This is a genomic window from Streptomyces sp. S.PNR 29, assembly GCF_030386795.1.
Classification (GTDB): Bacteria; Actinomycetota; Actinomycetes; order Streptomycetales; family Streptomycetaceae; genus Streptomyces.
In genome coordinates, this window is sequence record NZ_JANUQM010000012.1 from 225,559 (window position 1) to 283,229 (window position 57,671).

Sequence of the window (57,671 nt, forward strand, 5' to 3'; positions counted from 1 at the left end):
CAGCGCCGTGTGGGCGCCGGGCACACTCACCACGGCCGCGCCCGACACCAAGGGCAAGTGGGCCATGGCCCCGCTCCCCCAGTGGTCGCAGAACGAGAACCGCACCGGAAGCTGGGGCGGCTCCTCCACCGCCGTCACCACCGACTCCACGCACAAGGCCGCCGCCGCGAAGTTCGCCGCCTGGCTGAACACCGACCGTGACGCCCTGAACGCGCTGGCCAAGGAGAGCGGCATCTACCCGGCCTCCAGCTCCGCCCAGCTCAGCGGCGCCTTCACCACCCCGCCGGACTACTTCTCGAACCAGGCCGACTTCTATACCGTGGCCGCCGACATCGCGAAGACCACCGCGCCGTCCGCCTGGGGCCCGAACGTGAACGTGGCCTACACGTCCTTCAAGGACGCGTTCGGCGCCGCCGCCAAGAACAAGTCGGACTTCGCCGCCGCCCTGAACACCATGCAGGACGACACGGTCGCCGACCTGAAGAAGCAGGGCTTCGAGGTCGCTCAGTGACCAGCACCACGGCACGCCGGAGGTCGTACGGGGTCAAGGGGGCCCCGTATGCCCACCCGTCTCCCACCACCACCCTCGAACGAGCGCGAAGCGCGCCCTACCTTTTCCTCCTCCCCGCGACGATCCTGTTCCTCCTGTTCTTCGCGCTGCCCATCGGCTATGCGATCTGGCTCAGCTTCCACAAGGTGAAGGTCTCCGGGCTCGGCCTGGGCGCCGGCGCCCGCAAGGAGGTCTGGGCCGGCCTGGAGAACTACACCGACGCCCTCGGCGACAGCGAGCTGGTGCACGGGGCACTGCGCGTCCTCGGCTACGGCTGCATCGTCGTACCGGTGATGCTGGGCCTCGCCCTGCTGTTCGCGCTGATGCTCGACTCCGAGAAGGTACGGCTCGCCCCCTTCACGCGGCTCGCGATCTTCCTGCCGTACGCCATCCCCGGCGTGGTGGCGGCGCTGCTGTGGGGCTTCCTGTACCTGCCGGACGTCAGCCCCTTCTACTTCGTGCTCGACAGGCTGGGCCTGCCGCAGCCGGACCTGCTGGACGGCGGTCCGCTGTACCTCGCCCTGTCGAACATCGCGATCTGGGGCGGCACCGGCTTCAACATGATCGTCATCTACACCTCGCTGCAGGCCATCCCGGCGGAGTTGTACGAAGCGGCGAAGCTGGACGGCTGCTCGCCGCTGCAGATCGCGCTGAAGATCAAGATTCCGATGGTGGCGCCCTCGCTGGTGCTGACCTTCTTCTTCTCGATCATCGCGACGCTCCAGGTGTTCAACGAGCCGACCACCCTCAAGCCGCTCACCAACTCCGTGTCCACGACCTGGAGTCCGCTGATGAAGGTGTACCGGGACGCGTTCGGCGAGGGCGACATCTACAGCGCCGCGGCCCAGGCCGTCATCATCGCCTTCGCCACGCTGGTGCTGTCCTTCGGCTTCCTGCGGGCCGCGAACCGTCGTCAGAAGCAGGAGGCAGCACGATGAGTTCTCTTGCCATCACCAAGGCCGAACCGGCGGCGGGCACGACCCCCGGCACCGCGCGGAGCCGTCCTCCGCTACGGCGGCGGATCGCCCTGGTTCCGACGGCCACGCTGCTGCTCGGGGCGATCTACTGCCTGCTGCCGGTGGCGTGGGTGGTGATCGCGGCCACCAAGTCCGGCCACGAGCTGTTCTCCACCTTCACGTTCCTGCCGGGCACGGGCTTCGCGGACAACGTCGGCGAACTGAGCGCCTACCGCGACGGCGTGTACTGGGACTGGATGGGCAACTCCGCCCTCTACGCGGGTCTCGGCGCACTGCTGTCGACATGCGTGTCGGCATTCACCGGTTACGCGCTCGCGACCTACCGTTTCCGGGGCCGCGAGGCCATCTTCAACGTGTTGCTGGCGGGTGTGCTGATGCCGCCGGTGATCCTCGCCATCCCGCAGTACCTGCTGCTGGCGAAGGCGGACCTCACGGACTCGTACCTCTCCGTGCTGCTCCCGCAGATCCTCTTCCCGTACGGCGTGTACCTCTCGCGTATCTACGCGGCCGCGGCCGTCCCCGCCGAGGTCGTCGAGGCAGGCCGTATGGACGGGGCGAGCGAGTGGCGGATCTTCACGCGGATCGCGCTGCCGATGATGATCCCCGGCATGGTGACGGTGTTCCTGTTCCAGTTCGTGGCGATCTGGAACAACTTCCTGCTGCCGTACATCATGCTCAGCGACGACGAGAAGTTCCCGATCACGCTGGGTCTGTACACGCTCCTCGAACAGGGCGCCAACACGCCCGCGCTGTACACGCTGGTGATCACCGGTGCGTTCCTCGCGGTGATCCCGTTGGTCGCGCTCTTCCTGGTCATCCAGCGGTTCTGGAGCCTCGATCTGCTGTCCGGGGCCGTAAAGTCATGACCATGAGCAATACGGGCGGCCGGCGCAAACCGCCGACGATCCACGATGTGGCGCGCGAGGCCGGGGTCTCACGGGGCACCGTGTCACGGGTGCTCAACGGCGGTCACTACGTCAGCCCGGCCGCTCAGGAGGCGGTCAACGCGGCGATCCGCAAGACGGGGTACGTCGTGAACCGGCACGCCCGTTCGCTGATCACCGGGCGTTCGGACTCGGTCGGCTTCCTGCTGACCGAGCCGCAGGAGCGCTTCTTCGAGGATCCCAACTTCAACGTCCTGCTGCGCGGCTGCACGCACGCGCTGGCCGCGCACGACATCCCACTGCTGCTGATGCTGGCGGGCACCGAGGACGAACGGCGGCGCATAACGCGGTACATCACCGCCGGTCACGTCGACGGGGTGCTGCTGGTCTCCAGCCACTTCGGTGATCCGGTCGCCGAGGAACTGGGCGCTGCCGGGGTGCCGCTGGTGGCGTGCGGCAAGCCGATCGGGCTGGGCTCGAAGGTGAGTTACGTGGCCGCCGACGACCGGGACGGAGCCCGCGACATGGTGCGCCACCTGTTGTCCCTCGGGCGCCGGCGGGTGGGCGTGGTCACGGGCCCCCTGGACACGCCGGGTGGGGTCGAGCGGCTCGCCGGTTACCAGGAGGTGCTCGCCGAGGCGGGCATCGAGAGCGACGAGCGGCTCATCGTCGAGGGCGACTACAGCCGGGCCAGCGGTGAGGCGGGCGCCGAGCGGCTGCTGGCCCAGGCGCCGGACGTGGACGCCGTGTTCGTCGCGTCGGACCTGATGGCGCAGGGCGTGCTCGCGGCACTGCAGCGGGCGGGGCGGCGGGTGCCGGAGGACGTCGCGGTCGGCGGCTTCGACGACTCTCCCGCCGCCCTCGCCGCCAGCCCCGAGCTGACCACCATCCGGCAGCCCTGGGACCGGATCAGCGCCGAGATGGTCCGGGTGCTGCTCGCCCAGATCGGTGGCGAGGATCCGGCGGCGGTGATCCTGCCGACGGAGCTGGTGAAGCGGGAGTCCACTTAGGCGGGGCGGTCGTCCTGGGCCGGGAACGCACTTTCTTGCACATGCACAAGTTGCGACCTAAAAGAACAGCCGTTTCGGTGTTACCGTGCAGGTATGGCAGCGGAAACGGCCAGTGCACGGCTTGAGGAACAGTGGCGCGACATCCTGTCGGTGCATGCGCGCACGATGTGCGAGATCGACCGCGCGCTGCACCCGCACGGCCTGGGCGCCAGTGACTTCGAGGTGCTCGACATCCTCGCGTCCGAGGCGCCCGACGAAGGCGCTCAGTGCCGGGTGCAGAACCTGGCCGGGCGGGTCCATCTCAGCCAGAGCGCGCTGTCCCGGCTCATCGCCCGGCTGGAGAAGGACGGCCTGGTGGAGCGCTCCATCTGCGTGGAGGACCGGCGCGGTGTCTGGGTCGCCCTGACCCGCAAGGGCCGCGATCTGCACGCCGAGGCGCTGCCGCTGCAGCGGGCGGCGTTGGACCGCATGCTGGGTGGCCGGGGCCCGGTGTCCTAGAGCCGTCGCTGGACGAGCCACGCGGCCGGCGTCCACCCTTCGGTGGAGCCGTTGTCGTCCCTGCCGGCGGTCGACGACATCAGCGCATTTCCGGTTCGAGCATGGACCGGCCCCGGTAGAGAGCGAAGATCCCGACGGCGACGACACCGATGACAGCCGCGCAGAGGGCGAAGATGTGCTGCCAGGACATGTGCGTCATCAGCACTCCCGCGAGGGCTGCCCCGACTGCGCGCCCGCTGCGTGTCACCATCCGGTACGCGGCGGTCGTACGCCCCAACAGGTGCCCCGACGTGACCAGTTGGCGTGCCGTCATCGATACGGTGTTCCACAGCAGTCCGGCGCCACCGCCCAGCACGAGACAGACGATGACGGCCCACCAGTTCGATGTCAGGGCGGGAGTCACGAACCAGAGCACCCAGCCGGCCAGGCTCATCGACAGGACCGTGCGCAGGGGGAACGTCTTGGTGGCGTGCCGCACCGCCCGGGTACTGATGACCGCCCCCGCCGCGCTGGCGAGCAGGAGGACCGAGTAAGTGAAGCTCGACGCGTCGAGCCCGTCGCCGGCCAGCGCGAAGGCCGTGAAGGACGTCTCCCAGACATACCAGATCGCGGAGACCGTGAAGCTCAAGGCGGCCAGTGTCAGGAGCGTCCGGCGCCGGTAGATGTGACGGAACCCCTCCAATCCCACCGACACCATGGTCCGCACCCTCATGGGGTCGTCGAGCAGAGCGGGTGTCTTCGGCAGGCCCAGCGTCACGACCATGGTGACCGCCGCGAATGCGGCGAGTGCGGTCGTGGCCACTGGCTCGTTCAGGGTCAGGAGCCAGCCGCCGAGCAAGGGGCCGACAAACCCGCCGTACAGCAGAGACACCTTGGCGATCTCCGTATTGGCGGAGACGAATCGGTCCGGATCGAGGACCAATTGCGGAACGAGGGATTGTCGCGCGATGTCCGCGGCAACGCCGCAGCTACCCAGGCCGAACGCCACGGCGGGGATCATCGCCGGCATGGGGTTGTCGAACAGATACAGGGCGGCGAGCAGAACAGCGAGCCCCGTTCGTACGAACGCCACGATTCTCATGAGCTGCGTTCGCGACATGTGGTCCGCGAGATATCCGATCGGCAAGGAGGCGAGCGCCCAGGGAGCCGTCACCGCGACGAAGACCACCGCCACACCGGCGTTTCCCGTCGACTGCTGTGCAAGAACCGGCAGGACCAGGGTGAACGCACCGTCTTCAAGGCTCGACGCCGCGGTGGCTCTGCGCAGCACCTTCAACGGCCACAGTGCCTCTTCCTCGGCTCTGCGAGCGTTCCTGGCGGAGAGACGCATCGCTGTCCCTCCCTACGACCGAGCGATATGCGGACGGTTCTGTGACGAACGCGGCGAGTGAGTGCCGGCAGGCGTCATAGACCCCACCCGCGAGGCATTCGCTCAGGCACAGCCATGTCTCGCCAGCCCGTCTTGGTTGCCAGTTGAGCGGTGACGCACCACAAGATCCCAGCGGAGTGTCGAAGAAGTCAACAGGGGGATCGAATCGATTCGAAAGCACCAGGTCGGCTTGGGCAGCATGCCAACGCCCCAGTCAGCGGCAGGCAGTTGGGCACACGATCCTCTTGTTGCGATGCGAGCGGATGCCAGATTCTGCGGGCTGCGTTGAAGCGCTTCGATATCTCGAACGCATGCGACGTGTCGGATGCCTGAGATGTGTTGCGCGGGAGGTTCTCAGTCGGGTTCGCTCGCCCGCGCTGGAGCGGCTGGGCCGTGCAGAAAACGCAAGCGGCGCGTCAATGAGGGTTCGAACACGGGGCATGATCAGCCCCGGTAAGCCCCTCTGACGCGCCGCGACGGGTATGGGCTCAGCCCTACGGGCGTGCCAGCAGCGTGCGCACCCCTTCCGAAGTGAGGGTCAGTCGGTGCTCGGAGCTGCCGTCTATGGTGAGCGACAGATCGTCGGCGGGCCACTGCGCGGCGAGGGCACCCAGCGGCACGAGGCGGTAGCGGGAGACGAACGGCAGCAGGTCGGCCATCTCCCCCTCCGAGGTGAACACGGGCACCACCTGTGTGCCGCCCGGCTGCTCCAGGACGGGCAGCGCCACGGCGCTGGGGTTGGTGGCATCCTCGTCGCTGGCGTCGTCGGGCACGGGAACGAGCACGTCGCTGCTCGCGAGCGCGTCCAGCGCCGCCCTGTCCTCCGTGTTGTCGATGAGGGCGTCCAGGGCCCGCTGGGCGGGCGTGGCGGTGTTGTCGTTCGCGGGTGTCTCCATGGCAGATCCCCTGGTAGCGGCGGTCGTGCGGCCCACCCGGGACATGATCGGTACCGGGCGCGTCCAGCCTCGCGTACCCGATCGCGCCCGGGGCAATCATCTGAGACGCCTGCGGTTCAGGGGATCAGTGGGATGGGGTCCGTACAGCAGGCCGAGACGATCGCGGCCGACCCGCCGCAGCAGGGGCCGGGCCATGCCGGGACAGATCATGTGCCCTCGGCAAGGAGCTCGGCGACCGTGATCACGCGGATCAGCGGCCGGTACAGGTCGAGCAGGTGCAGCGCCTCGGCGTGGGAGTCGTCGTCGGCGCCCGCGCAGGCGTCGGCGGCGACCAGCACCTCCACTCCGGCGTCGGCGGCGGCGAGAGCCGTGGACAGCACACAGCAGTCGGTGCTGACGCCGGCCAGGGCCAGGCGGCCGTCCGGGCCGACACGGGCGGCGAGTTCCGGGGTCCACTTGCCGAAGGTGGGGGCGTCCAGCACCTCCCGGGCCCCGGCGGCGAACTCGTCGGTGAGTCGCCAGAGCGGGGCGTGCGCCGGTTGCCGGGCGAAGGGCCACCGGTCGTAGTAGGCGCGCCAGGCGCCGGCGGGGCGGCCGGCCGGCACGAAGCGGGTGAAGGTCACGCGGTCGCCGAAGGCGGGCAGCAGGCGCCGTACGCCGGCCGCGGCCTCCGCGAAGCGCGGGGCCGCCCACGGGCTGCCGGGATCCGCGAAGACGCGCTGCATGTCGATGACGGCGAGCTGTCCTCGGGTCATACGGCCGGCACCTCCCCGTCCGCCCGGCTCGGCGCCCGCCCCTCCTGGCGGCGTACCCGCACGCGGCCCAGCACGAGGGTGCCGAGGAAGCCGAGGGCGAGGGCGGCCAGGACGCCGAGGTTGGCGTACGCCCAGGAGCCGGACCTGCCGCCGAGGCCGAGCGGGCCGAGGAGATAGCCCTGCCACGTCAGCCAGGTCGCGGACGCGTTGGTCACCAGGCCCCAGCCGAGCGCGGTGGCGGCGAGGGTGAGCAGCAGCGGGGTGAGCGGTACGTCGCCGTAGCGGCCGGTCGGACGGTAGAGATCGGCCTCGTCGTAGGCGCGGCGGCGCAGGAGCAGGTCGGCGAGCATGGTGCCGCACCAGGCGGCGATGGGGACGCCCAGCGTGGTCAGGAAGCCCATGAAGGGGCCGAGGAAGTCGTCGGCGAGGAAGACGATGTAGACCGAGCCCGCGATCATCAGGACGCCGTCGACGAGCGCGGCCAGATAGCGGGGCACGCGCAGGCCCGCCGACAGCAGGGCCAGGCCGGACGAGTAGATGTCGAGGACCGCGCCACCGACCAGGCCCAGCACGGCGACCACGGCGAACGGGACGAGGAACCAGGTGGGCAGGAGCGTCGTGAGTGCGCCGATCGGGTCGGCGGCGATGGCCGCGCTCAGTCCGCTGGAGGAGCCGGCCAGCAGCAGCCCGAAGACCAGCAGGAGCAGCGGTGCCAGCGACGCGCCGAAAGCGGTCCAGCCGACGACGCCCCGGCTCGACGCGGTGCGCGGCAGGTAGCGGGAGTAGTCGGCGGCGGCGTTGACCCAGCCCAGGCCGAAGCCGGTCATCATGAACACCAGCGCGCCCACGAAATCCTGCCCGGAGCCTGCCGGGACGGCGCTGACACTGCTCCAGTGGACGTGGTCGGCGACGAGGCCGACGTAGACGAGCGTGAGCACGCCCGTGACCACGGTGATCACCGTTTGCAGGCGCATGATCAGGTCGAAGCCCATCACACCGACCACGACGGTCAGCGCGCCGACCAGGACGAGGGCGACCACCTTGGTCTCGGTGCCGCCGCCCCAGCCGAGCCGTCCGAAGACGGTCGCCGTGGCCAGGGTGGCGAGCGCGCACAGCACGGTCTCCCACCCGACGGTGAGCATCCACGAGATCACCGAGGGCAGGCGGTTGCCGCGCACCCCGTACGCGGCGCGGCTGAGCACCATCGTCGGCGCGGAGCCGCGCTTGCCGGCGACCGCGACGAAGCCGCACAGCAGGAACGAGAAGACGACGCCGATCACTCCGGCGGCCAGCGCCTGCCAGAAGGAGATCCCGAAGCCGAGCGCGAAGGAGCCGTAGCTGAGACCCAGAATGGAGACATTGGCCCCGAACCAGGGCCAGAACAGCGTCCGTGGAGTGCCCTTGCGCTCGGCGTCGCCGATGACGTCGAGGCCGTGCGTCTCCACCTGAAGCCGGGCCGCTGATCCGCTGTCGGGGGAAACCGGGGAGTCTGCCATCGCCGCCCTACCTGTCCGGAGGTGATCAAGGAGGCTAGGCGGGCCCCGTTCGAGGGTCAAGGGTGCCCGGGCGGCTGCCTCGACCGAATCCGGTCGGTCGGCCGACATGTGAGTACCGCGGTGGTGACGGTTACCCGGAACGCGCCAGCGGGACGTCGAGTCACGGACTGGAGAATTGCTCATGAGCCACACCACGAGCGCCCGTGAGGTGGTGGACGCCCTCAAGGACGTCGACTTCCCCGCGAGCAAGGACGACCTGATCCAGGCGGCGCGCAAGGCCGGTGCCTCCCAGGAGGCGGTGGCGGCGCTGCGCGGCATTCCGCCCGAGAGTTACGCCAACCGCGATGAGGTGGCCCGGTCGGTGCGCGTGGACCCCGATTCCGACCTGGGGACGTCTCCCGCACAGCGCGCCCAGCAGGCCCGCGCGGGCGGCAAGCCGGGCCAGTCGCAGCACCTGCGTGACGTGCCCAAGCCGCCGGTCGAGGAGGAACTGGACCGCTGACGGCGAGCGGACGCACGAGAGTACGACGAGAGGAGCACCTCATGGTGCGCAAGAAGACGGAGGGTGACGAGGTTCAGCGCCGCGCGGCGGCCCGTGCGGCCCACGAGGCCGGTGAGGCGCCCAGCGCCCGGGGTGTGACGACCGGAGCGTCGAAGCAGCCCACGCATCTGGCCGGGCACAGCGGCCGGACGCACGAGGAGCGGGTCGGCACCACGCACCGCGGCAAGCAGGAGTGGCGCGCGGGCGACCTGGCCGAGCGGGAGGTGAAGGACCCGACGGGCCAGGGCCCGGAGCTGTCGTGCGCCGGCCGCGGGCGTCCCGGCTACTCCGAGCAGCACGAGCAGGTCTTCCAGTCGCTGACCGCGGCTCAGGAACGCCACGGCGGGGAGGCCGTCCACCTGGACGAGATCGCCCGCACGTCGGGTCTGCCCCCGGAGGAGACGCGGACCCTGCTGCACGATCTGACGCAGGTGCACCGCCTGGTCACGGAGGTCGCCGGGGCCGACCGGCCCGATCTCGGGCCGCGCTACGAGGTGCAGCCGCGGTTGTGAGCCACGGCGGATGACGGGCAGCCGGACGAGGCTGCCGGTGCGGCGCCCGCGTGCGGGCGCCGCACCGCGTGTCGAGGGGGCATTGCGCCGAGGGGCGGCAACAGCCCGCCCACGTCCCGGGTGAGGAACCGGTACAGGTCCTCCAGGTCCCGCACTCACACCGCGGCGTGCAGGTTGGCCGCGCCGGTGGTGGCGAACGCCCCGTGCACGGCCGGGTGGGAGGCTGGCGCCCGCCCCACGGCGTCGAGCCGGCCGGGCGCGACGCGCGTCATGACGTTGGCGTCGATGAACAGCCCGAGCCGCTTGGTGCCGACCACGACGTGGGTGAGCAGCCCTCCCGTTCGGGCGAGCCGGGCGATACGGCGCCGGACGGTGGACTCGGGATGTCCGGTGCGCGCGGCCACGGTCGCCTCCACCTGAGCTTGTCGTGGCGCGTGATCGCGTCGCACAACAGGTACCCGCGATGAAGCCCGCCGGCTGCCCGGCGTCCGCGGGAACGAGCCGCAGGGCGCCATCTTTCCCGGCATCTTGACGACAGTTTTGTTACCGGTAACATCACTGCCGTCCCGATGTACGCACCCCTTGTCCGCCGCCCGCTGCCGCGTGGGCCGTCACCCGGAGTCCACGTGACCGACCAACCGATCGCGCAGCGCGTCGCGGGTACCCAGGCGGCGTCGCCTGCTCCGGTCTTCAGCCCGGCCGCCGTGGTGGCCTCCTGCGCGGGCTTCGTGCTCATCGGCGCGCTCCAGGCCCTGTACGGCCCCGCGATCCCGGCCCTGCGCGAGGAGTTCGGCCTCAGCCCCTCCGCCGCCGGGCTGGCGCTGAGCGCCCACTTCGTCGGCGGGGTGGCCGGGGTGCTGCTCTTCGACCGGCTGTTCGGCCGGATCGGCAACCGGCGGATCCTGGGCGCCTCGTACCTGCTGATGGCGGTCGGCGCGGCGGGCTTCGCGCTGGCACCGGGCTGGCCCGCCGCGCTGGCCATGGCGCTGCTGGCCGGGCTCGGCTTCGGCGGTATCGACTACGGCCTCAACCAGTTGTTCGCGGTCGGCTTCGGCCACCGCTCGACCGCGATGCTGAACATCCTCAACGCCCACTTCGGCGTCGGCGCGATCCTCGGCCCGGCCGTCGTCGGAGCGGTCGGCGCCGAGCACTACCCCGCGGTCTTCCTGGTGTTCGCCGTCGCCAACCTGCCGTTGCTGCTGTGTCTGCGGGGCGTACGGGACCGGGCGCCGCAGCCGGCCGGGACCGTGGCCGAGGCGCCGGTCCGCAGCAGAGCTCTGGGGTCGGTGCTCGCCGTCTTCGTCGCGCTCTACGTCCTGCACGTGGGCATCGAGGCCGGTGTCGGCGGCTGGGAGCCCACGCACCTGGAGACGGTCGGCTACGGCGCGGGACTCGCCGCCACCGCCACGTCCGTGTACTGGCTGATGATGACCGTCGGCCGCTTCCTGGTGGCCCCGATCGCCCTGCGCTTCTCGGCCCAGGCCATCATCACGGTGTCCTGCGCGGGTATGACGGCCTGCCTGCTGCTGGCCTCCGTACCCGCCCTCGCGCCCTACGCGTACGCCGGTGTCGGCCTGTTCATCGCGCCGATCTTCCCCACCGGGCTGCCCTGGCTGCACCGGGCGGCCCCGCACGCCCGGAGGGCCGGCGCCCTCGTGATCGCGGCCTCCATGGTCGGCGGGGTCGCGGCGGGACCGGCGCTGGGCAAGGCCATCGAGTGGTCCGGTGTCCGGGCCGTGCCCCTGCTGCTGTGCGGCGTCTCGGCGCTGTGCCTGACCGCCACGCTCTGGCTGATCCGCAGCACCCGTTCCCACTGACCCCGTAGCCCTGGAAGGAAAGCTCCCGCATGCCCGCTCTGACGACGACGTCCGACGGATTCCTGCTGCACGGCGAGCCGCTGAGGATCATCTCCGGCGCCATGCACTACTTCCGTGTCCATCCCGGCCAGTGGGCCGACCGGCTGCGCAAGGCCCGCCTGATGGGGCTGAACGCGGTGGAGACGTACCTGCCGTGGAACCTCCATCAGCCGGACCCCGGCGGGCCACTCGTCCTGGACGGCTTTCTCGACCTGCCCCGCTACCTGCGGCTGGCCCAGGAGGAAGGCCTGCACGTCCTGCTGCGTCCGGGCCCGTTCATCTGCGCCGAGTGGGACGGGGGCGGGTTGCCCGGCTGGCTCACCGCGGACCCGGACATCCGGCTGCGGACCAGCGACCCCCGCTTCACCGCGGCCGTCGACCGCTACCTCGACCTGCTGCTGCCCCCGCTCCTGCCGTACATGGCGACCACGGGCGGACCGGTCATCGCCGTGCAGGTGGAGAACGAGTACGGGCCTACGGCGACGACAGCGCGTACCTGAAGCACCTGGCCGAGGCGTTTCGTACGCGCGGCGTCGAGGAGTTGCTGTTCACCTGCGACCAGGCGAACCCGGAGCACCTGGCGGCCGGGAGCCTGCCGGGTGTCCTCGCCACCAGCACCTTCGGCAGCCGGGTCGAGCAGTCCCTCGAACGGCTCCGCGCGCACCAGACGGAAGGTCCGCTGATGTGCGCCGAGTTCTGGATCGGCTGGTTCGACCACTGGGGCGGGCCGCACCACGTGCGGGACGCCGCCGACGCCGCCGCCGACCTCGACCGGCTGCTGTCCGCCGGCGCGTCCGTCAACATCTACATGTTCCACGGCGGCACCAACTTCGGCTTCACCAACGGCGCCAACCACAAGCACGCCTACGAGCCGACCGTCACGTCCTACGACTACGACGCCGCGCTCACCGAGTGCGGCGACCCCGGCCCGAAGTACCACGCCTTCCGCGAGGTCATCGCCCGCCACGCCCCGGTCCCCGACGAGCCCGCCCCGGCACCGGGCGCCAAACTGCTGCCCACCACGGTCGAGTTGAACCGCCGGGCACCGCTGCTGCCGCACGTCGGTGCGCTCGCCGAGCCGGTGCGCTCCGACGACCCGGTGACCATGGACGACCTCGGGCTGCGCACCGGCTACGCGCTCTACCGCACCACCGTGCCCGCCTCCGGGGACGGCCTGCTGTCCTTCCCGGGCGGTGTCGGCGACCGCGCCCAGGTCTTCCTCGACGGCGCCTCCGTCGGTGTGCTGGAACGCGAACGCCACGACGAGACCCTGCCCGTGCGCGTCCCCCGCCCCGGCGCCACACTGGACGTGCTCGTCGAGAACATGGGCGGGGTCAACTACGGTCCCCGCATCGGCGCGCCCAAGGGCCTGCTCGGTCCCGTCTCCTTCGACGGCACGGTCCTGCAGGGCTGGGACTGCCACCCGCTGCCCCTGGACGACCTGGACGCGGTGCCGTTCGCCCCGGCCGAAACGGCCACGGCCGCCGTACCGGCCTTCCACCTCGGCACCTTCGAAGTGGACACGCCCGCCGACACGTTCCTGTCCCTGCCCGGCTGGACGAAGGGCCAGGCGTGGGTCAACGGCTTCCACCTCGGCCGCTACTGGAACCGCGGCCCGCAGCGCACCCTGTACGTCCCCGCCCCGGTGCTGCGCCCGGGCGTCAACGAGCTGGTCCTGCTGGAGCTGCACGCCACGACCCTCGCCTGCGCCCAGCTCACCGACACGCCCGACCTCGGCCCGGAGAACACCTGGTGACCCCGTACCGTCTGCGCCTTCCCGCGCCCTCCGCTCCCCCGCTGACCGGCCACCTCCCCTTCGCCGACGCGCCGGGCGTGCCCGACCCGATCGAGGTCACCAGCCGCTGGCTCACGCGCGGCGGCCGCCCCTGGTTCCCGGTCTCCGGCGAGTTCCACTACTCCCGTTACCCCGCCCGGGAGTGGGAGGAGGAGCTGCTGAAGATGAAGGCGGGCGGGGTGACGGTCGTCGCCTCCTACATCATCTGGATCCACCACGAGGAGATCGAGGGCCGCGTCCGCTTCGACGGCGACCGCGACCTGCGTCGCTTCGCGCACCTGTGCTCCCGGCACGGCCTGGACTTCGTCCCCCGCATCGGCCCGTGGTCCCACGCCGAGGTACGCAACGGAGGTCTGCCCGACTGGCTGCTGGCCCGCGGCTGCACGCCCCGCACCGACGACCCCGCCTACCTGGGGCCCGTACGCGCCTGGTTCACGGCGATCGCCGAGCAACTGCGGGGCCTCGACCGGTCGCACGGCGGCCCGATCGTGGCGGTGCAGATCGAGAACGAGCTCTACGACCAGCCCGGTCACCTGCGCACGCTGAAGCGCATGGCGCAGGAGGCGGGGCTGAGCGCGCCGCTGTGGACGTCGACCGCGTGGGGCGGCGTCCAACTGCCGGGTGACGAGCTGATTCCGCTGTACGGCGGCTATCCCGAGGCGTTCTGGACCGAGGCGGACGGCGGCTGGCCCGACACCTGCCGCAAGCACTTCTTCTTCACCCACCAGCGCGACGACGAGGGCATCGGCGCCGACCTGCGTCCCACCACGGTGCGAGGCGGTGACCCTACCGAGCTGGTGGACCGCTTCCCCTGGGCCACGTGCGAGCTGGGCGGCGGCATGGCCGTGGCGTACCACCGGCGGCCGCGTGTGGACGCCGCCGACATCGGCGCGCTCGGGCTCACCAAGATCGGCTGCGGCTCGGTGTGGCAGGGCTACTACATGTTCCACGGCGGCACCAACCCGTCCGGGGAGCTGACCACCCTCCAGGAGTCCCACGCCACCGGCTACCCGAACGACCTGCCCGTCCTGACGTACGACTTCCAGGCACCGCTCGGCGAGTACGGCCAGGTGCGGCCCTCCTACCACGAACTGCGCCTGCAGCACCTGCTGCTGGCGGACTTCGGGCATGTCATCGCGCCCATGCAGTCCGTGCTGCCCGAGCGGCAGCCGGCGGGGCAGCACGACCGGGAGACCCTGCGGTGGGCCGTGCGCGGCGACGGCACCTCGGGCTTCCTGTTCGTGAACAACCACCAGCCGCACGAGCCGCTGCCGGACCACCCGGATACCACGTTCACGGTCGAACTCGCAGGAGACGCCGAGGCGTTGACGCTGCCCAGCACACCCGTCACCGTTCCCGCGGGCGCCTACTTCTGCTGGCCGCTGCGGCTGGAGGTCGCGGGGCTGCGGCTGGAGTGGGCCACCGCGCAGCCGGTGTGCACCCTCGACGTGGGCGGGCGCACGGTCCTGGTGCTGGCCGCCACCGACGGCATCGCTCCGGAACTCGCCCTGGACGCCGGCACGGTGTCGGCGGTGAGCGCGCCCTCCGGGGACCTCACCCCCGTCGACGGCCGGGTCCTGGTCACCGGGCTGCGTCCCGGGACCGACGCCCTGGTCGAGGTGGACACGGCGGACGGCGGCCGGGTCGGGCTGCTGGTCCTGGACGCGGAGACGGCGCGTACCGCCTATCGGGGCGTGGCGTGGGGCGCGGAGCGGCTGGTGCTGTGCGCGGACGGGGTCGTGTTCGACCGTGACGAGGTACGGCTGCACAGCGCGGCGGCGGAGCCCTCGTTCGCCGTGCTGCCCGCGCCGGGCCGTGCGCCGGTGGTGGACGGAGCGGTGGTGCGGGAAGCGGCGGACGGGGTGTTCACCCGCTACACCGTCGACGGGGGGTGCTCCCGCAGGGACGCCGCCGTCAGCCTGGTGCGGCCCGCCGGTCCGGCGCCCGAGACCGCGACGGGAGTCCTGGGCCGGGCGAGCGTGCCCGCGGACAAGCAGTTCGACAGCGTGGCCGCGGAGTACCGCGTCGAGGTCCCCGACGGACTGCTGGACGCGCCGGACGGCGTTCTGCTGCGGCTGCGCTGGACCGGGGACGTGGGGCGCGCGTACGTGGGTGACACGCTGGTCGCCGACCAGTTCTTCTCGGGGCGCGTCTGGGACATCGGCCTGGACCGGCTGCCCGTGGACGCACTGCGCGCCGAGGGGCTGCGGCTGCGGGTGCTGCCCCTGGCCGCCGCCGCGCCGGTGTACGTGCCGCGGGCGGGCGCAGGCCGGCGGGCGGCGTCGGTGGAGCACGCCGAGTGGGTCACCGTGCGGCGCTGGAGGGTCCGGCTCGGATGAGGTGCCGAGGTGGGCGTCGGGGCCGCCCTGCCGGTGACCCGGCCTATGCTGTGGTCCTGCCCGGGCGGGACAGGACCGCCGTGACCAAGTCGAGGACAGACCGGCCATGACCCGAAGCGCCGCTGACGGCCCCGGTTCCCGGTGGCGCAGCAGACGCAACTTCGCGGGCTCGCGTCCGGTGATGGACGACGTGGCCAAGCTGGCGGGGGTCTCCAAGCAGACCGTCTCCCGGGTGCTCAACGACCATCCGGCGGTCCGGCCCGCGACGCGGGAGGCGGTGCTGGAGGCCATGCGTGAGCTCGGCTACCGCCCCAGCCGCAGCGCGCGGTCGCTGGCCAGCGGGCGGACGCGGATGCTCGGCGTGATCTCCTTCGACGCCGCGCGCTACGGGCCCGCCTCCATCCTGACCGCGATCAACACCGCAGCGCAGGACGCCGGCTACCTGGTGAGCTCCATCGCCCTCGACACGGCGGACCACGACACGGTGGTGGAGGCCGTGAACCGTCTGTCGGCCGAGGGCGCGGACGGGGTGATCGCCATCGCCCCGCAACTGTGGGTGGGCAAGGCCCTGGCGGAGACCGACCTCGACACGCCCCTGGTGGTGCTGGAGAACGCCCTGGCGAACAGCACTCCCCTGGTCACCGGCGACTCCCGCACGGGCGCCCGCAAAGCCACCGAGCATCTCCTGGGCCTCGGTCACGCCACCGTCTGGCACATCGCGGGCCCGACCGGCTGGACGTCCGCCGACCATCGGCTGGAGAGCTGGCGGGAGACCCTGTCCGGCGCCGGGGCCGAGGTTCCCGATCCCCTCGTCGGCGACTGGAGTGCCGACTCCGGCTACGACCTGGGGCGGCTCCTGGCCCGGCGCCCGGAGGTGACGGCGGTGTTCGCCTCCAACGACCAGATGGCCCTCGGCCTGCTGCACGCCCTCCACGAGGCCGGACGGTCCGTGCCCGGCGACGTCAGCGTCGTCGGCTACGACGACATCCCGGAGGCCGCGCATCTGCTGCCGCCGCTGACCACGGTGCGCACCGACTTCGCGGAGATCGGCACACGCTCCCTGCACCTGCTGCTCAACCGCATCGACGGCACCGCGGAACCGTCGCGGGACGACTCCCTCGTCCCGGTCGACCTCGTCGTCCGCCGCAGCAGCGGGCCGGTGCGGGAGCGCTGAACACCGCGCCACGAGTCGGCCGGCGCTGCGCCATCAGGTGCCCGCGGTGGGCGAGGCGGTGGTGCCGATCCCGTTCCTGACGGCGACCGACACCGCGATCGGTGACAGCATCACCCTGCACGTGGACGGCCGTCCGGTCACCGTGCGGATCGTGGGCGAGGTTCTCGACGCAGTTCGTCGACGTCAAACCCGGTACGGACGTCAGCGGTTACGTTCAGTCGCTCAACGCCGCCCTGGGAGCGCTGGGCGTCACCTCGACGAGCGAGAAGAGCAGCAGCGACAGCGACACGGTCGTCGTCCTGAACTCGCTGACGGTGCTGCTGACCCTGATGCTCGTCGCGGTCGCCGGCCTCGGTGTGCTGAACGGGGTCGTCCTCGACGGACGATCCGTCGGTGGTGGACGGCCACCTGGCCGGTGCGGTCGCGGTGCGGGTCCGGGCCGCCCAGCCGGCCGGCAGCAGCGCGCCGAGGAGGGCGATCCGGCACCTCGTGCGCCATGCCGGAGTGCTCGCACGGCAACGCGACGGCCGCCGGTGGCCCGGCGACGTACGGCTGCCAGAGCGCCCCGGCCGAGAACCCGGCCGGCTTGCCCTCCTCCGCCACGACCACCGGCGTCTCCCCGCGCGTCCAGGAGACCGGCGTCCCGGCGGCGTCGCACCGCCGGGGCGCGGGGGCCGTCGGGCGGATCACATGCTTCTCAGTCTCAAGTAGCGGCGGGCCTCCGGCAGTTCGTTCAGGGCGATCAGGACCAGGACCGCGGCCACGGTTCCGACCGTGGTCCTCACCACGTTGGCGGGGAGGAAGAGGCCGTTCTTGTTCATGGCACGGCCTCTCCTCATGGCAGGGATTCTCCTCATGGCAGGGTTCACCTCCTCTCGGCGGGGTCGGCGAGGATCTCGCCGAGCAGCGACTCGACGAACGGGACGGCGCGTGCGACGGCCTCGCGGACCGGTTCGCTGAGGCCGACGACGACATCGGGTTCGTCGCCGTTCATGCGGACCTGTGGCTCGCAGCCGACGACGAGGACGCGGGGCAGTTCTGCGTCGCCCAGGTGGCGGGCGAGGGCGAGGACCTTGACGGGGTCCATGGCATGGGCCTCGGGGGCGCCCTCGGCGGGCAGCGTGGCGAGGTCGGGCTCGATGACGCTGAGGGTGCCGGGCGGCTGTCCGTGCGGGGTGGCGTCCAGCAGGACGACGGTGTCGTAGCCGTCGAGCATGCGGTAGGCGAGGTCCATGCCGCGGATACCGAAGTCGGCGACGTGGACGCCGTCGGGCAGCGACCTGCGGGCCAGGGCGGTGGCGGCCTCGGGGCCGAAGCCGTCGTCGGCCATGAAGATGTTGCCCACGCCCGCGACGAGCACGCGGTGGCGCGGCGGGTCTCCGTCGGGCCCGGGGAGCGGTTCGAGCTCGTCGGGTGCGAAGAAGAACCGGTGGCCGATCTGGCTCGCGGAGCCGAGGTCGCGTCCCGGGTCGCCCTCAAGGACGACGGCGACGTGCACCTGTCCCTCGAAGTCCTCCTCCACGGCGGCGACTTCGGCGATCCGCCCCGCCAGGGCCAGGTCCATGATGTCCGCCCGCCGGGACGGCCGCAGCCGCACTCGCGTGCCGGGGACGTAGGAGACGCCGTTCACGTCCCCTCCCCCGAGACCGTCTGGAACTCCCGGATGGCGCCGTGCAGGCCCATCAGGTCGTCGGTGCCGAGCCCGGCACAGCGGTCGAGGATCTCGCGCGCCCGCGGATCGCTCGCCCGCGCCTCCGCCTGCTCCTCCTCGGTCAGGCTCAGCACGCTCAGCACCAGCAGCTGGTCGATCTCGGTGCCGTCGAACAGGTCGCCCGGGCTCTCGGGCGCGACGCGCGGGAAGTCGTACAGCGTGACCGGCGAGGACAGCACGGTGTGCGCCCGGCCGTCTCCTTCGTCGGTGCCGACCAGCACGGGCCAGGTGCCCTCGTTGCGGCAGGCGGCGGCGGGGTCGCGCAGTGCGGCGGGCGGGTCGAGGAGGGAGACGAAGCGGCCGCGGTCGCTGTGCAGCACGGTGTGGGTGGAGACGAAGGCGTAGGGGGCGGCGGCCTCCCGCGCGTGCCGGGCACCGGGGTCCGGCAGGGGGCAGGGGGTGCTGTTGGCGATGCGCACGGTCAGCCGGCGTACGCCGTCCGCGGCCGGTTCGGCGGTGACCTCGACGGTGCCGGTGAGGTGCCGCCAGCCGCGGACCAGACAGGCGGATCCGCCCGGCAGCTGCTCGGTGTCGGTGCCCTCGGGGATGTCGACGGCCGCGGTGCCGGGGGCGCCGGTCAGCACGACCTCGCGTTCGGTCACCTCCTGCCAGCTGACGTAGCGCTCCCCCGCCACGGTCAGCTCGTCGACCGGGCGGCCGTCCCGCGTCACCGTGCGGTCCACCACCTGGAGGAACCGCACCCGCACGGTGAGGTCGTCGGCGGGTCCTTCGTGGAGCACCTGGGTGGTCATGGTGGCGGGTTCGCCGAGCGCGGCGGCGCAGGCGGCGGGGAAGACACCGCCGAAGGTCCAGCGTTTGGTGTTCTTCAGGGCGGACCTGCGGTAGGGCCACAGCAGATAGCCCTCGTACAGGCAGGTCCGGGTGATCTTCTCGACGTCCGAGAGGTCAGTGAGGGTCATGGGGTCCCCGAGTGGTAGCGCCATCGAGCAGGGCGCGCACGGCGTCGTCGGGGCTGCCGAGGACGTGCCGGGCGCGGTAGGCGTCGAGCCGGTCGTAGGTGTCGCGGGACAGCCGCAGCCAGGGGCTCCCCGCGTGGTAGCGGCCCGTGACCGCGTGCCAGAGTGCGGCGGGCAGGGCGTACCGTGTGTCGCCGTCCGACCAGGAGATCCGGGCGGCGGCGAGGCCCCGCTCGTCCGGGAGCCGGTGGAAGACGGTGCCGCTGAACAGGAAGTCGAGCGGCACGTCTCCGGCGTCGCCGACCGCGCGCAGGTACTTGGTGACGGCCAGTTCGGTGTCGTACGAGCACTCGACGGGCAGTTCCACCGTCGTGCGGTCCTGGAACGCCGGGACGTGGAGGGTCGCCCGTGCCCAGGTGAGCGGTCGCATGCTGGTCGTCCACTGCTCGGGCGCGCCGAACAGCTCGCCGAGCGCCTCCTGGGACTCCGGCCGGTAGCGGCGGCGGGCGGGGTCGATGCGGACGACGGTGTGCAGGGCGATCGAGCCGACGGGGCTGCCGCCGGTCCTGGTGATCTCCAGCCGGAAGCGGAGGGTGGGCAGCGCGGCGAAGCGCTCCTCCTCCGCTCCGGTGACGGCGAAGGCCAGGACCGGCGCCACCGGAGCGGACAGCGCGCTCGTCGCCGTCATGGGGTGGGCAGGTTCGGCATGTCCCGGTCGACCGGGTTGCGGCGCCGGGCGTTGATGCCGGTGAAACTGCGGGCGGTGGTGCGGTCGTTGCGGCGGTGTCCCGGCTGGTGCTTGATCAGTCCGCGATGGTTGCCGCGCCGTACGCCCGCGACGTGCGACGGCTTGTCGGGCTCGACATCGGGTTTGCCTACGGTGATGCCCATGACGCCTCCTCGGTGGTGAAGGGGGTGGGTTCGGTCGGTTCGGTCGGTTCGGTGAGGGCACGGAAGAAGTCCTCGACGCGCTGCCACACCTCGGGGCCACCGTCCAGTCCCTTCCAGTGTGCGCGTACGACGGCGACCAGGCGGTAGCAGTCGTCGAGGGGGACGAGCCAGTACTCGTCCGCCCCGCGGGCCCGGTGCACCAGCAGGGCCTGTACGTCGGTGACGTGTTCCGGCAGGTCGGGATGGCACTGCTCGGCCTCCCGCCAGCTGTCCGGTGGGACGGTGGCACGCAGCGCGCCCAGTGGGCTCGGGTACGCCGCGGTGACCTCTCCCGTATCACCCGACCGGGTGAAGAAGGCGAGGGAGACGGGGACGCCGAGACCCGCCCACACGGCGTCGTCGATGTGGCAGTCCTCCAGCCGTCGCCGCTCCTGGGGCAGCAGCCGGTAGCCGCCGGCCGAGGTGGCGTCGTGGTCGAACAGCACGGCGCAGGCTCGGCAGGCGCAGGAGACGGTGCCGGTGACGGACTGGAGCACATGCCGGTGCGGGTGTCCGGGCGGCAGCGGTTCGGCGCACAGGTCGCACCGCTCCTCCCGGCCGCCCGGGCCCTCGGCTCGCGCCGCCTGCCGGGCCACGCGCCGCAGCCCGCTCATCCGCGGGCACCTCCGCCGACGGGCGTGCGGTCGCGGAACAGCGCGTCCACGGGGATCAGCGCCCCGTCCGCCGGGCCGCTCTCCACCCGTACGTCCTCGATCTCCGGCGCCCGCGCGGCGACGGCGTCGCGTACCGCCTGCTCGGTCCCGGCCGACCCGCAGCCGCCGGCGCGGATCCGGACCCGGAGCGCCGTGTCGGACAGCTCCAGGATCTCGGGCGGCTCGGGCAGGGTGGCGAGGGCCTGCCGTACCCGGTCCTCGACCGCGTCGGGATGGAGATCGTGGACGAGCAGCAGATGCCCGACCAGTTCGTCGGCGGCCAACCGGCCCAGCAGTTCGGGGTGTTCGGCCAGCTGGGCGGTGATCCGTCCCAGGCACTGCCCGTACAGCCCGACCAGTGTCTCGACGGTCTGCGCGGCCCGGGCGGCGGCGAGGCCGTCGGGCAGGGCGTCCAGACCGGACAGCCGCTCCTCGGCCAGCGCCACCTGGCTGCGGGCGTACGCGTCGTCCCACGGTTCGAAAGGCATCGGCGGTCCGCCTAACCGGCCAGGGTGCCGAAGGTCGGCGAGTGGGACTGGGTGAGGGTGCGGCCGCCGCCGAGGTACATGTGGACGCCGCACGGCAGGCACGGGTCGAAGCTGCGGACGGTGCGCATGATGTCGATGCCCTTGAAGTTGTCCGGCCCGTTCTCCTCGAAGATCGGGCAGCCCTGTACGGCGTCCTCGTAGGGGCCGGGGGTGCCGTAGAAGTCGCGCGGGCTGGCGTTCCACGGGGTCGGCGGGTACGGGTGGTAGTTGGCGATCTTGCCGTCCCGGACGACCATGTGGTGGCTGAGCACGCCGCGTACGGCCTCGTGGAAGCCGACGCCGATGGCCTCCTTGGGCACCTTGAAGTCCTGGAAGGTCTTGGTGACGCCGTTGCGGACCTCCTTCAGTGCCTGGTCGACGAAGTGCAGTGCCATGGCCGCCGCGTAGGCGACGAAGTACATGCGGGCCCGGTTGCGCTCGATGGTGTTGGGGAACGGCGGCGGCGTCCACTCCAGCCTCCGCTCCGGTGAGGACGGCGTCTTCGGCAGGTCGATCTGCACGCTGTGGCCGGTGGAGCGCACGTACGGGGTGTTGACCTTCCCGGCGAGGGCGGTGACCCACAGGCGGGCGATGGGGCCGCCGCCGGTGTCGAGGGCGAGGAAGTCGTTGGTGCGCTTGTCGAACCAGCGGGGACTCATCACCCAGCTGTAGTTGCCGCCGTCGAGCTCACGTTTCTGCGGGGCGGGCAGGGTGGTCTGGTTCCAGGGGTGGCGCTTGTCGACCGGGTTGCCGAGCGGGTCCTTGTCGACGAAGGTCTCCTCGCCGGTCCAGTCCTCGTAGTAGGAGCTGCCGAGCAGGATGCGCATACCGAGGTTGATGTCGACCAGGTCCGTGGTGACGAGCTGGTTGTCGACCACGATGCCCGGGGTGACGAACATGCGGTTGCCCCACTCGTTCATCTTCTTGTAGCTGTAGTCGACGATCTCGGGGTCCTGGAAGGCGCCCCAGCAGCCGAGCAGCGTGCGGCGCCGGCCGACCTCCTCGTAGCCGGGCAGTGCCTCGTAGAAGAAGTCGAAGACGTCGTCGTTCATGGCGACGGCACGTTTGATGAAGTCCAGGCAGCGGGTGAGCCGCACCAGGTAGTCGGTGAAGACCTGCGGGGTCGCCATCGTGCCGACGCCGCCCGGGTAGAGCGTGGAGGGGTGCACATGGCGGCCCTCCATGAGGCAGATCATCTCGCGGGTGACCCGGCTCATGACGAGCGCCTCTTTGTAGGTGGCCCCTTCGAAGGGGTTGTAGGAGCGCATGATGTCGCCGATCGTGCGGCAGCCGTGCTGGTCACCGCGCGGGGCGGGGGTGCGCTCGGCCCGCTCCCACACGCCCGGGTTGGTCTCCTTGACCATGCGTTCGCAGTAGTCGACGAAGACCATGTTGTCCTGGAAGATCGTGTGGTCGAACATGTACTCGGCGGCCTCGCCGAGGTTGATGATCCACTCGCCGACCGGCGGTGTCTTCACGCCGTAGGCCATGTTCTGCGCGTACACCGAGCAGGTGGCGTGGTTGTCACCGCAGATGCCGCAGATGCGGCTGGTGATGAAGTGCGCGTCGCGGGGGTCCTTGCCCTTCATGAAGACGCTGTAGCCGCGGAAGACCGATGAGGTGCTCTTGCACTCCACCACCTCGCGGGTGTTGAAGTCGATCTTCGTGTAGATGCCCAGGTTGCCGACGATCCGGGTGATCGGATCGAACGCGACATCGGTGAGGGTGCGCTGCTCCGCGGGGGCGGCCTGGCTCGTCGTCACTCGACGGATTCCTTTCACACAAGGGACAAGCGGGGGTCGGGGTTACTTGCCGGGCCAGCGCGGTGCGAAGCCGGAGGTGAGCTCGGGGCGGTTGTGGCGCCACTTGGGCTCTTTGTTGACCGAGCGGTTGGTGATGGCGCGCAGCGTGCGCACCAGCGGTCCGTAGGTGGACGCCATGAGGCCGGAGGAGATGCTGCCGCCGGGCGGCTCGTCCATGAACGGCATGAACTTGTCGGGGAATCCGGGCATGGTGCAGGCGATGCAGATGCCGCCGACGTTGGGGCAGCCTCCGATGCCGTCCATCCAGCCGCGCTTGGGGACGTTGCAGTTGACCACCGGGCCCCAGCAGCCGATCTTCACCTGGCACTTGGGCGAGTTGTAGTCCTTGGCGAAGTCGCCCTGCTCGTAGTACGCGGCGCGGTCGCAGCCCTCGTGCACCGTCTTGCCGAACAGCCAGGTGGGGCGCAGTTGATCGTCGAGCGGGATGGGCGGGGCCATGCCGGCGGCCTGGTAGAGCAGCCAGGTCACGGTCTCCATGAAGTTGTCGGGCTGGACGGGGCAGCCGGGCACGTTGACGATCGGCAGTCCGCCGGCCGAGCGGAAGTCCCAGCCCAGGTAGTCGGCCAGGCCCATGCAGCCGGTGGGGTTGCCGGCCATGGCGTGGATGCCTCCGTAGGTGGCACAGGTGCCGACCGCGACGACGGCGAAGGCTCCGGGGGCGAGCCGGTCGATCCAGGTGTTGAAGGTGATGGGGTCGCCCGTGCGGGGGTCGTTGCCCATCGAGGTCCAGTAACCGTCGCCGTTGATGCGCTCGTTGGGGATCGAGCCCTCCACGACGAGGACGTAAGGGGCCCCGAGTTCGCCGTCGGCGGCCTGGTGGAAGGGCCGGGTGAAGTCGTCGGCGGTCTCGTAGGAAAGCACCTTGTTGTGCAGGACGACCTTCGGCAGTCCCGGAATGGCCCCGAGGACCACGTCCTCCAGGCTCGGCAGCGATGCCGCGGTGACGGAGACGGTGTCGCCGTCGCAGCTCATGCCCTCCGAGGTCCACAGGATGTGGACCTCCTCAACGGCCGCAGGGGCCTCGGTTGCGGTGCTCATGTGATCCCTTCCTGGCGGCATCCCCCAGAGCAGGCTGGCATATCAGACGATCAGCCACCATTCGGACACTCCATTCGGAGGTGTTCGGGGGTCCCGTGCGGCCGCCGCTTGCGTACGAAGGCGGAACGCAGCGCGTGGTAAGGAGCGGCCGGGTCGTCGAAGACGGCACGCATGCGCTCCAGCTCGGCGGCACGGTAGGCACTGAGCGGCCGCACGGCCTCGTCGCGCTCCCGGGCGGTCTTCTTCGCGCCCAGCCGGGCCGGGAGCGCCGCGGAACGAGCCAGCCGTACGGCCATCCGGGTGACCTCTTCCGCGAACTCCCCCGGCGCGCACTCGACGACACGGTCCACCAGCCCGATCTCCTGGGCCGCGGTGGCCGTGAGCGGCAGCGCGTCCTCGGTGAGCCGCGCGGCGACCGCCGGGCCGACCCGGCGGGGCAGGGTGTAGGTCCAGTACTCGGAGCCGTACAGGCCCATCAGCCGGTAGTGCGGGTTGAGCACGGCACCGCCGCGGCACCACACCTCGTCGGCCGCGAGGGCCAGCATCGCGCCGCCCGCCGCCGCGTTGCCGGCCAGCGCCGCGACCACGAGGCGGTCGGTGGTGGTCAGGATCTCCTCCACCAGGTCGTCGATGGCCTCGATGTTGGCCAGCGACTCGGCGGCTGGATCGGGGGCGGCCTCGATGACGTTCAGGTTGATGCCGTTGGAGAAGAAGTCCCTTCTTCCACCGAGGACGAGGACGTCGACGGGGCGGGTGCGGGCGTGGCGGTAGGCGGTGAGCAGGCGGCGGCACTGGTCGGTGTTCAGCGCACCGCCGGGGAAGCGGAAGCGGAGGAAGCCGACGGTGCCCTGCTCTTGATAGGTGATGTCGGAATAGCTCCCGCCTGCCGGCTTGCGCCAGCGCGGCGGAGCCGCGGAGGACACAGCCCGGTGCCCCCGAAGAGCCAGCGTCGCCGGAAGTCTGAAGGTCGTCGGACCGCCCGGGGTACGGCGAGGGCGGAGCTCGGGGATCCAGACCGCGCCGTCGGTCGTCGCCCGGCAGACCGCTCCGTGGCGGGTGGCCAGGATCTCGCCCGGCGTGCCGGTGAACCCGTGCGCGGGTCGGCCGCCGTGGAGGTACCACTCGCCGCCGAGGAAGGAGTCCAGTACACCGGGCTGTGAGTCGGCGGCGCGGAGTTTGCGCAGGACGGTCTCCGTGCTGTCCCGGTGCCAGTCGATGCGGCGTTCCTCCTGGCACAGGTACGGCTGCCAGGTGTGGGAGGGCGGCATGACCGGCGTGTACCTGCCCGAGGCGAAGCGTTCGACGGCGAGCAGCACCGCCCGCAGGGACGCGTCGGCCAGCTCGCCCCGGTACAGGTCGCTCTTTCCCACGTCGGGCGGCACGGTGAAGTCCGCCGACGCCCACACCGGCCCGGCGTCCATCTCGGCCACCGCCTGCAGGACGGTCACGCCCCACCGCTCCAGTCCTTGCTGCACCGCCCGGTCGAGGGACGACGGACCCCGGTCGCCGGGCGGTCCCGGGTGGACGATCAGGCAGGGGTACGCCGACCAGACCTCTTCCGGGAGGGCGGTGGTCAGCATGGGGGCGATCACCAGCTCGGGCGCGTGGCGGCGCACCGCTTCGGTGAGCTGCCGGTCGTCGCCGAGCGCCAGTTCCACGGCGACGAAGTGGCCGTGGTCGCGCAACTCCGCGAAGACCCGCTGGGTAAGGCTGTTGAAGGCGCTCGCAAGAAGCAGAATCCGCATCACGCGGCGATGCTGCCCGTCCGCCGCGGCGCGGCGCCGGAGGCACGCCCTTGAGGATTATCTGCTTGGGCCGCCCGAGGGAAAACACCCGCCGTCCGCGTTCGCGTGCCGGGCGGGGGCCGGGGCCGTGCCTACCGTGGCGGACCATGCACGAACTGTCGATCGCCGCCGCCGTCGTGGAGAGCGCCGAGAGCGTCGCCCGCGACCACGGGGCGGACGCGGTGGCGGGGGTGACGCTGCGGATCGGCGAGCTGGCGGGCGTGGTCCCGGACGCGCTGCGCTTCTCCTTCTCACTGGTCGCCGAGGGCACCGCACTGGACCGGGCGGAACTGGTCATCGAAGAGGTGCCGGCCAGGGCCCGCTGCGGCGGCTGCGAAGTGGACTTCGCGGTCGGCTCGCCGCCCGCGCTGTGGTGCCCGCACTGCGACACCCCGGCGGCCGAGCTGCTGACGGGGCGGGAACTGGAACTGGCGGAGGTACGAATGGCAGGGAGCCCGTGATGTGCCGCAGCGTCGACGTACGGACGGCCGTGCTGGCCAAGAACGACGGTCTGGCGGCGGAGCTCCGCGCCGACCTGGCGCGGCGGCGGGTGACCGCCGTCAACCTGCTCTCCAGCCCCGGCAGCGGCAAGACGGCGCTGCTGGAGCTGGTGCTGCGCCGGGCCCGTGAGCGCGGCGTGGCCGCCGCCGCCCTCACCGCGGACCTGGCGACGGAGAACGACGCCCGCCGCCTCGCCCGCTCGGGAGCGCCGGTCAGACAGGTGCTGACCGGCGGCCTGTGCCACCTGGAGTCCGCGCAGGTGCGCGCGCTCATCGACGACTGGCTCCCGGAGGCGACCCGGCTGCTGTTCATCGAGAACGTCGGGAACCTTGTCTGCCCCGCCTCCTACGACCTGGGCGAAACGCTGCGCGTGACGCTCATGTCGGTAACGGAGGGCGAGGACAAGCCGCTGAAGTACCCGACCGCCTTCGGCGCGGCCCACCTCGTGGTGCTGACGAAGACGGACCTGGCCTCCGCTGCCGGATTCGACGACATGGCCTTCACCAAGGCCGTGGAGCGTGTCAACCCCGGCGTCGAGATCCTGCGCACCTCGGCGCGCGACGGGCGGGGCGCCGACACCCTGCTCGACCGCGTCCTCACCGTGGCGGACGGAGCGGCGCCGCACGCCCCGCTGCTCGCGGCAGACCATCTGCGCCGCCACGGTCACGACCACGGCCCCGGCGCTCACGACCACGGCCCCGGCGCTCATGACCACGGTCACGCGTCCCCGGCCACCACCGCGTGACGTCCACGACGACGGCCCGGGGGACGGCCGCCCCGGCCGTGGTACGGCGCCGGGTGACCGTGCGCGGGACCGTGCAGGGTGTCGGGTTCCGGCCCTTCGTGCACCGGCTGGCCGCGGAGCTGGGCCTCGCGGGCCACGTACGCAACGGCGCCGAGGGCGTCGTCGCCGAGGTGGAGGGCGCGGGTGAGTCCGTGGCGGAGTTCTGCCGGGCCCTGACCGAGCGGCCACCGCCCCTGGCGGACGTCCAGGAGGTGGCGTACGAGACCGTCCCCGCCCTCGGTGTCCCCGGTTTCGTCATCCATCCGTCCGAGGACGGGGGCGGCGGCACCAGCCGGACGCTCATCCCGCCGGACACCGCGACCTGCGAGGACTGTCTGCGGGAGCTGGCGGACCCGGCGGACCGCCGCCACCGGCACCCGTTCATCACGTGCACGCACTGCGGCCCCCGCTTCACCATCTCCACCGCTCTGCCCTACGACCGGGCGACGACGACCATGGCCGCGTTCCCGCTGTGCCGGGCCTGCGCCACGGAGTACGCGGACCCGGCGGACCGCCGCTTCCACGCCCAGCCGGTGGCGTGCCACGACTGCGGGCCCCGACTGCGGCTCACCGTCCCCGGCAGCCCACGGTGCGAGGGCGAACCCGCTCTCGCCGAGGCCCGGCGGCTGCTGGCGCGGGGTGCGGTACTCGCCGTCAAGGGACTGGGCGGCTACCACCTGGCCTGTGACGCCGCGGACGAGCGTGCCGTCGCCGCCCTGCGCCGGCGCAAGGAGCGCGGCGGCAAACCGTTCGCCGTCATGTGTGCCGATCTGGCGCGGGCCGAGCGGCTGGCGCATGTCGGTCCGGAGGAGGCGGCGGTCCTGACGGGCCGTCGGCGGCCGATCGTGCTGCTGCGCCGCCGGGAGGAGTCCGGCGGGATCGCCGAGGCGGTGTGCCCGGGCAGCCCCGACGTCGGTGTGATGCTCCCCTACACGCCGCTGCACCGACTGCTGTTCGGGCTGCCGGGCGATCCTCCGGGCCCCCAGGTGCTGGTGATGACCAGCGGCAACCGCTCCGGGGAGCCCATCGTCACCGACGACGCCGAGGCGCTGGAGCGGCTCGCCGGGATCGCCGACGGCTGGCTGTGGCACGACCGGGCCATCGAGGCGCCCTGCGACGACTCCGTGGTCCGCGTCCGCCCGGACGGGGGCGGCGAGGTCGTGCTGCGCCGGTCGCGCGGCCATGTCCCGGAGCCGGTCGCGCTGCCCGTCCCCGTCACGCCGGCCCTCGCCGTGGGCGGCGACCTCAAGAACGCCCTGTGCCTCGGGGCGGAGGGCGGCGCCTGGTTCTCCCCGCACATCGGCGACATGGGCGACCTGGCCACCGTACGGGCCTTCGAGCGTGCCGGTGAGCGGCTGGGCGCGCTGACCGGGATCGAACCCGAGCTGCTGACGGCCGACCGGCACCCGGGGTACCACTCGGCTCGATGGGCGCGGCGCACGGCCGAGGCCAAGGGCCTCCCCCTGCGCCCGGTACAGCACCATCACGCCCATGTCGCGTCCGTGATGGCCGAGCACGGCCTCGGCGGCGGGACGCGCGTCATCGGCGTCGCCTTCGACGGCACCGGATACGGCGACGACGGGGCGGTCTGGGGCGGCGAGGTGCTGGTCGGCGGCTACGACGGCTTCCGTCGCTTCGCCCATCTGCGGTACGCACAACTGCCCGGCGGGGACAAGGGCGTGGCCAATCCGTGCCGCGTGGCGCTGGCCCGGTTGCGGGCGGTGGGGCTGCCCTGGGACACGGACCTGCCCTGCGTCGCCGCGTGCTCCTCCGATGAACTGCGGCTGCTGGACCGGCAGTTGACTCGCGACACGGCCTGTGTGCCGACCTCGTCCATGGGGCGGCTGTTCGACGCGGTCTCCTCGCTGGCCGGGATCTGTCACCGGGCCCGCTACGAGGCGCAGGCCGCCATCGAGCTGGAGGCGGCGGCGGTCCTCGCCTGGCCGGAGCGGACCGGGGCGTACGCCTTCGCCGGTGACCTGGACCCCGGGCCGGTGCTGGCCGCGATCGTGGCCGACCTGCGGCGCGGCGTGCCCGTACCGGTGATCGCCGCCCGCTTCCACCGCGCGGTCGCGGTGGCCGTGGCGAAGGTCTGCCGGGCCGCCCGCCGGGAGACGGGAGCGGAGGTGGCGGCGCTGTCGGGCGGGGTGTTCGCCAACGCGCTGCTCGACGCCGAGTGCGCCGCGCTGCTGGCGGCGGACGGGTTCACGGTGCTCCGGCACCGGCGGGTGCCGCCCAATGACGGTGGTCTCGCGCTCGGCCAGCTGGTCGTGGCGGCTCACAGGGATCGACCGGAACGACAAGGAGGACGCTGATGTGCCTGGCGGTACCCGGCCGGGTGGTCGGAATCGAGGACCGGGACGGCACGCGCATGGCGCGCGTCGACTTCGGCGGGGTGGTCAAGGACGTGTGCCTGGCCTACGTCCCCGACGCCGAGGTGGGCGAGTACGTCATCGTCCACGTCGGCTTCGCGCTCCAGCGGCTGGACGAGGAGTCGGCTCGCGCCTCACTGGAGCTGTTCGAGCAACTCGGCCTGCTCGATGAGGAGTTCGGCGACGCGTGGGCGCTGGCCGAGGCGGAGGCGACGGCCACGGAGGAGGAGGGCGTGCGATGAAGTACATCGAGGAGTTCAACGACCCGGAGCTGGCCCGCCGGCTGCTGGACGAGATTCACGCCACCGTCACCCGTCCCTGGGCGATGATGGAGGTCTGCGGCGGACAGACCCACTCGATCATCCGCCATGGCATCGACCAGCTCCTCCCGGACCAGGTGGAGTTGATCCACGGTCCGGGCTGTCCGGTGTGTGTGACGCCGCTGGAGGTGATCGACAAGGCGCTGGCGATCGCGTCCCGTCCGAACGTCGTCTTCTGCTCCTTCGGCGACATGCTGCGCGTGCCCGGAACCGACCGGGACCTGTTCCGGGTCAAGGGCGAGGGCGGCGACGTACGGGTGGTGTACTCGCCGCTGGACGCCCTGGAGATCGCCCGCCGGGAGCCGGACAAGGAGGTCGTGTTCTTCGGCATCGGCTTCGAGACCACGGCCCCGGCCAATGCCATGACCGTCCACGAGGCCCGCCGGCTGGGCATCGGCAACTTCAGCCTGCTGGTGTCGCACGTGCGGGTACCGCCCGCCATCGAGGCGATCATGCGGGCCCCCGACTGCCGCGTCCAGGCGTTCCTGGCGGCGGGCCATGTGTGCAGTGTGATGGGCGTCGCCGAGTATCCCGAGCTGGCCGAGCGCCACCGGGTGCCGATCGTGGTGACGGGCTTCGAGCCGCTGGACATCCTGGAGGGCGTGCGCCGTACGGTCCGTCAGCTGGAGCGCGGCGAACACCGGGTGGAGAACGCCTACCCGCGCGCGGTGCGCGAGGCGGGCAACCCGGCCGCGTTGCGCATGATCGAGGAGGTCTTCGAGGTCACCGACCGCGCCTGGCGGGGCATCGGCGTGATCCCGGACAGCGGCTGGCGGCTGTCCGAGGCCTTCCGGGCGTACGACGCCGAGTACCGCTTCGACGTCGGCGACGTGCGCACCGTCGAGTCCCCCGAGTGCCGCAGCGGCGAGGTCCTCCAGGGCCTGATCAAGCCCAACGAGTGCCCCGCCTTCGGCACCACCTGCACACCGCGCAACCCGCTCGGCGCGACCATGGTCTCCAGCGAGGGCGCCTGCGCGGCGTACTACCTGTACCGGCGGCTGGAGGTGACCCCCGTTGGCTGACACGAACACGGTCGTGGACCCCGCGAACTGGTCCTGCCCGGCGCCCCTGCGCGACCACCCGGTGGTCGTGATGGGCCACGGCGGGGGCGGTGCGCTCTCCGGGGAGCTGACGCAGCACCTGTTCGCCCCGGCGTACGGCAACGAGACCCTCGCAGCGCTCACCGACTCCGCGGCCGTCGAACTCGGCGGGGCCCGGCTGGCGTTCTCCACCGACTCGTACGTCGTGCGGCCGCTGTTCTTCCCCGGCGGCAGCATCGGCGACCTGGCCGTCAACGGCACGGTCAACGACCTGGCGATGAGCGGCGCCCGGGCGGCCTACCTGTCGACGGCGTTCATCCTGGAGGAGGGCGTCGAACTGGCCGTGGTGGGCCGTGTCGCCCAGGCCGTGGGAGCGGCCGCGTCCGCCGCCGGAGTGACGGTGGCGACCGGTGACACCAAGGTCGTCGAGGCGGGCCACGGCGACGGCGTGTACGTCAACACGTCCGGCATCGGGCTGGTCCCGCAGGGCGTCGACATCCGCCCCCAGCGGGCGACGCCGGGAGACGTGGTCATCGTCAGCGGCCCGATCGGCGCGCACGGCGTGGCGGTGCTGAGCGTGCGCGAGGGGCTGGAGTTCGGCTCCGACGTGGTCAGCGACACCGCGCCGCTGGGCGGACTGGTCGCCGCGATGCTGGAGGTCACCAAGGACGTGCACGTGCTGCGCGACCCGACGCGGGGCGGGCTCGCCACATCGCTCTGCGAGATCGCCACCGCGTCCGGCACCGGGGTCGTCCTCACCGAGAGCGCGGTCCCGGTACCCGACTCCGTGGCCGCCGCCTGCGGCTTCCTCGGGCTCGACCCGCTGTACGTCGCCAACGAGGGGCGCCTGGTGGCCTTCGTGCCGCCCGAGCACGCCGACGCCGTCCTCGCCGCGATGCACGCGCACCCGCAAGGAGCCGGCGCCGCCGTCATCGGCACCTGTGTGGCCGAGCATCCCGGCATGGTCGTCGCCCGGACCGGCCTCGGCGGCACCCGCGTCGTGGACCTGCCGCTGGGCGAGCAGCTGCCGCGCATCTGCTGACCCGTGCCCCACTGCCCGGCCCGCGCCCCGGCGGCGGACCGGGCAGTTCGCCGGTGAGCGTGGCGCGTCGTCCGGGGCTGAGGGCGCCAGCGAGGTGCGGCGATCGCTTCCGGCGACTCCGGTCAGGCGGGGCGGCCGTCGTGCCGCGTACGACGAGGTGCGCGGGGGGGGGAGGACGACCTCGCGGGGGTCGGTGCGGCCCTGGTCGAGGCGTTCGACGGCGGCGGCCACCGCGTGCCGGGCCTGTTCCCGGACGCCCTGGCTGACGGTGGTCAGGAGGAAGCAGCTCAGGCGGGACAGGGTGTCGTCGTCATAGCCGGCCACCGACACCTCACCCGGCACGTCGACGCCGACGCGGGAAAGGGCGGCCAGCACGCCGATGGCGCACTGGTCGTTGAAGGCGATGACGGCGGTGGGCAGGCCGTCGCCGTCGAGGAGGTGCCGTGCGGCGCGTTGCCCGGCCGCCTCGGTGTTGTCGCCGCGCAGGACCCGGATGTGCTCGTCGAGGCCGTGGCGGCGCAGGGCCGTGCGGTAGCCGCGGCGCCGGTCGGTGGCGATGACACCCCTGCCGCCGTCGACGTAGACGATCTCGCGGTGCCCGAGGCCGGCCAGGTGGTCGACGGTCTGGCCCACGCCGTCGTCGTCCGCGGTGCGCACGACGTCCAGGTCGGCGTCGGCGATCCGGCGGCCGACGGCGATGACGGGCGCCTTGCCGTCGAGGGCGGCGAGTGTGCCGCCGGGTGAGGTGGGGCCGAGCAGGATCAGGGCCTCGCTGCGGAAGGCCAGCAGCGTTGCGCTTCAACCCCCCGTCGGCGCCCCCGTCCGCCGCCACCCCGGCCCACCGGGTCAGGCGCCACCACGAGCAGGCGATCCCGGTCGTCGGCCTCAACGCGCTCCGTCGACCAAGTGGACATGCTCGGCACCCCGATCCGCTTTGACAGTCGGCTCGTTCGACCTGCCGGACATTGTTCGAAACCTCTTGACGCTACCCATACCCCCGATTGACACTCTCGCAACACGACGTCACACGGTCGCAACGACAGGCCGCCCCTGGCCAAGGCACCCGTCATCGGCCTGCTCGCCCTTGCCTTCTGTCCCCCCCCCGTCAGCCAGGTCTCAGCAGGGAAACTTCATATGCCGTACATCGCACGTCCGCGCAGCCGCGCGAGACGCCGGGCGGGCCTTGCCGCCTGCCTGTCCGCCGCGTCACTGTTCCTGGGCCTCGCCGCACCCGCCGTACCCGCACAGGCGGCGGAGACCGCGGACGTCACCGACGGCCTGGCCCTCTGGTACAAGCTCGACGCAGCATCCGGCAGCACCGTCACCGACGCCTCCGGCAACGGCCGGAACGGCACGGTGAACGGCACCGCGGACTGGTCCGACGCCGGTCAAGGGCTCACCTTCAACGGGTCCGACACCTACATCAAGGTGCCGAACGACATCATGAAGGGGATGGACGCGATCACCGTCTCCCTCGACGTGCTGATCGACTCGGCCCAGGCCACCCCGTACTTCCTCTACGGCTTCGGCAACTCCAGCGGGAGCAGCGGCAACGGCTACCTCTTCACCACCGGAAACTCCTTCCGGACCTCCGTCGCGACCGGCAACTGGTCGACGGAGCAGACCACCAAGCCGTCCGACTCGCACAATCTGACCCGCTCGGTGTGGAAGCACGTCACCTACACCCAGACGGGCACGACCGGTGTGCTGTACGAGGACGGTGTGGAGGTCGGCCGCAACACGTCGGTCACCACCACGCCCGGCGCCATCGGCTCCGGCTCCACCACCGCCAACTACATCGGCAAGTCCGTCTACTCCGGCGACAAGCTGTTCAACGGCAGGATCCGCGACTTCCGGGTGTACGACCGGGCACTCGCCGGCTCCGAGGTGGAGCAGCTCGCGCTCCCCGTCGCCACGCAGGGTGTCGCCGACGACAAGGCCGCCCTCAGCCTCGGCGACACCAGTGCCGTCACGGCCGATCTCGACCTGCCGAGGACCGGGACCGCCGGCGGCTCGACGATCAGCTGGGCGAGCGACGACCCCTCCGTGGTGTCGGACTCGGGCGCGGTGACCCGCCCCGCCGCCGGTGAACCGGACGGCCATGCCACGCTCACGGCGACCCTGAAGAAGGGCACCGTCACCGACACCAAGACCTTCGACGTCACGGTCCTGCCCGCGTTCGACGACGAGACGGCCACCGAGCAGGCCGCCGAGGCGCTCACCGTCCACAACCTCGACGACGTCCGCGGCAACCTCACCCTCCCCGCCGACGGCGCCTACGGCACGTCCGTCTCCTGGTCGTCCGCCGAGCCGGACGTCATCTCCGCCGACGGTGTGGTCCACCGTCCGGCGCACGGCGAAGGCGCCACCACCGTCGAGCTGACCGCCACGGTCGCCAAGGGCGACGCCAGGACGACCCGCGCCTTCACCGCGAAGGTGCCCGAACTCCCGGCCGAGCGGGCCCTCAAGGGCTACATGTTCAGCTACTTCACCGGTGAGGGCACCTCCGACGGCGAGCAGCTCTACTTCGCCCTCAGCAAGGGCAACGACCCGCTGAAGTGGCGGGAGTTGAACGACGGCAAGCCGGTCCTGACCTCCACCCTCGGCGAGAAGGGCCTGCGCGACCCGTTCATCATCCGCTCCCCGGAGGGCGACAAGTTCTACCAGATCGCCACCGACCTGAGGATCTACGGCAACGGCGACTGGGACGCCTCGCAGCGCACCGGCAGCAAGTCCATCATGGTCTGGGAGTCCACCGACCTGGTGCACTGGACGAACCAGCGGCTGGTCAAGGTCTCGCCGGACAGCGCGGGCAACACCTGGGCACCGGAGGCGTTCTACGACGCGGGGCGCGGCGAGTACGTGGTCTTCTGGGCGTCGAAGCTGTACGACAACGAGGCGCACTCCGGCGACACGTACAACCGCATGATGTACGCCACCACCCGTGACTTCTACACCTTCAGCGAGCCCAAGGTCTGGATCGACCGCGGCTACTCGGTGATCGACTCCACGGTGATCCAGCACGACGGGACGTACTACCGCCTGTCGAAGGACGAGCGGAACAACACCTCCTCCACCCCCAACAGCAAGTTCATCTTCGAGGAGAAGAGCGACTCCCTCCTCGACACGTCCTGGGACGCGGTCGCCGAGGGCATCGGCAAGGGCGCGATGAACGCCGCCGAGGGGCCGCTGGTGTTCAAGTCCAACACCGAGGAGAAGTGGTACGCGTTCCTGGACGAGTTCGGCGGACGCGGCTACATCCCCTTCGAGACGACCGACCTCGCTTCGGGAAACTGGACCCCGGCCACCGGCTACGACCTGCCCGCCAAGCCCCGCCACGGCACCGTGCTCCCGGTCACGCAGGCGGAGTACGACCGGCTGCTGCGCGCCTACCAGCCGGACCAGCTCGTGGAGAGCGTCGAGGACGTCCCGGTGAAGACCCGCGTCGGTGAGGCACCGGTCCTCCCGGCCACCGTCATCGCCGAGTACGCCGACGGCGTCAGGCGCCCCGTCGCCGTCACCTGGGACGAGGTCCCGGCGTCGGCGTACGCGCAGGCCGGCACGTTCACGGTGAAGGGCAGCCTGCCGGACGGCGCCATCGAAGCCCGCGCCGAGGTCACGGTGTCGGAGGAAGGCCCCGACGTACCCGCCGACCTCGTCCTGCACTACGACTTCGACGAGACCGGCGGCAACATCGCCCGTGACTCCAGCGGCCACGGCTACCACGGCACCTACGTCCGCACGCCCGACTTCGGCACAGGCGTGCACGGCGGCTCGTTCAAGATGTCCGGCGACTCCACCTCGCCGTATGTGAAGATCCCGAACGGCGTGCTGAAGAACGCCGACAGCGTGACCGTCTCCACGTACGCCAAGTGGAAGGGCGGCGACAACTTCCAGTGGCTGTTCGGGCTCGGGCCCGACAGCGACAAGTACCTCTTCGCCACGCCCTCCAACGGCGGTTCGAGCCTCTATTCGGCGATCACCAAGGCGAGTTGGTCGGCGGAGTCGAAGCTGACGGCGGGCTCGCGGCTCACGCCCGGCGAGTGGCAGCACGTCACCGTCACCCTCGACGGCTCGACCGGCGCGATGGTCCTCTACCTGGACGGCGTCGAGGCGGCCCGTACGACGACCACCATCAAGCCGTCCGAGCTGTACACCGCGAGCAAGGACTACAGCGGTTACATCGGCAGGTCCCTGTACGCGGCGGACCCGTACTTCGGTGGCGAGGTCGACGACTTCCGCGTCTACGACCGGGCTCTGACGGCCGCCGAGGTCATGGAGCTCAGCGGCAACACCGCGGGCATCGCGAAGGCGACGCACCCGGCGCTGAAGGTCGACGCGCTCATCGACAACGCGAACAGCAGGATCACACTGCCGATGAAGGAGGGCACCGATCTCACCGCCCTCGCCCCGGAGTTCACCCTCGCCCACGGCGCGGCGATCAGCCCCGCGTCCGGGAGCGTCCACGACTTCACGAAGCCGGTGACGTACGAGGTCACCGGATCGGACGGGAAGAAGCGCACCTGGACCGTCTCCGCCCTGATCATGAAGAGCCCGGTCCTGCCCGGTCTCAACGCCGACCCGAACATCACGAGGTTCGGCGACACCTTCTACATGTACCCGACCACCGACGGCTTCCCGGGCTGGAGCGGCACGCAGTTCAAGGCGTACTCCTCCAAGGACCTGGTCCACTGGGACGACCACGGCGTCATCCTCGACCTCGGCCCGGATGTCGGCTGGGCGGACAGCCGGGCGTGGGCACCGACGATCGAGGAGAAGAACGGCAAGTACTACTTCTACTTCTGCGCCGACGCGAACATCGGTGTCGCGGTCGCCGACTCGCCCACCGGTCCGTTCAAGGACGCGCTGGGCAAGCCGCTGCTCAAGGCGGGCCAGTACCCGGGCCAGATGATCGACCCGGCCGTCTTCACCGACGACGACGGCACGTCCTATCTCTACTGGGGCAACGGCAGGGCGTACGTCGTGCCGCTGAACGACGACATGGTCTCCTTCGACGCCGCGAAGGTCACCGACATCACGCCCAGCGGCTACAACGAGGGCACCTTCGTCATCAAGCGCAAGGGCACCTACTACTTCATGTGGTCGGAGAACGACACCCGGGACGAGAACTACCGCGTCGCGTACGCCACCGGCCCCTCCCCCACCGGCCCCTGGACCAAGCGCGGCGTGATCCTGGAGAAGGACCTGTCCCTCGGCATCAAGGGGCCCGGCCACCACTCGGTCGTCCACGTGCCGAACACCGACGACTGGTACATCGCCTACCACCGGTTCGCCATCCCGGGCGGTGACGGCACCCACCGCGAGACGACCGTCGACAAGCTGGAGTTCGACTCCGACGGCCTGATCAAGAAGGTCGTCCCGACCCTGACCGGCATCGACCCGGTCACCATCGTGCGCGCCGGACCGGACGTCGGCGGCACCGAGGGCGAGGCGATCGGGCTGAGCGGCACGGTCTCCGGAGCGGGCAGCCCGAAGTGGACGGTCGAGGAGGGTGCGCCCTGTACCTTCACCGACCCGGGCTCGGCCCGGACGTCGATCACCTGCACGGACGACGGTACCTACCAGGTCACCCTGACCGGCGGCCGCAGCAGGGACACGGCGACCGTCGAGGTCGCCGACGCGGCACCGGTCATCACCTCGGCCACGGGACCGCAGTCCCCGGTGCCGGCCGGCAGGCGGGCGGTCGTCACGGCCGATTTCACCGACGCGGGCACGAGTGACACCCACACCTGCGAGGTCGACTGGAAGGACGGCACCGAGCCGGGCTCCGGCACCGTCACCGCCTCCGGCTGCCGGGCCGAGCACACCTACGCCGAGGCCGGCATCCATCACCCGGTCATCACCGTGACCGACGACGACGGCGCCTCGGACAGCAGGACGCTGCCCGAGCTGATCGTGTACGACCGCGCCGCCGGACCCGCCCTCGGCACGGGTGTCTTCACCTCCTCGGCGGGCGCCTTTCCCGCCGAGCCGGACCTGACCGGCAAGGCCGCCTTCTCCTTCACCGCGTTCTACCTGAAGGGAGCCACGACCCCCACCGGAAAGGTGTCCCTCGACTTCGGTCCGGCCAGGCTGAAGTTCCGCTCCACCGACTCCGACTGGCTCGTGGTCACCGGTTCCCGGGCCGTCCACCAGGGTTCCGGCACGCTCAACGGGACCGGCGGCTACGGCTTCCGCGTCACCGCCACCGACGGCCCGGACACCTTCCGCATCAGGATCTGGAAGAAGTCCACCGGTGACGTCGTCTACGACAACCTCACCGGCGCGAAGATCAGCGGCCTCATCACCATCGGCGGCCGCTGACCGTCAGCACACAGAACGCCGAGCCGTGTCCGGGCCAGTCACCGGGCACGGCTCGGCTCTTTCCGGCACCTGTCGCCCCGCTGCCGAGCGCGGTGGCCGGGGTCAGGCCGGTGGCCGGCACGAGGCGCAGTCTCCGTGGCCGGGATCGTCGGCTGCCGCGCTGACGGGACCGACCTGGAGCGCGGGTGGGAGCTGCGAGGAGCGCGCCGCCTCGGCCAGGACACGTGGCTTCAGACGCGCCGGCGGGGTGCGGGCCGCCGCGAGGGCCAGCCAGGTCGCGGCCTCCTGGTGGCGGGCGGTCTCGCGGGCGCAGCCCGGGCAGTCGGCGTAGTGTCGCCGGAACACCTCCCGCTCCTCCCGGTCGAGGGCGTCCAAGGCGTAGGCGGCTGTGAGGTCGTGTGCGTCGTCCGTGGTCATCGCGGGGCTCCCAGACAGTGCCGCAGGTGGGTCAGGGCCCTGCGCAGGCGGCTCTTGACGGTGCCCAGCGGCAGGGACAGGGCTGCGGCGACCTCGGCATGGGTGAGGCCCCGGTAGTAGACGAGCAGCACCGGCTGCAGCAGCTCGGCGGTGAGGTCCTGCAGGCAGGAGCGGACCTGTTCCCGTTCGCGGAGCGCCTCCACCGTTTCGGCGACGTCGTCGAAGGCGGGAGTCGATTCGTGCTGGGAGACGGCGCGCTCGCGTTCGGCGGACCTGCGTACCGTGCGGACGCAGTCCACGGCGCGGTGGTGGGCGATGGTCATCATCCAGGTCATGGCGTGCCCGCTCTCGGGCCGGTAGCGGCGGGCGGTCTGCCAGACCTCCAGCATGACGTCCTGGGCGACCTCCTCGGCGCGTGCCGGGTCCCGCAGGACGTGGCAGGCGATTCCGTAGATCGGGCCGGCGACCGTGTCGTACAACCGGGTGAAGGCGTCGTGACTGCCGGCGGCCACGGACAGCAGCAGCCGGTCCGTCTCGGACGCACCGATGTGCCGGGCCTGCGGGGCCTGTCGCTTCGCCACACGCTCTCCTGCCTGCGCACCTGCCCCCGCCCACCTGCCGGGCTCACCCGTCCCCCTCCACAGTGTCCGGGGCCCTGCCGTGGGCCGCATCTCGGCGCCGGTGGTGCGGCCACCGGCCCGGCGACGGCACCGGTGACGGGGTGCGGGAGGTCCGGGACCCGGCGGCGACCGGCCCGTCGGGGCCGAGCACGTCCTCGCCGTACAGGGCCTGCACCCAGTTGGCCTGGTAGACGGTCTCCAGGTAGCGCTCCCCGAGGTCCGGGGCGATGGCCACGGTGGTGAGGCCGGGTGTGTCGTGCCGGGCCAGCCAGCCCAGCGCGCCGCTGACCACGGTGCCGGTGGAGCCGCCGAACAGGAAGCCGCGTCGGGCGAGTCGGCGGCAGACACGGATGGTGTCCGCCTCCTCGACGTGCACCGCCTCGTCGACGAGGGACTCGTCGAGCAGGGGAGGGTGGACGCTCATGCCCAGACCGGGAAGCATCCGGCGTCCCGGAGCGCCGCCGAAGGTCACCGAGCCGACGCTGTCCACCGCGACGATCCGGACCGGCCGGTGCCACTGGCGGAAGTAGCGCGCGCAGCCCATCAGCGTCCCGGTGGTGCCGGCCCCGACGAACAACACGTCCAGCCCCGGGAACGAGCGGGCTATCGCCGGTGCCGTCCGGTGGTAGTGCGCCTTCCAGTTGCCCGGGTTGGTGTACTGGCTGAGCCACACGTACCGGTCGTCCGGGGAGCACAGCGTGCGGATGTAGTCGATGCGCGCGCGGAGGAAGCCGCCGTCGGCGCTCGGCTCGGTGACCACGTGCACCCGGGCGCCCAGGGCCTCCATCAGCAGTCTGGTCGACAGATTGCACCGGGAGTCCGTCACGCACAGGAACGGGTAGCCCTTGCTCGCCGCGATCATGCTGAGGGCCACGCCCATGTTTCCGGACGAGGACTCGACCAGGACCGACTCCGGCGTCAGGGCCCCCTGTTGCTCGGCGGCCTCGACCATCTCGATCGCGGGTTTCAGTTTGATCGAGCCGGCGAAGTTGAAGCCCTCGCACTTCAGGAAGAGCCTGCGCCCCAGTATCGGCCGGAGATCGACGTATAGGTCCTCCTCGTTGAAGGTGTAGGGGGCGGATATGACGGACACGATGGCCTCCGCGGGTTCAAGAGCGTTCCGGGGACGGATGTTCTTTCATCCGTACCTGCTCAGCTCGTGGAAGAAGTCGTCGACGATGTGCAGTTCTCCGGAGCCGGCCACCTCGTCGTGGACGTACTTGCCGACGGCGAGGTCGAGCACTCCGAGGCCGAAGGGTGAGAACACCACCGTCCGGTCCGTGGGGAGCGTGAGGTGTCCGGCCATGACGTCCGCCAGCGTTCCGGTCAGGAAGTCGCGGGTGCCCGTGCGTTGTTCGGTGAGGTGGAGTGAGGTCTGCGCCCGCAGACAGTGCTCGACGTCGTCGACGATGTTCGCCGAGGCGAGCACGACTTCCGGGGCCAGGTCGCGCAGCGAGACGTGCAGCACCAGCGGTTGGTGTGCGAACCACGAGGGTTCGGTGATGTGCGGCCGGCTTGCGACGGTGGCGAAGACCACCAGGTCGCTGGTGCGGATCAACCGCTCGGGGCCGTCGTGCACGACGATCTCGCCGGGCGCGCCCGACTGCTTCAGGTAGCGGCTGAAGCCTGCCGCGCTGTCGGCGGACACGTCGTGGACGCCGATGGTGTCGAACGACCAGCCGGTACCGGACAGGAACGTGTGGATGTAGCGGGCGATCAGACCCGTTCCGACGAACCCGATGCGCGCCGGGCGCCGTCGGCCGCGGCTGAGCCGGTCCGCCGCCAGCGCCGCCGACGCGGCCGTCCGCGTGGCGCTGATGATGGACGCTTCGACGCAGGCGAACGGGTAGCCGGTGTCGTGGTCGTTGAGGATGAGCACCGCCGAGGCCCTGGGGATGCCGGCCGCCACGTTCTGCGGGAAGCTGGAGATCCACTTCAGGCCGTCCACCGGCCCCGCCCCGCCGATCGAGGCGGGCAGCGCGATGATCCGGGAGGACGGGCGGTCGGGGAAGCGCAGGAACTGGGACGGCGGATTCACGCATTCGCCGGCGCCGTGCAGCCGGTAGGTGGCCTCGACCAGCTCCACGATCTGCTTCTCGCGTCCCCGCAGCGCTTGCTGGACCTGTGCGCCGGGAACTACCGCGAACGGTGGCACGGTCATGCGGTCACCTCCACGGTCGGCGAGCAGTCGGCCAGGCGGACCGCGTCCGCCATGGCGACGAGCACCTCGCGCGGGCCCTCGTAGGGCTCCCTGCTGTGCGCGGTGCGGACGTTGTCGACGAGCATCAGGTCACCGGGCTGCCACGGCTCGCGCACGGTGTGGGACTCGTACACCTCGTTCAGCAGCCGCACGGTGTCCTCGTCGATCGGTGCGCCCTGCCCGTAGCGCGTGTTGAACGGCAGGCCGTCGGCGCCGTAGACGTCCACGAGGTACTCGCGTATCTCGGGGGCCAGCGTCCACTCGTTGAGGAACGCGATCTGGTTGAACCAGCAGTGCCGGCCGGTGACCGGGTGGCGTACCACGGCGCTGCGGCGCTGCCAGGTCCGCAGTCCGCCGCCGGGCTGCCATGCGAAGTCGATCGCGGCCGCGCGGCAGTAGCGCTCGACCGCGCCGCGGTCCTCGGTGCCGAAGGCGTCGGCGATGGACGCCCCGATCTCGTCGTTATAGGTGCGGGTGAGCAGCCAGCCCTCCCTGAGGAACCGCTCGACGAGGTCGGTGGGCAGCGCGTGCAGCACGGTCGGGGCGTCGGCCAGCGCGGTCGCTCCGCCTGCGGTGGGGGCACCGAGGCAGGCGAACAGCATCAGGCCGGGGAACTCAAGGGTGTAGCTGAGCTCGTGGTGCATGCACATCGGCTGGTTCGGCGGCCACGTGGAGGAGGAGTACACGCCGTCGGAGTAGGTCCGCCGGGACGCGAAGGCTTCCTTCTCGGTCATCAGACCGCCGGACAGCCGCCGGAAGACGGCCTCGGTCTCGGCCTGGTCGCCCAGCCCGAGGCCCCGGACCAGGACCGAGCCGTGCTCGGTGACGATGGCGCGCAGCGCGTCCCGGTGCTCGGCCGCCCAGCCGGCCGCGTCGCCGGTGGGTTCGGCGCGCAGGAGCGGGGGTTTGCCGGGCCGCAGGTCGACAGCGGGCAGCGACAGGGGCAACGAGGACGGCATCTCGGTCTCCTTTCGGTTGCGTTCAGGAGGAAGCCCGTGGTCCGGCGGGACGCAGGACGGGGTGCGGCGGCGTGGACCTGTCGTCGACCGTGCGGGCCAGGTCGGCCAGGACCGGGTGGCGCGTGAGGTCCGTGATGTCCACGGCGCGGTCCAGGGCGATCGCGAGTCGCAGCGCGGCGAGAGAGGTGCCGCCCCGGTCGAAGAAGTGGTCGTGCCGGCGGATCCTGTGTTCCGGGATGTCGAGCACCTGGGCCCATACGGCGGCCAGCCGCTGCTCGGTCGGCGTGCGGGGCGCGTCGTGGTCCTCCCCGGCCGTGCCGGGCTCGGTGCCGTCGGCTGCCGCGTGGGGCACTTCGGCGTCGAGCTGTGCGGCGAGTGCGGTCAGTGCTTTCCTGTCGACCTTGCCGTTGGCGGTCAGGGGCAGGCTCGGCCGCCAGTGGAAGGCCGACGGGATCATGTACGCGGGCAGCGCTTCGGCCAGCCGCTCCCTGAGGAGGCCGTCGTCCAGCGGGCCCCGACCGGAGCAGAAGGCCACCAGGCGCCCTTCGGCGGCCACCACGGCACCGTCGCGGACACCGGGCACGCGCAGCAGGGCGCTCTCGACCTCACCGATCTCGATCCGGAAGCCGCGGATCTTGACCTGGCTGTCCCGGCGGCCGAGGAACTCCAGCTTTCCCCCGGGCAGCCAGCGGCCGTGGTCACCGCCCCGGTAGAGCCGCCGGCCCTCGCGGTGCGGATCCGCCATGAAGGCCTGCCGGGTGCGCTCGGGGTCGTTGACGTAGCCGCGGCCGACGCAGATCCCGGAGAACACGATCGCGCCGGGGGCGCCGAGCGGCACCGGGGACAGGTGCTCGTCGACGACGTAGACGTGCACGTTGTTGACGGGCCGCCCGAGCGGGACCCGTTCGGTGTCCGGGACCCGGTCCATCACCTCGTGGTTGGTGTCGTCCGAGGTCTCGGTCAGCCCGTACGCGTTGACCAGCCTGATTCCGGGCTGGACCGCGAACCAGCGCTGGACGAGTTCCTTCCTCAGCGCCTCGCCGGTGACGGACACGCACCGCAGGCTGGGCAGTCGGCGCGGGTGCCGCTCAAGGTAGGACACGACGGCGTCGAGGTACGACGGTACGACCTGGAGCACCGAGACCCCGCCGCGGGCGATCGTGTCGACGAACCGCGGGACGTCCAGGATGGCGTCCTGTTCCACGAGCAGGGTCCGCCCGCCGGCCAGGAGCGCGGAGAGCAGTTGCCACAGTGAGATGTCGAAGCACTGGGGCGCGGTCTGCGCGACCACCTGCCCTTCGCCGATCCCCAAGTCGTCGATCTTGGCGCGGAGATGGTTGAGCATGCCCGCGTGTTCGCACATGGCTCCCTTGGGCTCGCCGGTGGAACCGGACGTGAAGTAGATGTAGGCCGGCTGGTCCGGCGCGACGTCGACGGCGAGGTCCGAGTCCGGGTGGTGCTCGGCGTAGGCGGCGTCGGTGGAGAGCTTCCTGACGGCGGGCAGCGCGTCGAGGGCCCGGTCGAGCATCGTGGTGCTGCCGGGCTCGGTCAGCACGAGCCGGCACCGGGCCCGGGAGAGCATGGTCGCGATGCGGTCGGCCGGGAAGTGCGGCTCGATGGGCAGGTACACCCCACCGGCCTTGAGGACGGCGAGGACGGCGGCCGCCCAGTGCAGGTTCCGCTCGGTCACCACCGCGACGACGCCTTCGCGGCCGAGCCCTCTCGCCAGCAGGGCTCGCGCCAGCCGGTTGGCCCGCGCGTCGAGGTCCCGGTAGGTCCATCGCCGGTCGCCCTGTACGGCCGCGACGGCGTCCGGGTGCGCCCTGACGCGCTGCTCGAACAGTTCGTGGGCGCGGCGGTCGGGCAGCTCCCTGCGGGGTCCGGCGAGCTCGTCGATCTGGAAGCGGTACTCCTCGGTGGAGAGCAGGCTCTGCCGGCCGTGTGCGGCGTCCGGATCGGTGGCGACCAGGGTGAGTGCGGTGAGGTGGTAGCCCACGATCCTGGCGGCGCAGTCCGCGTCGAGCGCGTCGGTCCGGTACCGCAGCCGCAGCGCCGGCCGGTCGCCGCGTCGCCGGATCTCCACCCGCAGTACGGCATTCTCGCCGAGTACGGGGGCGCTCCCGCCGGTCGGGTCGAACACGGCCTCGGTCGACGGTCCGGGCAGACCCAGCTCGCGCCTGAGAGCGTCTACGGGAAAGTCCTTGTGCAGCAGCAGTTCCGACTCGGCCCGGTGGGTGCGCAGCACCAGCGCCCGCCACGAGTCGGGTTCGGTGGTCAGGGGGCAGGGCAACGGCGGGCCGCCGCCCACGGCGACGTATCCGGTCGTGACCTCGCGCTCGCCGGACAGCGCGGCGAGCACTTTGGCGTGGGCGGCCAGGAGCACCGAGCCGAGCGGTACGGCCAGTTCGTCCGCCAGACGGCTCAGCGCGGCCACCAGGTCCTGGGGCAGGGTCGTCTCGTGCGCGGCGACCCGGGGCACCGGGTCGAGGGTCCATCGGGGGACCGTGGTGGCCCCGCCGGCGGTGAGCACCTCCCGCCAGTACGTCCGGCCGGCCTCCGGAAGCGGCGTTGTCATGTGCCCTGCCTTCCCTCACCCCTGCTGTGCGGGCGGAGCGGCCTCGCCGGGTTCCCGCCCCACCATGCGCCCCGTGGGACGGTCTCTCCCTTCATGAGGAAGGAGTCAGGGGCGAGCACCGCCCCGTCGTCCACCGTCACGCCGTAGTGGACGAAGGCGCCGACCCCGAGGGTGCAGCCGGAGCCGATCGTGCTGTGGTCGGACTTGAAGGTGCCGTCCTCCTGGGAGTGGCACTGGATCACGCTGCCGTGGTTGAGCGTGCAGCCGTCCCCGATGGTGGCCATGGTCCGTTCGGTCAGATAGCAGCCGTCGTCGAAGACCCTGCTGCCGATCCGGACTCCCAGCAGCCGCCATATCAGGTTCTTGAACGGGGTGCCGTCGAAGATGCGGAGGTACGTCTCCGAGGGCACCTTCCAGTAGCGCTCGCGCTGCCAGAAGCGCGGGTCGTAGATGGAGCAGAGCAGCGGCCTCAGGGGGCGGAACACCGTGACGACGCGTTCCACGCACACGAAGTACACGGCGGTGAACCCCACGGCGAGAACGTCGGCCAGCGCGATCGCCGGCGCGCCGAACGAGAGGTAGAGCTCTGTGGCTGCCGCGGTGAGCAGGGCGAGGCCGAAGATGTAGATCCATCGCGTCAGCAGGTACCACCCCATGGTGGCGGCGTTGTGCCTGTTCTTGCCGGCGAGGCCGCGCCGCAGTTCCTCGGGGCTCTTGAACCGGTCGAACCTGCTGTCCCGCAGTACCGACCGGGGAATCTCGAAGCTGGGCGAGCCCAGCAGCCCGACACCCTCGCGGACCTCCCCGTCGACCGGCACGGCGACCTTCGTCGCGAGGAGACAGTTGTCGCCCGTCCTGCCCTGGGTGGGGTACGCGATCCGGTTCCCGAGGAAGTTGCGCGGCCCGATCGACGCCCGGGACACGCGGAAGGCGGTACTGGAGAAGTCGGCGTTCACGATCGACAGCCCGTCGGCGATCATCGTCCCGCGCCCGACGGAGCTCAGGAACGGCGTCTCGTGCTTCATCTCCGTACCGAAGTTCGACCCGGTCTGTTCGACCCGGGAGAGGTCGTAACCGAGGCAGCGCAGATAGTGGACGATGCCCGAGCTGTCCCCGAACAGGCGCTTGAGGAACCTCCAGTTGGTCATGAGCGAGATCGCCCGGTGCACGCTGTACTGGAAGCCGTACAGGCAGTAGACCCTGCCCGGTGTGATGGCCAGGCTGAGCAGACGGGGAACGGTGGACAGGACGAGAAGACCGGCGGGAACGGCACCGAAGACGAACACGAAGGAGAACACCAGGGCGTCGCGGTAGAACGTCCACTCCGTGAAGATCGCGGGCCCCGGTTCCAGAGCCGTGCTGAGCTGCGGTACCCCGGCGAGCAGCGCGGAGACGCCGCCGACCGCCGCCGGCACGTACAGGGCCAGTGCGACCAGCAGCTGCAGAGCGCTGTGGACCGCCCTGCGCAACGCACCGCAGCGGGCCGATCCCACCACCTGGTAGTCCACGTCGGTCCGCTGTGCCGGCGATCCGTGCCAGTGCTCGCCGTCGGGCACGGTCTGCCCGCGGTGCAGCGAGGAGGCGTGCCCGAGCTGGGCCCCGTCACCCAGCGAGGTGTCGATGTCGATCACCGTGGCCTCGCTGACCAGCACGTTTCTCCCGAAGGTGACCGGGCCGGTCTGGATCAGTCCGGCGTGGGCCCGGTAACAGGCGAAGGACGAGTCCTTGCGGATGACCGTGCCGTCACCGATGGTGAGCAGGTCGGTGCACACGGGCACGCTCCGGGACAGGACCACGGCGCCGCTCCCGACCTTCGCGCCCAGCGCCCTCAGGTAGAGCAGGTAGACCGGCGAGCCGCTGAACAGCACCAGTGGGTCCGACCGGACCAGCGTCCTGACGATCCAGAAGCGGACGTACGCAAGGCTCCAGACCTGGATCTGCCGGGGCGTCCACCGGCCGATGAGCGTCCACTTCGCAAGGACGGGAAGGGCACACAGTCCGAGGAAGGCCGCGCTGCCGAAGAGGACCGACCGCAGGTACACGTCGGCCACGCCGGATCCGGCGGAGATCCACTCGTAGCCCCGTGCGGCGACGAGGGCGATGAGGCAGGTGTAGCCGGCGAAGGCCAGGAACTGCAGTACGCCGCACAGGACGTACTGTGCCCTTCCCGCCGGGCGCTGAACGGGTGTCGGGGCCGGAGCCGACACCGCAGCTCCGGCGGTCGGCTCGGTGGGGGGCGCGGGCGGGGTGGTCGCGAGCGCCGTGGCGAGACTCCTGATCGTCGGGTGCCGATAGACGTCCTTCATCGACACCGGCGGCACGTCCGCCCGTTTCCTGACCCGTGCGCAGAAGTGCGCCATCACCAGGCTGTCAGCGCCCAGTTCGTTGAAGAAGTGACCGTCGACCGGCACCCGCTCGGTGTGCAGGACGCCGGCCAGCACCGCGGCGAGGATCCTCTCGGTCTCGGCCGGGTGGTCGTCCCCGTCCAGGACGGCCGTGGATTCCTGCGAAGCGGAGGGCAACGTTTCCACCGGCTTGTCCACCATGCGAGCTCCGTGAGAAATTCCGAGGGGCCGAAGTCACGTGTCCATGCACTTCATTCGGCACCGCGGCGCGGATGGATCTCGCATTCGGTGAATTCGCCGCCCGTACTCGGGCGCGCAAGGGCGGTGCCGGAAGGGTGCGCAAGCCCTTCGCGGCACACGCCCCTGCTTGACTCAGGCGTTCACCGTGATGTTGGAGCTCCCGCTGCTCCGGTAGCCCTCGGTCGCGAGGATCATGTAGTAGTTGAAGCTGCCCAGCCTCATTCCGGCACGGGCCCACGCGTCGAAGTGGTTCCCCGTGGTGATGGTTCCGCCCGTCCTCTTCGACTGCCGGACGCTCCAGTACTGGTTGAACGTTCGTATGCCCTCGACGGACGGGGCGTTGTACCGCGTCGTCTGGTAGATGTCGTACGTACCGCCGTCGCTGGTCACGGTTCCCTTGTAGGTTCCTGTCGGCCGGTACGTGCCCCAGTTGTCGACGATGTAGTACTCCACGAGCGGGTTCGACGTCCACCCGTAGAGGGTCAGATAGCCGTTGCCGGACGGTGCGAAGCTGCCCGAGTAGCGCACCGTTCGCCGTCCGCCGTTGCTCCAGCCCTTGCCGCAGACGAAGTTCCCGCAGTTGGTCCAGGAGGTCCGGTAGTTGCCACCGGACGACAGCGTCATGGCGACCGATCCGCCGCCGTCGGTCCAGAACGAGTAGTAGAAGCCGTTGTCGGTGCCGGTCTGGTTGCGGGTGATGGTCGTGTCGGCGTGGGCGGTGCCGGGCACCATCAGGCCCGACGCGGTGGCCAGCGCTAAGGCACCGGTGCCACCGATGAGTTTCCTGCGGCTGATCCGGGCGGTGGAGCCGTCGTTCTCGGACATGCTTCCTCCTTGTGACAGCCGACGGAGGGTACCGACGGCCGGTGGGGGGTCTGTCACCGCCGTAAGTGTTGGTTTGGCCGGTGAAGGTGTCAACAGTCGGTTTCCTCGCCGAAAATTTCGCTGTCGGTCCGGTCGGAGCGGCGCAGGCAGGAGGCAACGACCACAAAGGGCCACAGGGACTGAAGGAACGTCACCAGCCGCTCGGCGATGCCGATGACGCCGTGACCGTGTATTTCGATCAGAAACCATCCTGCGGCGACGCCCATCAGTGCGGTCGCCACGATGGAGGGCGCGGGCCGCAGCGCCCACGGTGCGTATCCGCTGCGATCGGCGGCCAGCACCGGCCACACCGCCAGGAGTGTGAATCCGACCGCGGCGACCGACCCGTGGCGCAGGGAGCCCCCACTGCTCGGTGCCGGAAGCAGTGCCACCACCAACGCCGCCGCTCCACCCCCACCCAGCGCCACACGTCCGGCGAGTGCGGCCGCGCGCAGCCCCCAAGCGGTCAGCAGGTGACAGACGCCCAGGGCGAACAAGGCAGCGGTCATCACCCAGAACCCGGCAGAGCCGTACGCCGCCAGCACGCTGATCGTCTGAGTGGCGGGGTCGTAGGCGGGCCCTTCGAGCAGCCCCGCGATCGTCCAGCCTCCGGCCAGCAGGACGGGCGCACATCCCGACGAGAGCAAAGCCCACCTGGGCACAAGTCGCATCAGATCACCGTAGAACACCCAGACCGCCTGACCGTGGGAACGCCGGGGGTCCGAGCCGCGGAGCGGATCGTCGGCCGGGTGACGCTATGGCCTGGTCCTGCCGGGGCTCGCCAGGCCGAGTCGCGTGAGGAACCGCTCGAGGGTGAAGGTTGCCATGCCGAGGGCCACGCCGTTGCCGGGGACCTGGGACGCCTCGACGGTGAGGTCGGGCAGGGAGCCGGGCATCACATGGTCGGGGAGCTCGTCACGCACGGCGGGCACGAGCCAGTCGGCCAGCGCTTCGGAGGTCCAGCCGGTCAGGGTGACGGCGGGAATGTTGAGCAGGTTGACCAGGTCGCCGAGGGCCGCGGCGAGGTAGTGCGAGGTACGGCGGGCGAGGTCCGTCAGCGCCGGATCGCCCGCGGCGAGGCCGTCGGCGACCGCCTCGACGAACTCGCGTTGCCGTGCCTGCCTGAGCGCGGGGTGTTCCGGGTCGATCTCGGCGAGCGTCGTCTCCAGACCGTGCACGCCGAGATAGGCCTCGACACAACCGCGGCGGCCGCAGCGGCACGGCCGTCCGTCGAGCTGGAGCAGCGTGTGGCCCCACTCGCCGGCGTTGTTGGTGACGCCTCGGATGAGCGCACCGTCGATGGCCAGCCCCGCGCCGACTCCGGTGCCGAGGTTGACCACGGCCAGGCTGTCGACGGCACGCCCGGCCCCGAACCACATCTCGGACAGGATGACCGCCTTGAGCGGGTTGTCGACGTACACGGGGATCCGGAGGCGCTTCTCCAGCAGGTCCTCGATGTGGACGTCGTGCCAGTCCCAGTTCGGCGCGAAGACCGAGACGCCCGCGTCGGGGTGGACGTGGCCCGGCATGCTGACACCGACGCCCATGACGCGGTCGCGCTCGGTCGAGCTGGCCTCGATGGCCGACTCGATCGCGTGGACGATCCCGCCCACGACATAGGCCTGGTCGTTCTCGTGCTCGTCCAGGGCGACCTCTCCGTGGCCGAGCGTGCCGAGCGCGAGGTCGTACACCGTGGCGTCGACGTACGTCTCGGCGACGTCGACACCGACGATCCGCCCGCGGTCGGGATCGATGGTGAGCCGCTCCTGCGGCCGTCCCCCGGTGTTCCGCTCCACGGTGGCGATGTGCAGCACGCCCTCGGAGAGGAACTCGGTGACCAGTGTGGCCACGGTCGCCGTGCTGAGTCCGGTGTGCCGGGCGAGTTCCTGGCGGGTGGACGGCCCGAGTTCGAACAGCGCGTGCAACACCTCGAAACGGTTCTCGTTCCGAAGATCACGGGCCGTGCGCCGGGCCACCCTTCCCCCTCAACCGTTCTCGACCGGGCTCAACCGTTCGGAGACTCCAGCCATAGCCTACGAAGCTCCGGATCGCCCTGCCCGTCGATACCCCTGAGCAGCAGGGTCAGCCCGGACCATCCCGCCGGAACCCAGAGTACGTCCGGGTCTCCACCCGAGAAGGCCGGTCGGTCGCCGACCCAGACGCGCCCCACGCACTCCCCGGCGGCCCAGCCGGTCGCGCGGAGCTGTGACCCGTCCAGCCTCACCAGGAAGCCGTCGTCGGACGGCGGGAGGTCGATGTCGAGCCATGCCTCCTCACCGGGTTCCAGAGCCAGCGGCAGCCGGATGTCCTGCGCGGGACCTTTCCCGGCGGCGAAGCCGGTCAGCAGTTCGTCGTCCTGCACGGCGCACGACCAGTCCGTCACCGGTTCGAGGCTCAGCAGCTCTGCGCGCAGTCCGCCGCCACTCGGGTGGTGCGGCAACGTCACCGCGACCTGACGGGTACCGGCGGGCAGCAGGACCCAGGGGTCCTCGGCGTGGACGGTGCTCGGCTCGCCGTCGTCCACGGTCACGCGCACCGGCTCGACCACACCCCGCAGGTGCAGGGCCGACACGGTGGTCGACCGGATGTCGCGCGTGTAGGTGACGGGGACGCCGACGCGGGTGCTGCTCCAGCCGCCGAGCTCCCGTGTGGGCGCCGGTGCGCCCGCCCAGTGGCCACGCACCGTCCACAGGGCCGACAGGTCCTGCACGTTCCGGACCGCCCACAGCGTGCCGAGTCCGCGCAGCGCGCCGAGGCGGAGCGCGGGCAGACGCGCGTCGTCGAAGTTCGCGTGCCCCCAGATCTCCACCACGGCCTCGATCGGGGCGTTGCCCGTCACCTCATGGACGTCGATGCGCTGTGCCGCACCGAATCCGGCGACCGGCGGCTGGACCCGGCCCGCGATCGACAGGTCGACGATGTCCGCCGCGCCGACGAGCAGCAGTTCGTCGACGCCTGTCAGATCCGCCGTGGTCCGGTAGGTGCCGCGTCCCCGGTACACGCCGAGCGACTCCAGCGTCGGCGGCACCGCGTGGCTGCCCGCCGGCTTCTCCGGGGCGGCGGCCGACCGCCGTCGAACCGCCCGTACGGCGGCCGGCGGCGTCGTGCCCTGCGGAGGGGGCACGTCGGTCAGCCGCACCGTGCCGTCCCGGTCCAGCGCCCGGAGGCGTGCGGCATCCGGCGGCGCCAGCACGACGAGCGTCAGTCCCGCGACGGTCGTCCGCTCGGGCGCGCCGGTCGTCGGCGCGGGGATCTCGACGTGGGTGCCGCCCAGGACGACGGTGACCGGCACCTCGGAGGAGAACGCCAGCGCGCCGTCCGTCGCCGCCACCAGATCCGCCGACGCCAGTGTCAGCGTCGTGTCGCAGCCCCAGGACCGCAGCGGCACGTCCACCAGCATCAGCGGACACGAGTCCGGCGCGACGGCGACCGGCACGCCGTTCACGACCGCCGTGCCCGGTGCCGTGCCCAGGTTCGGGACGGCGACCAGCCGGCCGCCTTCCTGAAGGTCCAGAGCCGACGCCGACGAACTGGTCGGAAAGTCGGCGGTCACCTCCACGCGGGACACGGTCGGCGTGGCGAGCGCCAGCCGGGATCCCAGCGCGTCGATCACCCGCGCGAGTACCTGCGCCTGGATGTACTCCGGCCGTTCGGCACCGGTGGACGAGACGTATCCGCCGAAGTCGTAGCCGTGGCTCATGAAGTTGCCGGGGTTGCCCCAGTTCCCGCTGGACGGCGTGTAGCCGAAGTTCCACCCGGACGACTGCAGATAGGGCGCGATCAGCGACGCGCCGCTCGCCAGCAACCGCCGTAGCGTCCGATGACGCCGGTTCGTCTCGGTGATCAGCAGCGGCACGCCTCGGTCCGCCAGCAGCCCGGTGTAGCGCCGCACTTCGGCCTCGATGTGCGGGGAGTCGTCGTCCGGGTAGAAGTTGCACGCCGGTACGACGCCGGGGACGTTTCCGGTGGCGCCCTCGATATCGCCCTGCCCGGCGCAGGCGATCAACGGCACGGTGATGCCGTGACGGATCGCCTGGTCACGCAGGGCGGTCAGATATCCGGTGCGGTCCTCGCAGTCGAAGAAGTCCAGCTCGTTCTCCAGCTGCACCATGACGACCGGGCCCCCGGCCGGGTACTGCCGAGCGGTCAGCAGAGGCAGCACCCGGTCGAACCACGCGGTGACCTGGGCGAGAAAGCGCGGTTCGTTCTGACGGACCCGCAGGTCGGGATCGAGGCCCAGCCAGGCCGGCAACGCGCCGCCGTCCCACTCGGAGCAGATGTACGGACCTGGCCGCGCGATGACGTACAGCCCGGCCTCGTGCGCCAGGTCCAGGAAGGCGGCGACGTCCCGTCCGCCCTCGAAGGACCAGCGGCCGGGTGCCGTCTCGTGGAAGTTCCACGGCAGATAGACGTCGACGCAGGTGTATCCCGACGCCCGCACCTGTTCGAGCCGCGCCCGCCACTGCTCGCGCGGTAGGCGGAAGTAGAACAGCGACGCACACAGCAGGACGCGTGGACGGCCGTCGATCCGGATGCACCGGGCGTCGAGCTCGATGCCCTTGTTGACGATGGCCGGCCGCCTCACTTGACCCCCGCGCTTCCGCCGCTGATGTCCATTTCGTACAGGTACCGCTGGCCGAGGTAGTAGACGGCGATCATCGGCAGGGTGAGCAGGATCGAACCGACCATCACCAGGTTCCACGGTGGCGCCTGCAGGGCCTGCGAGGTACTGGTGATGTACTGCACGCCGAGCGCCAACGGCATCTTCGACTCGTCGTTCAGATAGATCAACGGCCCCATGAAGTCACCCCAGTTGTACGTCAGGGTGAAGATGCCGATCGCGATCAGCACCGGCCTCAGCATCGGGAACATGATCCGCCGGTAGATGCCGAAGAAGCCGAGCCCGTCCACCATGGCGGCCTCGTCGAGCTGGCTCGGCAGGCGGGAGACGAACTGGCGTACCAGGAAGACGTTGAAGGCGTTGGAGAAGAAGTTCGGCACGATCAGCGGCAGATAGGTGTTCACCCAGCCCAGGTCCCGGAAGAGGATGAACTGCGGGATCATCGTGATCTGTGCCGGGATCATCATCGTGGCGATGACGATCAGGAACAGCGCGTTCTTCCCGGGTGCCCTGAGCCGTGCGAACGCGTAGCCGACGAGGCCGCTCGACACCACCTGGCCGACCACGGACCCCACCGAGATGATCAGCGAGTTCACCAGGAACCGGCCCATGGGCAGGTCCGTTCCGAACACCCGGGTGAAGTTCTCCCAGTGGAACTCGTGCGGGATGATCGTGAAGGTGTTGGCGTTGACCGTCTGGTCGCTCGACAGCGCGATCGACACGACGAACACCAGGGGGGTCGAGAGGATCGCCGACACGATGATCAGGGTCGCGTAGGTGAACGGTGTCGCCCGGAACGCCCGCACCGTGTGGGTGATACGGCGCCGCCCGCGCTCTTGGTGTTCCTGCTGCGGCGCGGCGGTGGAGATGACGGCGGCCATCACTTGACCTCGGTTTCGTAGAACACCCAGCGCCGGGTGGTGCGGAAGGCGAGCAGCGTGAACACCAGGATCACCGCGAACAGCAGCCAGGAGATCGCTGACGCGTACCCCATGTGGTAGTAGGAGAACGCCTGGTCGAACAGCAACGGCACCATCGTCTGGCTGGCGTTGTAGGCGCCTGCCTGGGCCTTGGTGAGGATGTACACCTGGGAGAACACCTGGAACGCGCCGATCAGCCCCATCACCAGGTTGAAGAAGATGATCGGCGTCAGATGCGGCACGGTGATGCTCCAGAACTGCCGCACCGCGCCCGCGCCGTCGACCTCGGCCGCCTCGTACAGCTCCCGCGGAATGCCCTTCATGGCCGCGAGCAGCAGGACGGTCGCGCTGCCGGCACCCCACACCGACAGCAGGATCAGGGCGGGTTTGACCCAGGTCGGGTCCAGCAGCCACGACGGCCCCGGGATGCCGATCGCTCCGAGCATCTTGTTGAAGGGACCCGACGGGGCGAGCACCATCTTGAAGATCATGGCCGTGGCGACCAGCGGGACCAGGGTCGGCAGGTAGATCAGGGTGCGGAACACCTTGCGGGCACGAACCTGCTTGTTGAGCAGGTTCGCCAGCCACAGCCCGATCACCAGTCCGAGCGGGACCGATATCGCCGCGTAGTAACAGGTGTTCCACAGCGCCTTCCAGAAGGCGGGATCATCGGTCAGCAGCTTCACGTAGTTCTGCAGACCGACCCACTTGGGCGGCGTGAAGGAATCCCAGTCCGTCAGCGACAGGTAGATCGACGCGACCATCGGTCCGAGCAGGAATACGAGGAACCCGACGATCCACGGTGAGGCGAACAGGTAGAACCAGAGCGCCTCGCGGCGCCGCAGCTTCGACATCACCCGTCATCCCGCGGACTGGATGATCGACTCAAGGTTCTTCTGGACCGCGGTGAGCGCGGCCCGGGCGTCCCTCTGCTTGCCGAGCCAGAAGTCGGCCAGCCCCTTGTCGAAGGCCGTCTGCATCTCGTTCCACTCCGGGATGAACGGTTCGTGGAAGACGAAGGAGCTCGACTCGGCGAACACGTTCATGTCCACCGGCGTCTTCATCCACGCCGGCTTGAGGAACGCGTCGCTCCGCTGCACCTCCAGGTTGGCCGGCACGTCCTCACCCGAGGCGATGATCTGCTGCTGGGCCTCCGGCGAGGTGAGGAAGTCGATCGCCTTGAACGCGTTCGTGGGGTTCTTCGCGGTACGGGAGATGGCGAGGCCGCTACCGAAGGCCGTCACCGCCTGCTTCTTGCCACGCCACAGTGGCGCGATATCCCACTCGAACTTGGTCTGCGCGAGGCCACTGATGGCCCAGAACCCGGTGGTGTTGACACCGACCTTCCCATTGGCGAACGCTTGGTCACCGCCGATGTCAGCGCCCATGTCGGCGTACTGCTTGGGAGTCGGCACCACGCCGTGCTTGAAGACCAGGTCGCCCGCCCACTGCAGCGCCTCGACGACCTCGTCGGTCGCGACGGCCGGCTTGCCGTTGGCGTCGATGATGGTGCCGCCGTTCTGGTACACGAAGCTCCACCACTGGGCCCACCACCCCGCGCCGCCGTAGCCCCACGTCCTGCCCGGAACCGTCAGCTCCTTGAACGCGTCGAGCGCGTCGTCCCACGTCCAGTCCGCCGTCGGCGCCTTGATGCCCTTCTTCTCGAAGAGGGTCTTGTTGTAGTACACGATCATCGCGCCGGAGCGGTCGGGTATCGCGTAGAGCTTGCCCTGGTAGGAGTAGATCGAACCGATCGAGCCGAATCGTTTCTTCGGGTCCAGACCCGCACTCTTGGCGAGGTCGTCGAGCGGCCTGAGCTGGTTCTTGCTGGAGTACACGTTGACGTTCTCGGCGACCTGCATGATGTCCGGGCCGTTGCCGCCCGCGATCATCGTCTGCACCTTCTGCGGGTAGGAGTCGCCCGGGATCAGCTGGAGCTTGACCTTCAGCTCCGGGTGCTTCTTCACCAGCAGGTCGATGCGCTTCTGGTAGGTCTTCCGGTCGGCCTCGCCACCCCACACGGTCATCACCAGAGGGTCGTCGCTCGAACCGCTGCCGGAGCCGCACGCCGTGAGCGTGATGACGCCCGCCGCGACTCCGAGTCCAAGAAGACTGCGACGTGAGAGGTTCACGTTCTCAAGCGTCATGGCACTGCCCTTCCTTGACGTGTGCAAACGCGCTGGAGGCCCCCCGACGACCAGAGCTGGCTTCGATTGGCCGTTAAACTAACCATCGTTTTTACCCACGACAAGACCTTGTTTCCGACTGGTTTCAGACCTCGGCCGGGCACCGCTCCACCCACCCCCTCCATGACGACCGTCATAGAAAGCTGTACGGTCGGCCTACACCGAAGGGGCGCCTGAGCCCGGAGCAGCGCCGCGCCCTGGCCGAGACGCTGACCGACGCCGTGCTCGTGCCCGAAGTGGGGCAGTTCGCGCCGGCCGCCCGGGCCGGATTCCAGGTGCACTTCATGGAGCGCGAGCCGGACATGATGGCCATCGGTGGCCGTCTGCTGGCGGATGCCGGCCAGCGGCCCGACGTCATGGTGATCGACGTGGCCGTCATGGACGGGGACTGGCGCCGCGAGGTCCGGGCCGAGGTCATCGAGCGCATCCTGTCCGCACTGGCCGACGCCTGCGGACTGCCGGAGCCGTCGCCGGCCTGGTGGGTCACCTTCCGGGTCGTCGAGGAAGGCAGCTGGGGCTCCGGCGGCGGCGTCCTCTCCATCCTCTCCCTCCTGGAGAGCGGCGTGTTCACCGAGGAGAAGGCGAAGGCGATCCGCGCCGCGATCGGCGCCTGAGCCGAGGGCCCTCGCCCCTCAGGCCGGGCGGTCGAGCGCGCCGGCGATCAGGGCTTCGAGCTGCTGCGCGACCTGGTCCAGGGGTTGCATGCTGCGCTTGGCGCGGCACATGGCGATGGCGCCCTCGACGGAGGCCACGATGAGGGCCGCCAGCCCTGGAGCCTGGTCGGAGGTGGCACCGTGCTCACGCAGCGCCTCGGCGAGCAGCCGCTCCCAGCCCTCGAACGCCTCGGCCGCGGCGACGAGGGCCGGCGGGGTCTCCTCGGCCGGCGGCTCCTCCACGGCGACGGCCAGGACCGGGCAGCCGGCGCGGAAGTCGCTGTCGATGACGATGCCGCGCCACAGGGCCAGAAAGGCGCGCAGTCCGGCGACGGGGCCCGCGTCCAGTTCCTTGCGCAGGAGGCGAGCGACCGCCTCGCCCGCGTACCGCACCGCCTCGGTGGCCAGTTGCTGCTTGCCCTCCGGGAAGTAGTGGTAGGTCGAGCCGAGCGGCGCCTTGGCGTGTTTGGCCAGCTCCCGGATGCTCGTGGCGCTCAGACCGCGCCTGCTGATCATGTCGGCCGCACCGGCCACGATGCGCTCGCGCGACGGCGCGCTGGGCTTGGCCAAGACCGTGCTCCCCTCTGGCTATAACGCACGTCATAGTCTAGCGTGACCGTGGTCTATAACGACTGTCATAGCCCGTGTCCAGC

At 71.0% G+C, this 57,671-nt stretch carries 48 protein-coding genes and 2 pseudogenes (1 of these 50 running past the window's edge); 19 read left to right on the forward strand and 31 right to left on the reverse strand.

The annotated features are described in order from the left end of the window. The 5 genes from NW895_RS29730 to NW895_RS29750 form a co-directional block, all read left to right on the forward strand. On the forward strand, positions 1-511 hold the final stretch of the coding sequence (locus NW895_RS29730) for an extracellular solute-binding protein (RefSeq protein ID WP_289939419.1). 809 nt of this gene lie to the left of the window's left edge; 511 of the gene's 1,320 nt are visible here — the last part of the coding sequence; the start codon falls outside the window, past its left edge; its stop codon occupies positions 509-511. After that, positions 508-1,488, forward strand: coding sequence for a sugar ABC transporter permease (locus NW895_RS29735; protein WP_289939420.1), 981 nt, complete (start codon positions 508-510; stop codon positions 1,486-1,488). Before NW895_RS29730 ends, NW895_RS29735 begins: the two co-directional genes overlap by 4 nt. Beyond that, positions 1,485-2,393, forward strand: a complete 909-nt coding sequence (locus NW895_RS29740) for a carbohydrate ABC transporter permease (RefSeq protein ID WP_289939422.1) — start codon at positions 1,485-1,487, stop codon at positions 2,391-2,393. Before NW895_RS29735 ends, NW895_RS29740 begins: the two co-directional genes overlap by 4 nt. Continuing rightward, positions 2,390-3,421, forward strand: coding sequence for a LacI family DNA-binding transcriptional regulator (locus NW895_RS29745; protein WP_289939424.1), 1,032 nt, complete (start codon positions 2,390-2,392; stop codon positions 3,419-3,421). The genes NW895_RS29740 and NW895_RS29745 overlap by 4 nt, the downstream gene beginning before the upstream one ends. Before the next feature lie 93 nt (positions 3,422-3,514). After that, positions 3,515-3,919, forward strand: coding sequence for a MarR family transcriptional regulator (locus tag NW895_RS29750; RefSeq protein ID WP_289939426.1), 405 nt, complete (start codon positions 3,515-3,517; stop codon positions 3,917-3,919). 79 nt (positions 3,920-3,998) lie between these two features. Here the strand turns inward: NW895_RS29750 and NW895_RS29755 are convergent, their stop codons facing one another. The 4 genes from NW895_RS29755 to NW895_RS29770 form a co-directional block, all read right to left on the reverse strand. Further along, positions 3,999-5,249, reverse strand: a complete 1,251-nt coding sequence (locus tag NW895_RS29755; protein ID WP_289939427.1) for an MFS transporter — start codon at positions 5,247-5,249, stop codon at positions 3,999-4,001. 533 nt (positions 5,250-5,782) lie between these two features. After that, on the reverse strand, positions 5,783-6,184 hold the full coding sequence (locus NW895_RS29760) for an SseB family protein (protein WP_289939428.1): 402 nt from the start codon (positions 6,182-6,184) through the stop codon (positions 5,783-5,785). A 206-nt stretch (positions 6,185-6,390) separates the two neighbouring features. After that, positions 6,391-6,939, reverse strand: a complete 549-nt coding sequence (locus NW895_RS29765; protein ID WP_289939429.1) for an isochorismatase family protein — start codon at positions 6,937-6,939, stop codon at positions 6,391-6,393. Then, positions 6,936-8,435, reverse strand: a complete 1,500-nt coding sequence (locus NW895_RS29770; protein WP_289939430.1) for a cytosine permease — start codon at positions 8,433-8,435, stop codon at positions 6,936-6,938. Before NW895_RS29770 ends, NW895_RS29765 begins: the two co-directional genes overlap by 4 nt. 181 nt (positions 8,436-8,616) lie before the next feature. Here NW895_RS29770 and NW895_RS29775 point away from each other — a divergent pair, with 181 nt between their 5' ends. Both NW895_RS29775 and NW895_RS29780 read left to right on the forward strand, forming a co-directional pair. Further along, on the forward strand, positions 8,617-8,937 hold the full coding sequence (locus NW895_RS29775; RefSeq protein ID WP_289939431.1) for a DUF2795 domain-containing protein: 321 nt from the start codon (positions 8,617-8,619) through the stop codon (positions 8,935-8,937). A 41-nt stretch (positions 8,938-8,978) separates the two neighbouring features. After that, positions 8,979-9,488 carry a hypothetical protein gene (locus tag NW895_RS29780; protein ID WP_289939432.1) on the forward strand — a complete coding sequence of 170 codons (510 nt, stop codon included), beginning with the start codon at positions 8,979-8,981 and terminating at the stop codon, positions 9,486-9,488. 155 nt (positions 9,489-9,643) lie between these two features. Here the strand turns inward: NW895_RS29780 and NW895_RS29785 are convergent, their stop codons facing one another. Then, positions 9,644-9,892 carry an Lrp/AsnC family transcriptional regulator gene (locus NW895_RS29785; RefSeq protein ID WP_289939433.1) on the reverse strand — a complete coding sequence of 83 codons (249 nt, stop codon included), beginning with the start codon at positions 9,890-9,892 and terminating at the stop codon, positions 9,644-9,646. Between the two features lie 222 nt (positions 9,893-10,114). On the opposite strand from NW895_RS29785, the gene NW895_RS29790 reads away from it, so the two are divergent. The 4 genes and pseudogenes from NW895_RS29790 (at position 10,115) to NW895_RS29805 (ending at position 16,652) form a co-directional block, all read left to right on the forward strand. Then, positions 10,115-11,305, forward strand: coding sequence for an MFS transporter (locus tag NW895_RS29790; RefSeq protein ID WP_289939434.1), 1,191 nt, complete (start codon positions 10,115-10,117; stop codon positions 11,303-11,305). A 29-nt stretch (positions 11,306-11,334) separates the two neighbouring features. Next, positions 11,335-13,100: pseudogene (locus NW895_RS29795) on the forward strand (glycoside hydrolase family 35 protein). Next, the gene (locus tag NW895_RS29800; RefSeq protein ID WP_289939553.1) at positions 13,094-15,478 is read left to right on the forward strand and encodes a beta-galactosidase; all 2,385 of its coding nucleotides are present in this window, start codon (positions 13,094-13,096) and stop codon (positions 15,476-15,478) included. Before NW895_RS29795 ends, NW895_RS29800 begins: the two are co-directional and overlap by 7 nt. 106 nt (positions 15,479-15,584) lie before the next feature. Continuing rightward, entirely contained in the window at positions 15,585-16,652 is a 1,068-nt protein-coding gene (locus NW895_RS29805) for a LacI family DNA-binding transcriptional regulator (RefSeq protein ID WP_289939435.1), read from the forward strand. A gap of 686 nt (positions 16,653-17,338) precedes the next feature. Here NW895_RS29805 and NW895_RS29810 read toward each other — a convergent pair. Genes NW895_RS29810 through NW895_RS29855 form a run of 10 tightly spaced genes read right to left on the reverse strand, consistent with a single transcriptional unit; the run spans position 17,339 to position 25,996 of the window. Then, the gene (locus tag NW895_RS29810; protein ID WP_289939436.1) at positions 17,339-17,473 is read right to left on the reverse strand and encodes a hypothetical protein; all 135 of its coding nucleotides are present in this window, start codon (positions 17,471-17,473) and stop codon (positions 17,339-17,341) included. Positions 17,474-17,517: 44 nt separating this feature from the next. Further along, positions 17,518-18,282, reverse strand: a complete 765-nt coding sequence (locus tag NW895_RS41285) for a hydrogenase maturation protease (protein ID WP_354670121.1) — start codon at positions 18,280-18,282, stop codon at positions 17,518-17,520. Further along, positions 18,279-19,283, reverse strand: a complete 1,005-nt coding sequence (locus tag NW895_RS29820) for a hypothetical protein (RefSeq protein WP_289939438.1) — start codon at positions 19,281-19,283, stop codon at positions 18,279-18,281. The genes NW895_RS41285 and NW895_RS29820 overlap by 4 nt, the downstream gene beginning before the upstream one ends. After that, complete coding sequence (locus NW895_RS29825; protein ID WP_289939439.1) at positions 19,270-19,968, reverse strand: DUF6084 family protein; 699 nt, start codon at positions 19,966-19,968, stop codon at positions 19,270-19,272. Before NW895_RS29825 ends, NW895_RS29820 begins: the two co-directional genes overlap by 14 nt. Continuing rightward, on the reverse strand, positions 19,965-20,171 hold the full coding sequence (locus NW895_RS29830) for a hypothetical protein (protein ID WP_289939440.1): 207 nt from the start codon (positions 20,169-20,171) through the stop codon (positions 19,965-19,967). Before NW895_RS29830 ends, NW895_RS29825 begins: the two co-directional genes overlap by 4 nt. Then, positions 20,156-20,824, reverse strand: a complete 669-nt coding sequence (locus NW895_RS29835; RefSeq protein WP_289939441.1) for a DUF5947 family protein — start codon at positions 20,822-20,824, stop codon at positions 20,156-20,158. The genes NW895_RS29830 and NW895_RS29835 overlap by 16 nt, the downstream gene beginning before the upstream one ends. After that, complete coding sequence (locus tag NW895_RS29840; RefSeq protein ID WP_289939442.1) at positions 20,821-21,351, reverse strand: NifU family protein; 531 nt, start codon at positions 21,349-21,351, stop codon at positions 20,821-20,823. Before NW895_RS29840 ends, NW895_RS29835 begins: the two co-directional genes overlap by 4 nt. Before the next feature lie 11 nt (positions 21,352-21,362). Then, on the reverse strand, positions 21,363-23,153 hold the full coding sequence (locus NW895_RS29845) for a nickel-dependent hydrogenase large subunit (RefSeq protein ID WP_289939443.1): 1,791 nt from the start codon (positions 23,151-23,153) through the stop codon (positions 21,363-21,365). Positions 23,154-23,195: 42 nt separating this feature from the next. Next, entirely contained in the window at positions 23,196-24,251 is a 1,056-nt protein-coding gene (locus tag NW895_RS29850) for a hydrogenase expression protein HypE (protein ID WP_289939444.1), read from the reverse strand. Positions 24,252-24,301: 50 nt separating this feature from the next. Continuing rightward, positions 24,302-25,996, reverse strand: coding sequence for an enoyl-CoA hydratase-related protein (locus NW895_RS29855; RefSeq protein WP_289939555.1), 1,695 nt, complete (start codon positions 25,994-25,996; stop codon positions 24,302-24,304). A 146-nt stretch (positions 25,997-26,142) separates the two neighbouring features. On the opposite strand from NW895_RS29855, the gene hypA reads away from it, so the two are divergent. The 6 genes from hypA (at position 26,143) to hypE (ending at position 32,094) form a co-directional block, all read left to right on the forward strand. Next, complete coding sequence (hypA, locus tag NW895_RS29860) at positions 26,143-26,496, forward strand: hydrogenase maturation nickel metallochaperone HypA (protein WP_289939446.1); 354 nt, start codon at positions 26,143-26,145, stop codon at positions 26,494-26,496. Next, complete coding sequence (hypB, locus tag NW895_RS29865) at positions 26,496-27,281, forward strand: hydrogenase nickel incorporation protein HypB (protein ID WP_289939447.1); 786 nt, start codon at positions 26,496-26,498, stop codon at positions 27,279-27,281. Before hypA ends, hypB begins: the two co-directional genes overlap by 1 nt. Beyond that, on the forward strand, positions 27,278-29,635 hold the full coding sequence (hypF, locus tag NW895_RS29870; protein WP_289939448.1) for a carbamoyltransferase HypF: 2,358 nt from the start codon (positions 27,278-27,280) through the stop codon (positions 29,633-29,635). The genes hypB and hypF overlap by 4 nt, the downstream gene beginning before the upstream one ends. Beyond that, positions 29,635-29,934, forward strand: a complete 300-nt coding sequence (locus NW895_RS29875; protein ID WP_289939449.1) for a HypC/HybG/HupF family hydrogenase formation chaperone — start codon at positions 29,635-29,637, stop codon at positions 29,932-29,934. Before hypF ends, NW895_RS29875 begins: the two co-directional genes overlap by 1 nt. Continuing rightward, positions 29,931-31,034 carry a hydrogenase formation protein HypD gene (hypD, locus tag NW895_RS29880; RefSeq protein WP_289939450.1) on the forward strand — a complete coding sequence of 368 codons (1,104 nt, stop codon included), beginning with the start codon at positions 29,931-29,933 and terminating at the stop codon, positions 31,032-31,034. Before NW895_RS29875 ends, hypD begins: the two co-directional genes overlap by 4 nt. Positions 31,035-31,104: 70 nt before the next feature. Beyond that, a complete protein-coding gene (gene hypE, locus NW895_RS29885) occupies positions 31,105-32,094 on the forward strand; it encodes a hydrogenase expression/formation protein HypE (protein ID WP_289939556.1) in 990 nt (329 codons plus the stop codon). A gap of 127 nt (positions 32,095-32,221) precedes the next feature. Here the strand turns inward: hypE and NW895_RS29890 are convergent. Beyond that, a pseudogene (locus NW895_RS29890) lies at positions 32,222-32,886 on the reverse strand (substrate-binding domain-containing protein); the annotation flags it as partial. Between the two features lie 342 nt (positions 32,887-33,228). Between NW895_RS29890 and NW895_RS29895 the strand changes: the two are divergent. Further along, entirely contained in the window at positions 33,229-38,418 is a 5,190-nt protein-coding gene (locus NW895_RS29895; protein ID WP_289939451.1) for a family 43 glycosylhydrolase, read from the forward strand. Between the two features lie 102 nt (positions 38,419-38,520). Here NW895_RS29895 and NW895_RS29900 read toward each other — a convergent pair whose 3' ends face one another. From NW895_RS29900 to NW895_RS29965, 14 genes are all read right to left on the reverse strand, one after another. Further along, a complete protein-coding gene (locus NW895_RS29900) occupies positions 38,521-38,835 on the reverse strand; it encodes a zf-HC2 domain-containing protein (RefSeq protein WP_289939452.1) in 315 nt (104 codons plus the stop codon). Beyond that, positions 38,832-39,416 (reverse strand): sigma-70 family RNA polymerase sigma factor, encoded by a 585-nt coding sequence (locus NW895_RS29905; RefSeq protein ID WP_289939453.1) that lies wholly within the window; start codon positions 39,414-39,416, stop codon positions 38,832-38,834. Before NW895_RS29905 ends, NW895_RS29900 begins: the two co-directional genes overlap by 4 nt. 43 nt (positions 39,417-39,459) lie before the next feature. Then, positions 39,460-40,548, reverse strand: coding sequence for a 2,3-diaminopropionate biosynthesis protein SbnA (gene sbnA, locus NW895_RS29910; RefSeq protein WP_289939454.1), 1,089 nt, complete (start codon positions 40,546-40,548; stop codon positions 39,460-39,462). A 45-nt stretch (positions 40,549-40,593) separates the two neighbouring features. Further along, positions 40,594-41,616, reverse strand: coding sequence for a 2,3-diaminopropionate biosynthesis protein SbnB (sbnB, locus tag NW895_RS29915; RefSeq protein WP_289939455.1), 1,023 nt, complete (start codon positions 41,614-41,616; stop codon positions 40,594-40,596). Beyond that, positions 41,613-42,614 carry a TauD/TfdA family dioxygenase gene (locus NW895_RS29920; RefSeq protein ID WP_289939456.1) on the reverse strand — a complete coding sequence of 334 codons (1,002 nt, stop codon included), beginning with the start codon at positions 42,612-42,614 and terminating at the stop codon, positions 41,613-41,615. Before NW895_RS29920 ends, sbnB begins: the two co-directional genes overlap by 4 nt. A 22-nt stretch (positions 42,615-42,636) precedes the next feature. Beyond that, positions 42,637-45,189: an amino acid adenylation domain-containing protein gene (locus NW895_RS29925; protein WP_289939458.1), complete on the reverse strand. Its 2,553-nt coding sequence runs from the start codon at positions 45,187-45,189 to the stop codon at positions 42,637-42,639. After that, a complete protein-coding gene (locus NW895_RS29930; RefSeq protein WP_289939459.1) occupies positions 45,186-47,735 on the reverse strand; it encodes a Pls/PosA family non-ribosomal peptide synthetase in 2,550 nt (849 codons plus the stop codon). The genes NW895_RS29925 and NW895_RS29930 overlap by 4 nt, the downstream gene beginning before the upstream one ends. Before the next feature lie 171 nt (positions 47,736-47,906). Next, the gene (locus NW895_RS29935; RefSeq protein WP_289939460.1) at positions 47,907-48,599 is read right to left on the reverse strand and encodes a glycoside hydrolase family 11 protein; all 693 of its coding nucleotides are present in this window, start codon (positions 48,597-48,599) and stop codon (positions 47,907-47,909) included. An 89-nt stretch (positions 48,600-48,688) separates the two neighbouring features. Next, positions 48,689-49,309, reverse strand: a complete 621-nt coding sequence (locus NW895_RS29940) for a DUF998 domain-containing protein (RefSeq protein ID WP_289939461.1) — start codon at positions 49,307-49,309, stop codon at positions 48,689-48,691. Positions 49,310-49,393: 84 nt separating this feature from the next. After that, complete coding sequence (locus NW895_RS29945; RefSeq protein WP_289939463.1) at positions 49,394-50,614, reverse strand: ROK family transcriptional regulator; 1,221 nt, start codon at positions 50,612-50,614, stop codon at positions 49,394-49,396. 29 nt (positions 50,615-50,643) lie between these two features. Then, on the reverse strand, positions 50,644-53,223 hold the full coding sequence (locus NW895_RS29950) for a beta-galactosidase (RefSeq protein ID WP_289939464.1): 2,580 nt from the start codon (positions 53,221-53,223) through the stop codon (positions 50,644-50,646). Next, positions 53,220-54,140 carry a carbohydrate ABC transporter permease gene (locus tag NW895_RS29955; RefSeq protein ID WP_289939465.1) on the reverse strand — a complete coding sequence of 307 codons (921 nt, stop codon included), beginning with the start codon at positions 54,138-54,140 and terminating at the stop codon, positions 53,220-53,222. Before NW895_RS29955 ends, NW895_RS29950 begins: the two co-directional genes overlap by 4 nt. Next, entirely contained in the window at positions 54,140-55,033 is an 894-nt protein-coding gene (locus NW895_RS29960; RefSeq protein ID WP_289939466.1) for a sugar ABC transporter permease, read from the reverse strand. The genes NW895_RS29955 and NW895_RS29960 overlap by 1 nt, the downstream gene beginning before the upstream one ends. 6 nt (positions 55,034-55,039) lie before the next feature. Beyond that, positions 55,040-56,326 carry a sugar ABC transporter substrate-binding protein gene (locus NW895_RS29965; RefSeq protein ID WP_289939467.1) on the reverse strand — a complete coding sequence of 429 codons (1,287 nt, stop codon included), beginning with the start codon at positions 56,324-56,326 and terminating at the stop codon, positions 55,040-55,042. 182 nt (positions 56,327-56,508) lie between these two features. Between NW895_RS29965 and NW895_RS29970 the strand changes: the two genes are divergently transcribed. Next, positions 56,509-56,979: a tautomerase enzyme gene (locus NW895_RS29970; RefSeq protein ID WP_289939557.1), complete on the forward strand. Its 471-nt coding sequence runs from the start codon at positions 56,509-56,511 to the stop codon at positions 56,977-56,979. 18 nt (positions 56,980-56,997) lie between these two features. On the opposite strand, the gene NW895_RS29975 is transcribed toward NW895_RS29970, so the two are convergent. Continuing rightward, complete coding sequence (locus NW895_RS29975) at positions 56,998-57,588, reverse strand: TetR/AcrR family transcriptional regulator (RefSeq protein WP_289939469.1); 591 nt, start codon at positions 57,586-57,588, stop codon at positions 56,998-57,000. Between the last annotated feature and the right edge of the window lie 83 nt (positions 57,589-57,671).

What these genes read in the sequence shown, in the direction of transcription:
- NW895_RS29740 (WP_289939422.1), top strand. Translation starts at nt 1,485, where the DNA reads ATGAGTTCTCTTGCCATCACCAAGGCCGAACCGGCGGCGGGCACGACC.
- NW895_RS29745 (WP_289939424.1), top strand. Translation starts at nt 2,390, where the DNA reads ATGACCATGAGCAATACGGGCGGCCGGCGCAAACCGCCGACGATCCAC.
- NW895_RS29750 (WP_289939426.1), top strand. Translation starts at nt 3,515, where the DNA reads ATGGCAGCGGAAACGGCCAGTGCACGGCTTGAGGAACAGTGGCGCGAC.
- NW895_RS29755 (WP_289939427.1), bottom strand. Translation starts at nt 5,249, where the DNA reads ATGCGTCTCTCCGCCAGGAACGCTCGCAGAGCCGAGGAAGAGGCACTG.
- NW895_RS29760 (WP_289939428.1), bottom strand. Translation starts at nt 6,184, where the DNA reads ATGGAGACACCCGCGAACGACAACACCGCCACGCCCGCCCAGCGGGCC.
- NW895_RS29765 (WP_289939429.1), bottom strand. Translation starts at nt 6,939, where the DNA reads ATGACCCGAGGACAGCTCGCCGTCATCGACATGCAGCGCGTCTTCGCG.
- NW895_RS29770 (WP_289939430.1), bottom strand. Translation starts at nt 8,435, where the DNA reads ATGGCAGACTCCCCGGTTTCCCCCGACAGCGGATCAGCGGCCCGGCTT.
- NW895_RS29775 (WP_289939431.1), top strand. Translation starts at nt 8,617, where the DNA reads ATGAGCCACACCACGAGCGCCCGTGAGGTGGTGGACGCCCTCAAGGAC.
- NW895_RS29780 (WP_289939432.1), top strand. Translation starts at nt 8,979, where the DNA reads ATGGTGCGCAAGAAGACGGAGGGTGACGAGGTTCAGCGCCGCGCGGCG.
- NW895_RS29805 (WP_289939435.1), top strand. Translation starts at nt 15,585, where the DNA reads ATGACCCGAAGCGCCGCTGACGGCCCCGGTTCCCGGTGGCGCAGCAGA.
- NW895_RS29810 (WP_289939436.1), bottom strand. Translation starts at nt 17,473, where the DNA reads ATGAACAAGAACGGCCTCTTCCTCCCCGCCAACGTGGTGAGGACCACG.
- NW895_RS29820 (WP_289939438.1), bottom strand. Translation starts at nt 19,283, where the DNA reads ATGACCCTCACTGACCTCTCGGACGTCGAGAAGATCACCCGGACCTGC.
- NW895_RS29825 (WP_289939439.1), bottom strand. Translation starts at nt 19,968, where the DNA reads ATGACGGCGACGAGCGCGCTGTCCGCTCCGGTGGCGCCGGTCCTGGCC.
- NW895_RS29830 (WP_289939440.1), bottom strand. Translation starts at nt 20,171, where the DNA reads ATGGGCATCACCGTAGGCAAACCCGATGTCGAGCCCGACAAGCCGTCG.
- NW895_RS29835 (WP_289939441.1), bottom strand. Translation starts at nt 20,824, where the DNA reads ATGAGCGGGCTGCGGCGCGTGGCCCGGCAGGCGGCGCGAGCCGAGGGC.
- NW895_RS29840 (WP_289939442.1), bottom strand. Translation starts at nt 21,351, where the DNA reads ATGCCTTTCGAACCGTGGGACGACGCGTACGCCCGCAGCCAGGTGGCG.
- NW895_RS29850 (WP_289939444.1), bottom strand. Translation starts at nt 24,251, where the DNA reads ATGAGCACCGCAACCGAGGCCCCTGCGGCCGTTGAGGAGGTCCACATC.
- NW895_RS29855 (WP_289939555.1), bottom strand. Translation starts at nt 25,996, where the DNA reads ATGCGGATTCTGCTTCTTGCGAGCGCCTTCAACAGCCTTACCCAGCGG.
- hypA (WP_289939446.1), top strand. Translation starts at nt 26,143, where the DNA reads ATGCACGAACTGTCGATCGCCGCCGCCGTCGTGGAGAGCGCCGAGAGC.
- hypB (WP_289939447.1), top strand. Translation starts at nt 26,496, where the DNA reads ATGTGCCGCAGCGTCGACGTACGGACGGCCGTGCTGGCCAAGAACGAC.
- NW895_RS29875 (WP_289939449.1), top strand. Translation starts at nt 29,635, where the DNA reads ATGTGCCTGGCGGTACCCGGCCGGGTGGTCGGAATCGAGGACCGGGAC.
- hypD (WP_289939450.1), top strand. Translation starts at nt 29,931, where the DNA reads ATGAAGTACATCGAGGAGTTCAACGACCCGGAGCTGGCCCGCCGGCTG.
- hypE (WP_289939556.1), top strand. Translation starts at nt 31,105, where the DNA reads ATGGGCCACGGCGGGGGCGGTGCGCTCTCCGGGGAGCTGACGCAGCAC.
- NW895_RS29895 (WP_289939451.1), top strand. Translation starts at nt 33,229, where the DNA reads ATGCCGTACATCGCACGTCCGCGCAGCCGCGCGAGACGCCGGGCGGGC.
- NW895_RS29900 (WP_289939452.1), bottom strand. Translation starts at nt 38,835, where the DNA reads ATGACCACGGACGACGCACACGACCTCACAGCCGCCTACGCCTTGGAC.
- sbnB (WP_289939455.1), bottom strand. Translation starts at nt 41,616, where the DNA reads ATGACCGTGCCACCGTTCGCGGTAGTTCCCGGCGCACAGGTCCAGCAA.
- NW895_RS29920 (WP_289939456.1), bottom strand. Translation starts at nt 42,614, where the DNA reads ATGCCGTCCTCGTTGCCCCTGTCGCTGCCCGCTGTCGACCTGCGGCCC.
- NW895_RS29925 (WP_289939458.1), bottom strand. Translation starts at nt 45,189, where the DNA reads ATGACAACGCCGCTTCCGGAGGCCGGCCGGACGTACTGGCGGGAGGTG.
- NW895_RS29930 (WP_289939459.1), bottom strand. Translation starts at nt 47,735, where the DNA reads ATGGTGGACAAGCCGGTGGAAACGTTGCCCTCCGCTTCGCAGGAATCC.
- NW895_RS29935 (WP_289939460.1), bottom strand. Translation starts at nt 48,599, where the DNA reads ATGTCCGAGAACGACGGCTCCACCGCCCGGATCAGCCGCAGGAAACTC.
- NW895_RS29940 (WP_289939461.1), bottom strand. Translation starts at nt 49,309, where the DNA reads ATGCGACTTGTGCCCAGGTGGGCTTTGCTCTCGTCGGGATGTGCGCCC.
- NW895_RS29955 (WP_289939465.1), bottom strand. Translation starts at nt 54,140, where the DNA reads ATGGCCGCCGTCATCTCCACCGCCGCGCCGCAGCAGGAACACCAAGAG.
- NW895_RS29960 (WP_289939466.1), bottom strand. Translation starts at nt 55,033, where the DNA reads ATGTCGAAGCTGCGGCGCCGCGAGGCGCTCTGGTTCTACCTGTTCGCC.
- NW895_RS29965 (WP_289939467.1), bottom strand. Translation starts at nt 56,326, where the DNA reads ATGACGCTTGAGAACGTGAACCTCTCACGTCGCAGTCTTCTTGGACTC.